The organism is Spongiactinospora rosea (assembly GCF_003315795.1).
Lineage (GTDB): Bacteria > Actinomycetota > Actinomycetes > Streptosporangiales > Streptosporangiaceae > Spongiactinospora > Spongiactinospora rosea.
The window spans coordinates 1-56,172 of the sequence record NZ_QMEY01000011.1 but is presented as its reverse complement, the minus strand read 5'-3'; the positions used below and the strand labels follow the sequence as shown (position 1 = coordinate 56,172).

The window sequence follows — 56,172 nt, the reverse complement described above, 5'->3', positions numbered from 1 at the left end:
GGGCATGGCCGGGTCGACCGGTTTGACCATGGCGAGCAGAGACACGTACGGGATCCTCCGGATCGGTTCGGCCGGCATTGGGGGAAGGCTCCTCCATAGTGCCGACCGAACCGGCCGCCGTCACATCACGCCGGGGAAGACGGGGCCGTCCGGTCCGGCCGCGTACGGCGGACCGGTCGGCTCCGGTGACGAACGGCTCGGCGGGGACGCGCACCCGGAAGCGCGTCCCGTACCGTTTTCCGGGAATAACTCCCCGGAACCCTCCAGAACATGCTGGAGGGTGCTTTTGTCCTAATTCTTGGACATGATGGCTATTGAGGATAATTCACGGAATTTCGGGTGAATTATCCTTTGGTGTGCGGAGCCGGCGGGTGCCCTGCCCCCGCGGCCTTACGGTCGCGGGCGCCCGCACCGGTCAGCCCGCCGGCTCCAGGAGCCGCGGCAGACGCGGCGACGGACGGCGGTGGCTCCGCTCCACCGCCCCGTCGCCGCGGTCAGTCGCCCACCGCGGCGAGCACCCTGGCGACCTTCGTCGCCGCCCCCGCCGGATCGTCGGCCCGGTGCATCTTCTCGCCCCAGGACCACCAGTAGTACCAGTCGCGATGCTCGGGAACGGGCACCTGCCTGCAGGTCACGTTCTCCGCGAGGCTGGTCGCGTCCGGGTTGATCACCCGTACGAACGCCCGGCCCCTAGGAGTCCGCACCACTCGCGCGAGCAGTCCACGGGCGTCCAGTTCCGCTACCAACCGCTCCAGACGCCCGGAGTCGTCCTCCCCCACCTCGCGTCCCTCCTCCTGTGTCACTTGCGGGGGCAACGATGTGGCGTGTCTTCCCTAGGCGCCCATCGTGGCCGTTTGAAGTTCCGGTTGGCCCAACATGACTCAGTACGCCGACGCGGTCAACGAGGCTTCCGTCCCTCTCTGTAGAGCGGATCTCACAAGTGGGTTGAAGAAAACCGCTCGGAGAGGGACGATCCTTAGCCGTTACCCTTTCGGAGGGCGTTTTCAAGCAGTCATTAGTAGTCCATCATTCTCATAGGCGCGGTGTGCAACCTGTGGGCTACGCCGCGTCAGCGAGTGAGGACGGTCACGGCAACGGTCCAGCCCGCCTAGCTGGCCATCGGGAGAGGGGCCGGAATGTCCGGCAGGCAACACCGGGAGACCGAGATGGCCCGGCGGATCCGGGCCAGGGGCCTTGCCACCGGCCGGATCGCGGCCCAGATCGCGGAAGAGATCTACGAGTCCTGTTCCTCGCACTTCGGCACGACCCGGGTCAAGAGCCACCGGCTCGCGCACGGCATCGCGCTCGCCGACGTCATCGAACAGGTACGCGCGCTCTTCGAGCGGGACGGCAAGCCGGCGCCCGGCATCGGCGAGACACTGCTGTCGGCCTACGAGAGCGGGCTGAAACGCCCAGGGCCGGAGTACCTGCACTATCTGTGCTCGGTCTACCGGGTCGAGCCCGCGGCGCTCGGCTACGACGGGCCCTGCATCTGCGGCAACGCGCACAAGGGCCCGCCGCCCGGCCGGGCCGACGCGCACGAGGGCAAGCAGGAGCCGGTCGGCGCGCGCGCGTGGGTGCCGCCACCGGTCAGCGACCTGTCCGGGCAGGGCGGCGACGAGGACGAGAACATCCTCCGCCGTACGCTGCTGCTGTTACTGCGCGGCAAGAACGGCATGCAGCTCGACGCCCCGGTGCTCGGCGCGGTGGAGAACATCCGCAGGCGGCTGGACGAGACCCTGGTGTCGGCCACGGTCTCCCCGGCGATGCTCGACCAGTGGGAGGAGGCCACCGCCGGATTCGGCCGCCAGTACATGAACACCCCGCCGCTGCGGCTGCTGTGCGACGTCATGCTGGAGTTCAGTGCCGTACGCAAGGCGATGGACAAGCGCCAGCCGATCGATCTGCAGGAGCGGCTGTGCCGGATGGCCGCGCAGCTCGCCGGCCTGGGCGGCATGATCATGATCAACCTCGGCGACCAGCGGCTGGCCCGCTCGTTCTTCCGGACCGGGCGCACGGCCGCCGACGAGACCGGTGACCGCGCGCTGCGCGCCTGGGTCTGCGCCAGGGAGGCGCTGGTCCCGCTCTACTACGGCGACCCGCGCGAGGCGCTGAGCCTGGCCAAGAAGAGCCGCGACCTCGCCGGGCAGACCCCGTGCGCGGCCCAGGCCATGGCCCCGGTCGTGGAGGCCAGGGCGCTCGCCGCGCTGTCCGGCGGCGGCAAGAAGGACGTCATCGACCAGGCCAAGCGGGCGCTGCAACGGGCCAGGGCCGCCTTCTCCCAGATGACCCCCAACGAGCAGGACGACTCGGCCTTCGGCTACACCGAGCGCCAGCTCTACTTCCACCAGGGCGACGCGCTGGTCAAGCTGGGGCAGGCGATGGAGGCCGACCTGGTGCTGGAACAGGCGCTCACCAAGTACGGCCCCACGGAGTGGCTGGACCCGCTGCTGATCCGCTTCGACCGGGCCAAGTGCAAGGTGCTCGAAGGCGACCTCGACGAGGCGATGCGGACCGGCTTCGACATCCTGCGCGACCTGGAGGACAACTATCGCACCGACATCGTGATGAAGCGCGCCCACGAGCTCGCCAAGATGGTCGAGGCCAAGTCACCGGGCCACCCCATGCTCGCGCCGTTCCTCGCTCTGGTGAACGCGTTTTCCAACGACGCGCACGCGCAGCATTCGGCGACGCCGCACAGCGGCCCGAAACCGGGGGATCAGGTTGAGCCGATCTGTTGAGCCGATCGCCGGTGGATCCGGTCGATCATCGTCGGCGAAGCCGGACATCCGGAACGAGGCCGCATCTGGACGCCGCCGCCCGCCGCCCAGAACGGGCGCATCATGCCTGGTCAGGGTGGGTCTTCCGGCGCTTCACGGCGGGTTACCGCGAGTCATGGCATGCGGTGATATGCCACTTTTATCCGCTTCTGGTGGTGATAGTTGATTAATCGGCGGAGATAGATAGGTGCCAACCCTTGTGGAATGCCCGGCGGGTCGAATAATTGGACGGGCAAGCGTGTGCGACACGAGGGGCAGCATGAAGAGAATCGTTGTGCGCAAGCCGAAGCCGGCCAAGCTGAGCGGCAACTCCAGCGTGATCCACAAGGGGTGATCGATCACTCCGGCCATGTCTGGCTCCAGGGGGAGCACTCCAGCGACCGGGCGTCACTGCTCGCCTCCTGGGGCGCGCTCCCTCTGGGGGTGCTCGATGCCCACCGCCGGCGCAACGGCCCCTACACGTTCGGCGGCGCCCTGCTCGCCCTGCTCGTCCCGGCCGCGCTCCGGGAGGCTCCGGCCCTGGTCGCCGCACACGACATCGAGATCCGGGCGGTCGCGCCCGGCCTGCGCGCGATGGTGGTCCCCCGCTGGGAGCCCCCAGGCGCCCGGCTTTCCGACGACGAGCGCATCCTGGTGCCCGCACCGCGCCGCACGCTGCGGATCGCCAACGGGATCGCCGAGTTCGTCAGGGAGCGGGTGCCCGAAGGAAGCGTGCTCGTCGTCGAGAACGCCCACCACGCCGACGCCACCGATCGTGAACTGCTGGCCGTCCTCGCCCGCCGGATCGCGCCCGCGCGCCTGACCCTCGTGGTGTGCTCGGCCGAATCTCCCCCCGCGGGCTTCCCGGACCTCGCCCTGCACGCGCACGCCGCCCCCGCCGATCCGCCGGACGTCCCCGACCGCGCCGCCGCCTACGTCGCCTCCGACTGCACCGCCGACGATGCCCGGCAGGCCGCCGCCTACCAGGCGCTCACCCCGCAGGCCCGGGCCGCATTGCACGACCGCCGGGCGGGGGAACTGCTCGCCGGGGCCGAGCCCGCCCCACTGCTCGGCGCCGTGCCCTACCACCTGGAGCACGGGACCGACCCGCGCGGCGCGGGCGCGCGGGCCCTGTGGGCGGCGGTGGACCACTGCGTGCGCGAGGGTTTCCTGGACGCCGTCGCCGAGCTGGGAATTCGCGGCCTCGTCCTGGCGGAGGAGGGCGGTGACCTGTGGTGGCGGTTCATCCAGCGCACCGCGACGGCCCTGGGCGCGCTGCGGCGGCATCCGGAGGCGCGGCGGCTGTGGGATCTCGCCAGGCGCGGCAGCGCCGAGCCCGGCGTGCACGCGGCGGCGGCGTACGGCACCGCCATGCTGGACGCGCGCCACCCCGACCCCGCCGCCCGCGACCTCGGCCGGGCGACCGGCTGGATCAACGAGGCCATCGCGATCTCCACCCTACTGCCCGACCGGGAGCAGCGGGCGTTCAAGCTGGGCTTCGACCGCAACGGCCGGGCCCTGATCGAGCTGCGCCGCGGGCGGCTGCCGCAGGCGCTCGACCTCGTCGAGTCCGCGATCGAGCTGGCCGAACGCGACCTGCCGCCGGGCCGCCACCGCACCCACCGGATGGTCCTGCTGGCCAACCGCGCCCAGTTGCTGGCCGCCCTCGGCCGCGGCAAGGAGGCGCTGGACGACTACAGCGCCGCCATCGCCCTGGACCCGGCCTTCCCCGACCACTACCTCGACCGCGGCAACCTGCGCTTCTCGCAGGGCACGCTGGACGGCGCACTCGCCGACTACGAGACCGCCCTGCGGCTCAGCCCGCCGCTGCCCGAGGCGTACTACAACCGCGCGCAGGTCCACCTGGCCCAGGGCGAGGGGCACGCGGCCCTCGCCGACCTTGCCCACGTCCTCGAACTCGATCCCGGCTACCTCGACGCCTACATCAACCGGGCCGGGATGCTGGCCGTCACGGGCCGGGACGCCGAGGCGCGGGCGGACGTGGCCGCCGGACTCGCCATCGACCCGCGCAACGCGCACCTGCGGTGCGTGCTCGGCCAGCTCGAATGCGCGGCGGGCAGGCCCGCGGAGGCCCTGGCCGCGTTCGCCGCCGCGCTCGCGGCCGATCCCCGGCTCGTCCCCGCGTGGGCCAACCGTGCCATCACCCGCTTCGAGACGGGTGACGTGGACGGGGCGGTGGAGGATCTGACCCGCGCGCTGGAGCTGGAGGAGAGCGCCGAGCTGTACTTCAACCGCGCCACCGCGCTGCGCGCGCTGGGCAGGGAGGAGGAGGCCACGGCGGACCTGCACCGGGCGCTCGACCTCGACCCAGAAGACCCCGACGTACGCGAGGCCCTGGCCGAACGGTAGAGAGGGGTGCCTCCCGATATGAGGTTCACCCACCTGGCGGTAGTCGATTGTCCCCCTGGGCGGGCGCGGTAGAGGTTCTCCCATCCGAGGCGGAGGAGTTTCCTCCCCGGTGGGTATACCGGTCTCTCCCGGGTCACCGCTTCATGGCGCCGTCGGCGATGGCGTCGGCCGCGTCGCCGATGGCCATCCCGACGATCTCCAGGCGGCGGACCAGCTCGCGTTCCTTCATCGCCTCGGAGGTCAGTTCCTCGGAGAAGATCCGGGCGATCTCGTACTGGTACATGCGGCGGATGTTGCCGCCGATCTTCTTGGCCTCCAGGGCGTCGGTACCGACCGCCGAAGGGCGTGCCGCCAGCGCCCGCACCGACTCCTCCAGCGCCTCGATCCCCATGACCACCTGGTCCAGCATGGGCGCGAACCGGCGCTGACCCTTGATCCGGTACAGGTAGGACTCGCGGACGAAGTCGCGGAGCGAGTCCAGCACGTCGTCGATGAAGCGGGACAGGCGGAACAGGTCCTCCCGGTCGATGGGCGTGACCAGCGCGTCCGCCAGCTCCTCGACCAGGGCGGCCCGGTAGGTGTCGCCGCGGTGCTCGATCTCGCGCATCCGCTCGTGCGCGTCGGTGCGGCCCATCTCGCCGCCGATCATGGCCATGGCCAGCCAGGCGCCCTCCTTGGTCGCCTCAAGCTGGCCGATCAGCGCGTCACTGAGGGCGCTGTCCATCCGCCCGCGCATCAGGTCCAGCATCCGGCGCAGCCGCCGCACCATCCCACCTCCCGCGGGCCTCTCACGCGATCACGCCCTTGACGATGAGCGTGCCCGCCGCGGCGAGCAGCCCGCTCGCCGGAAGGGTCACCACCCACGCCAGCACGATCTTCGCGGCCGGGTGCCAGCGCACCCGGCGCGTGCTCTCCGCCACCCCCGCGCCGATGAGACCGCCGGCGATGGCCTGGGTCATGCTGACCGGCGCTCCCGCCGCCGCACAGGCGATCACCGTCGGGCCGCTGGCCAGTTCGGCGGAGACGCCGTGCACCGGGCGCGAGGCGAGGATCTCTCTGCTCAGCGTACGACCGGCGCGCGGCAGCCCGTAGACCGTGCCGAGGCCGAACAGCGCCGCGATCAGCGCGCACACCCCGGGCGAACCGCCGGACGCGCCGAGCGCGACCATGAACACCGCGAGCATCTTCTGCCCGTCGTTGGCCGCGTAGGCCAGGCACTGGAGGGCGAAGCCCGCGCGGTGCCAGCGGGGCAGGCTCGCGCCGCCCACCAGCCGTACCAGCAGGCGGTTGACCACCACCGCGACCAGCGCGCCGACGAACGGCGCGGCCAGCCCCACCACCAGTACGAACGCCACCCCGCCCGCCGACACCGGCAGCCCCCAGCCCAGCCCCGCCCCGGTCACCCCGCCCACCACCGCCAGCGTCAGGCTGGTCGGCAGCCCGCGCGCGCTCAGCACGGCCACCACCACGAGGGCGGCCAGCACCGCCAGGGCCATGGCGGCCTGCCCGTCCTCGTCGCGCATGGGCGCGAGCCGGGTGGTGAAGGTCACCGCGACCCGGTTCGTGACCAGCGGTACGACGGCCACGGCCGCCATCAGCAGGAGAATCCCGGTCACCGGGCGCACGCTGGGCAGCTTGAGCCCGGTACCGAGCAGCGCGCCGCCGTCGTTGACACCGGAGACGACCGCGAAGACGCACGCGAGCGTCACGAGCGCGATCGTCATGGCCTTTCAGTGGCCCCCTTTGGCGGCGCAGGCGGTTTCTAGCCGCGGTTCTACCCGTAAATGGCCGAATTTCTCCGATCGGCCGGGGGACGGGCCGCATGCGCCCGCTGAGCACCGTAAACTCTGCCCGGAACCGGGAGGAGCGGACGATGACCGCGGAGTACGTGCTGACCCTGTCGTGCCCGGACCGCCCCGGGGTGGTGGCGGCGGTGTCCGGGCTGCTGGCGGGGCGCGGCTGCAACATCACCGAGAGCCAGCAGTACGGCGACCGCGTCGCCGACCGCTTCTTCATGCGCGTGCAGTTCCTGTCCGACCTGCCCGACGACGAGCTGCGCACGGCCTTCGCGGCGCTCGCGCCGGAGTTCGGGATGGAGATCAGGCTTCGCGACCTCGGGGTCAGGCCCAGGGCGCTGGTGCTGGTCAGCAAGCTCGGGCACTGCCTGAACGACCTGCTCTACCGGGTGCGGTCCGGGCTGCTGGACATCGAGATCGTCGCGGTGGCCTCCAACCACCCCGACCTGCGGCCGCTCACCCAGTCCTACGGGATCGACTACCACCACCTGCCGGTCACGCCGGATACCAAGCCGCGGCAGGAGGCGGAGATCCTGACGCTGGTCGAGCACTACCAGGCGGACATGGTGGTGCTGGCCCGGTACATGCAGGTGCTGTCGGAAGACCTCTGCGGGAAGCTGGCCGGGCAGGTGATCAACATCCACCACTCCTTCCTGCCGTCGTTCAAGGGGGCCAAGCCGTACCACCAGGCGTACTCCCGAGGGGTGAAGCTGATCGGCGCGACCGCCCACTACGTGACGCCCGACCTGGACGAGGGGCCGATCATCGAGCAGGAGGTCGCCCGGGTGAACCACACCCACTCGCCGGACGACCTGGCCGCCATCGGCCGCGACCTGGAGTGCCAGGCGCTGGCGAAGGCCGTCCGCTGGCACGCCGAGCAGCGCATCCTGCTGGACGGCCACAAGACCGTCATCTTCCCCCGCTGACCCTGCCGCCCTGCTCAGGGGCGGTAGGTGCCGAAGTACCAGTCGTTGCCGCCGGGGTCCTTGCAGGCGTACTCCCGCGAGCCGTACGGCTGGTCGGCGGGCTTCTGGGTGATCTTCGTACCGGCCGCCGCCACCCGGTCGTGGTGCGCGTCGGGATCGTCGATCGCGATGTAGATCCCCGGGCCGCCCGGCCTGCCCTGGCCGATCATGATCATCTCATCGCCGAGCACCAGCTCGGCGTGTGAGACCCGGCCGTCCTCTCCCTTCGCCACCGAGTGGGCCGAAAAGCCGATCACGTTCACCAGCCAGTCGACGGTCGCCTCCGGGTCTTCGCTGCGCGCCAGCGCGTAGATCGTGCGCATCGTGGTCCTCCCCTTTCTATGCTCGCCTGTGTCCTTTCCCACGATGGCTCGCACGAGGGTGGCCCGGCTTGGAAAAATCTGACCTGCCGGAACGCGCGTGGCTCAGGGGCGTGCCAGGCTGCCCAGCTCCGCCTCGAACAGGCGGGCCGGATCGAACTTCATCCCGGAGAAGTGCCCGGCCAGTTCCAGGGAGAGCACGCCGTGCACGCGCGTCCAGAAGCTCAGCGCCAGCCGCATCGCCGGGGGCGGCTCGGCCCTCCCGCCCTCCGCCTCGGTGAGGGGGCCGCAGGCGGCGAGCAGCACCGTCATGATCTCGTTGGCGATGTCGGTGATGTCGTCGGGCGCGTGGTAGCCGGGGATGGGCGTGCCGTAGATGAGCAGGTAGCGGTGCGGGTCGTCGAGCGCCCACCGGCGGATCGCGTGGCCGACGGCGGTGAGGTCGGGGCTGTCGGTGGCGGTGGCGGTGGCGGTGGCCCGGACGGTGTCGGCCAGGCTGCGGTAGGCGTCCCTGATCAGCTCGGTGATCAGGTCGTCGCGGCCGGCGAAGTAGCGGTAGAGGGCCGGGCCGCTCATCCCCATCTGCTTGGCGATCGCGTTGAGGGAGAGCGCGGACGCCCCCGCGGTGGCGATCTGCTCCCAGGCGCGTTCCTTGATCTCCGCGCGGACCTGCGAGCGGTAGCGTTCACGGGGCGATGTCCGGGGCTCGGTCATCGGCGCCCCTCCCTTCGGCTGTTAATGCTTATCACTGATCCTATTGCCTGTAACGAACTTTGCGCGACCCCCGGCTTCGATACCATCGTCGGGCCAAGGCGCGGACGCGACCCGGATCAGGTGACCCCCATGAGCGATGACGTCCTGTCGGTCATCCCGACCGACCCCTACTGGCAGCCCGCGCAGGCCGCCGCCGAACGCGCCACGGCGCTCGCCACCGCCCTCGCGCCCGGCAGGCGTGCCGGGCTTCCCCCGGACATCCAGGTCAACTGGCACGAGCGGCCCAATGTCGTGGACTGCGGGGCGTACCTGGAGTGGATCACCTGCCCGCACTGCTCGGGCATGCTCGACCCCGGATGGTGGACCGGCCTGGTGGAGGCCCACGCCACGCGCGGTTTCGACACCCTGGCGGCCGACCTGCCCTGCTGCGGCACCGCCTCGACGCTCGACACACTGAACTACCACTGGCCGTGCGGGTTCGCCCGCTTCGAGATCGCCATCTGGAACTCCGAGCGGGAGTCCTTCACCGACGACGAGCTGACCACGTTCGCCGAAGCGCTCGGGCACCCGGTACGCCAGATCGTGGCGCACATCTGACCGCGCCTTACCCGTCCGCCTCCGGGACGGCGAAGCCGTCCGCCCGGTGGGTCGCGAGCAGCCGGGCCGGGGCCGATCCGGCCATGGCACGAAAGTCGCGGTTCATGTGCGCCTGATCGAAGTATCCGGCCTCGGCCGCGACCTCGGCCAGCGAGGCCGCGGGCCCGGCGGGGGAGGTGAGGCGGCGCAGCGCGTGATCGAAGCGCAGTACGCGGGCGGCGGCCTTGGGCGGCAGGCCGACCTGGTCACGAAACCGCGCCAGCAGATGGCGGTGGCTCCAGCCCAGCCGGTCGGCCAGCTCGCCGACGCCCATCGAGCCGTGCGTGGCCAGCAGCCGGTCCCACGCCCAGGGGATCTGCGGGCCCGGCTCGGGGGCCGCGGCCAGGCGGCGGGTGAGCAGCCGGTCGAGCAGCGCCAGGCGTACGGGCCGGTCGGGGGCGTCCGCCAGCCGTTCGACCAGCTCCTCACCCCACCGGCCGAGCACGTCACCGAGCGGGACGATCCGGTTGGCCAGCTCGCTCATCGGCACGCCGAAGATCCGCCTGGCGCCCATCGGGGTCAGGTTGACCTGCACGCCCTCGGCGCTGCCCTGCGTCACCATGTCGGTGTAGGTGTCGGCCAGGCCGCCGGTGAACGACGCGAGCCGGTGAGGCGAGCCGGGCCTGCGCGGGTCGCGCAGGCCCAGGCGCTCGGTGAAGCCGATGATCAGCACCACCCCGCCGAACGGCGGCTGCCGCCGATGCAGCGGCACCGGGTGGTCCTCCCGGTAAGCGGTGAACTGCGTGACGTGGCGGCGTAGCGCCGGACCCGGCGTGCCCTCCAGCGCGGTCAGCCCGTCCGGCGCGGGCATGCGCTAACCCCCGCGCAGCCCGGTGTGCTCGGCCAGGAAGCTGAGCTGGTCGGCCGCGAGATCGACCGACTTGCTGACCGCCCTGGCCCCGTGCCCGACCTCGGTCTCGTTGCGCAGCAGGATCGGCCGCCCGGGGTCGGCCTGGGCGTGCTGCAGCGCGGCGCACATCTTCCACGCGTGCATCGGATGCACCCGCGTGTCGGACGCGAACACCGAGAACAGCGTCGCCGGGTAGGAGACGCCCTCGCGTACGTGATGGTAGGGGGAGTACGACCACAGCCAGGCGAACTCCTCCGCGACGTCGGCCGAGCCGTACTCGACGTTCCAGGTCGCGCCCAGCCCGAACCGCTCATAGCGGATCATGTCCAGCAGCGGGGCCGAGCAGACCACCGCCGCGTAGAGGTCGGGCCGCTGGGTGAGCGCCGCGCCCACCAGCAGGCCGCCGTTGGAACCGCCGGAGATGCCGAGCATGGCCGAGGTGGTGACGCCGGTGGCGATCAGGTGCTCGGCCGCGGCGTGCAGGTCTTCGTACACGCGCGGCTTGCCGGCCAGCATGCCCGCCCGGTGCCACTCCTCGCCCTGCTCGCCGCCGCCGCGAAGCTGCGCGATGGCGTAGACGCCACCCGCCTCCACCCAGGTCAGGATGCTCGCCGAGTAGCCCGGCGTCATGGAGATGCCGAAGCCGCCGTAGCCGTACAGGACCGTGGGGCGCGGGCCGGTGCCGGCGTCCGGGCGGGAGATCACCAGCATGTGCACCTCGGTGCCGTCGGCCGAGGTGTAGACGACCTGCTCGGTCGTGACCGGGGGCACCTCCACCGCCCCCGGCGAGGACGCCCACAGCGTCGTCCGGCCGGTGCGCGCGTCGTAGCGCTGGATGGTGGGCGGCGTGGTGTTGTCGGTGTAGCTGAACCACGCCTCGTGGCCGCCCTCCGGGCGCTCGATGATCGCCCCGATCGTGCCGAGCCCGGGGGTCGGCACGTCGCCGGTCTTCGCGCCGGTGGCGAGGTCGTGGACGGTGATCTCGCTGATCGCGTGCCTGGTCCAGCCGACCAGCATGACGGGGGAGCCCAGCTCGTCCAGGACGGCGTAGTCGGACAGCACCGCCTCAGGGTCCTCGGGGATGAGGTCGCGCCAGTGCTCGTGGCCCGGCCGCTGCGGATCGGTCACGCACACCCGGCCGCGCGGGGCGTCGCGGTCGGTGAAGACGTACAGCCGGCCGTCCCGGCCGAAGTGCAGCGACGTCTGCGCGTCCACGCCCTCCTGCACGGTGACCAGCGCGGGGCTCTCGGGGCGGGAGGCAGAAAGGTCGGCCACCCACAGGTCGTTGCGGGGCGCGGTGCCCCTGGACGCCGAGATCGTCAGCCACCGGCCGTCGCGGGAGACGCCGACGCCGTAGTAGTTGGTCTTCTCCATGCCGTGGCCGAAGATCTCGACGTCCTCGTCGCTCGGCGTGCCGACCTGGTGCAGGAAGACGCGGCGGTGGTACTGGTCCTCGCCCGCGGGGACCGCCGATGCGGGGAGCCTGCGCACGTAGTAGAACGCCTCGCCGCCGGGCAGCCAGGCGATCGGCGAGTAGCGGCAGCGGTCGATCGGGCCGTCGACCCGGTCACCGGACCCGATGTCCAGCACGTGGACGTTGGACTCCTCGTCGCCGCCGACCGAGATCTGGTAGGCGAGCAGCCGGCCCTCCTTGTCAGGCTGCCAGGAGTCGAGCGTGGTGAGGCCGGAGGGGTCGAGCGCCATGGGGTCGATCAGGACGCGTTCGGTGCCGTCGGGATCGACGGTGTACAGGACGGAGTGCTCCTGATCAGGTGTACGGCGCATGAAGAAACTGCGCTTCCCCCGCCACACCGGCACGCCGACCGACCCTGAACGCAGCAGCTCGGCGATCCGGGCGCGGAATGCGAGGCGTTTGTCAAGGGTCGCGGTGAACAGCGTCTGCTGCGCGTCCAGCCATTCCTTGGTGGCCGGGTCATCGGGGTCCTCCAGCCACCTGTAGGGATCGGGGACCCTGATGCCGTGCAGCTCCTCGGCCTGGTCGTCGCGGCGTGCGGGTGGGTACGGCAGTGGCGTCATGGACCGAACACTACATTCCCCCGGGGACACAAGCCGCTGATGATCGCTGATGGTGGCGAACCCATCCGTCCGCCGCATTGTGGACGGAGTAAAGAAGGGTCCGCGCGGGGATAAAACGGATCAGGTGACTCTCCTGACATTCGCGCCTGCTGTTATGGGGTGGCGGGGGAGCGGAGTGAAACGCCAGACTGGGTGGAGGACGGTGCCGTGGTGACCATCCGCTGGGCCGTCCGGCGGAGGTCCATGTGACGGAAGTAACCGGGCCCCAAGAGAGTGGGCCACAACGCGGGTCGTGCTGCGGTACGGCCCTTGACATGCCGCGCACAGCGAGAAGGGCCCGCTGATGCGCCAGGTCTTACTACTCAATGCCACCTTCGAGCCGCTGACCACCCTCTCACTGCACCGCGCGGTGGTCCTGGTGCTGCGCGAGAAGGCGGACGTCGTGCACCGTGATGGGCGGGGGGCCGTACTGCGTTCCGCCAGCCGCACGGTGGACGTGCCGTCGGTCATCAGGCTCAAGAGATATGTCCGTATCCCCTACCGGTCGCGGATTCCGCTCACCCGGGCGGCGCTGATGCGCCGCGACGACTACCGCTGCGCGTACTGCGGGCTGCGGGCCGAGACCATCGACCACGTCATTCCGCGCTCGCGGGGCGGCACGCACACATGGGAGAACTGCGTGGCGTCCTGCATGGCGTGCAACCATCGCAAGGCCGACAAGATGCTGGAGGAACTGGGGTGGAACCTTCGGGTCGCCCCGGTGGTGCCACGCGGCGCCCATTGGCGGCTGATCGGCGCCAAGCTGATCGGTGACCCGCAATGGGCGCCCTACCTCTCGGAGAACGCGGCCTGACGGCTCCGGACGCGCACACCGGCCCCACCCTTGGGGCCGGTGCTCGCGGTCGGGCGGCGGTGGTGCGATAACATCGCAGGCATGCCGCGTTATGAATATCGGTGCCGTGCCTGCGGGAGCACGTTCGAGATGTCCCGGCCGATGGCGCAGGCAGGCGACCCGGCCCGCTGCCCCCACGGCCACGACGACACCGTCAAACTCCTCTCCACCGTCGCCGTCACCGGCGGCTCCTCCACCCCCGCCCCAACCCCCCGCGCCGGCGGCGGCTGCTGCGGCGGAGGCTGCTGCTCCTGACCCCCCGCCCCCGGCCTGCGGCGTACAAGGTTCATGACCGCTGTCACGGCCCCAGGCCCAGCGGCGAATGCTGCTGCTCCTCCACCTGCGCCCGGGCACTGCTGCCTGTGTTGTACAGGCTCTGGGCACTGGCGCTATACCCGACTACGCCCGGCCCCTGTGACATCCGGGCCCATGACCGCTGCCGCGGCTCCGAGGTGGGCTGCTGTTCCTGACCGGCCCCGCCCCGGGGCGACATGTCACTGCCGACCTGTGTTCGCAGGCTCAGGGCGCTGGCGCTTTCTGAGCGTGCCGGGCTCTTGCGGCATCCGGGCCTATGACCGCTGTCGCGGCTGCGAGGTGGAGGCTGCTGCTCCTGAGCCGCCCCGCCCCCGGGTGACATGTCGCTGGCGTTCGGCACTGCCGACTTGTGTTCGCAGGCTCAGGGCGCTGGCGCTTTCTGACCGTGCCGGGCTCGATGGCGTCCCCACGAGTGGTGGAAATGCCGCCTGGCTCCGCGTTCCGGCGGACCGCCGTTGGCGGGCGCCGGGCACCGCCGTCGTGCGTCTCGCCGTTGCGGCGTCCGTGGTGGTGCGGCCGGGCGGTCATGATCCGGCGGACCACGGCCGTTCTTTCCGGTCCACGAGGTATGACCGTGATCACTGGGCTTTTACACCACTGGGTGGGACGCCATCCCGGGCTCTTGCGGCATCCGGGCCCATGACCGCTGCCGCGGCTCCGAGGTGGGCTGCTGTTCCTGACCGGTCCCGCCCCGGACGATATGTCACTCGCGCTCGGCACTACTGGCCTGTGTTGCCCGTGCTCCGGGCGCTGGCGCTGTTCCGGACCGGTGCCGCGGCCCCGAGGCCTGGGGCGAGGGCTGGCCCTGACTCGCCCTGGGCGACATGCCACCCGCGTCTGGCGTGTGTTCGCAGGCTCGGGTGCCGGTGCAACTGCTGACCCGTGCCCGGCCCCTGCCGCGTATGGCCTATGACCGGTGCCGCTGCTGCTCCTCGCCCTCGGGATGGTCGTTCTCTGACCCGCTCATGGGCCTCCGTGGCCGGCGGCCCATGAGCGGTACGTTCGGTACCCCTGCCCTGTCAGGCGGCCTTGTGGGGGCGGCGTTGGAAGGGGAGGAAGCGCTCGGCGAGGTGGGGGCGGGCCGGGAGGGTGGTGGGCTCGACGGCGATGATGCGGTCGAAGCGGAAGGCGCGGATGCCTCGCCTGAGCCGGCACATGCCCACCAGATACCAGTGGTCGCGGTGGACGAGGCACGTGACCGGGTCGACCTCTCTGACCGAGATGCGGTCGCCCGCGTCGCGGTAGTGGAGCCGGATCACGTGCCTGCCCGTGATGGCGTCGGCGATCAGCTTGGCCCTGGCCGCGGTGTCGGCGGGCAGGGGGGTCGTCAGGGTGGCGAGGGTGGCGGCGACGACGTCATCGTCGACGCCGAGGTGGTCGAACGCATGGCGCAGGCCGCGCCGTGCGGTCGTCGACTGCGGCCCGGCGCCCAGGTGCGCGAGCGAGAGGGCGAGCGCAGCGATCTCGGCGGCGTGCAGACTGCGAGAAGGTGCCTCCATGACGTTTGTCATACCCGAATTTTACCGTCCCCTACCGACATTTCTCGAACACAGCGTCGGTAGGGGCCCGTTCACCTGGAGAGTTGGGTGAGGTCGCGCGATGCTCCCGTGGAGGCTGATGTGGTGAGCGCCGCGTACGCCTGAAGCGCCACGCTGACCGGACGCCGCCGGTCGCGCGGGCGGTAGCCCTGCCGCTCGGCGAGCAGCCGCTCGCGGCGGGCCGCCAGCACGCCCTCGGGGACCTTGAGCTCCAGAATGCGGGAGGGGATGTCGATGTCGATCGTGTCGCCGTCCTCGACCAGCGCGATGATGCCGCCCTCGGCCGCCTCCGGGGAGGCGTGCCCGATGGACAGGCCGGAGGTGCCGCCGGAGAAGCGGCCGTCGGTGACCAGCGCGCAGACCTTGCCCAGGCCCTTGCCCTTCAGGAACGACGTCGGGTACAGCATCTCCTGCATGCCGGGGCCGCCCTTGGGGCCCTCGTAGCGGATCACCACGACGTCGCCGGCCTTGACCCGGTTGTTGAGGATGCCGTCGACGGCATCCTCCTGCGACTCGAAGACCACCGCCGGACCCGAGAACTTCCAGATCGACTCATCGACGCCCGCCGTCTTCACCACCGCGCCGTCCAGGGCCAGGTTGCCGTGCAGCACGGCCAGGCCGCCGTCGCGGGTGTAGGCGTGTTCGAGGTCGCGCACGCAGCCCTGGGCGCGGTCCAGGTCCAGTGAGTCCCAGCGGGCCTCCTGGGAGTAGGGCTTGACCGTGCGGACGTTGCCGGGGGCCGCGTGCCACAGCTCCATGGCCTCGGGCAGCACCGACGGCGACATCGGGTCCCACGCGTCGATGTAGTCGCCGAGCGTGGCGGACGAGATGGTCGGCACGTCGCGGTGCAGCAGCCCGGCGCGGTCCAGCTCGCCCAGGATGGCCGGGATGCCACCGGCCCGGTGGACGTCTTCGACGTGGTACTTCGCGGTGGCCGGGGCGACCTTGCACAGGCAGGGCACCCGCAGCGACAGCTCGTTGATCTCCTTGAGGCCGAAGTCGACCTCCGCCTCCCTGGCCGCCGCGAGCAGGTGCAGGATCGTGTTGGTGGAGCCGCCCATCGCGACGTCGAGCGCCATCGCGTTCTCGAACGCGTCACGCGTGGCGATGGCGCGCGGCAGCACGGTCTCGTCGTCCTGCTCGTAGTAGCGGCGCGCGAGGTCCACCACGGCGTGGCCGGCCCGCTCGAACAGCCCGCGCCGCGCGGCGTGCGTGGCCAGCGTGGTGCCGTTGCCGGGCAGGGCCAGGCCGATCGCCTCGGCCAGGCAGTTCATCGAGTTGGCGGTGAACATGCCGCTGCACGACCCGCAGGTCGGGCAGGCGTTCTCCTCCAGCTCCTGCAGCTCCTCGTCGGAGACCGAGTCGTCGGCGGCGGCGATCATCGGGTCGATGAGGTCGAGCTTGCGGCCGGGGGTCTTGCCGGCCTCCATCGGCCCTCCGGACACGAACACCGTCGGGATGTTGAGCCGGAACGCGGCCAGCAGCATCCCAGGGGTGATCTTGTCGCAGTTGGACACGCAGATCAGCGCGTCGGCGCAGTGCGCGTTGACCATGTACTCGACCGCGTCGGCGATCAGCTCCCGGCTGGGCAGCGAGTAGAGCATGCCGCCGTGGCCCATGGCGATGCCGTCGTCGACCGCGATGGTGTTGAACTCGCGCGGGATCGCGCCCGCCTCCCTGATCGCGCCGGCCACGACGTCGCCGACCTCGCGCAGGTGGACGTGCCCGGGGACGAACTGGGTGAAGCTGTTGGCCACCGCGACGATGGGCTTGCCGAAGTCGCTGCCCGCTACGCCGGTCGCCCGGAGCAGGGCCCGGGCACCGGCCATGTTTCTGCCGTGTGTGACCGTTCGCGACCTCAGCGGAGGCATGACGCATCTCCCATCGAAGAGGAACCTGCGAGAAAACAGGTGAGTCTTCAAATGGTACGGGGTGCGCCCGGTGCATGAGACGTCGTGTCCAAGCGTCGGACATGCTTTACGTCACCGCTGCACGGACATATCGCCGCATATGCGTCAGGGCGTACGAGAGCCACCGCGTGGCGCCTGTACCCGCCGGGCGCAGGTACGCACCCGGCGCGTCAAGATCCCGCACGCCCGCCGTACGGCCGGCGTGGCGGGACGAGGAGACGGGCGACCGCCGCCGGACCGGCGGGGGCCCGAGCCGCGTCAGCCCTCCGCGTAGCGCGGTGGCAGCACCTCCGCGGCCGCTTCGTAGATCTCACCGATCTCCTCGTCGGTGAGCGAGTGCTCCCGCTTGGTGATCCAGCGGCGCACCCGGCTGCCCTCGAAGACATCGACGTCGCGGATTGTGAGGATCTTCCATGGAATGGCCGGACCATAAATGGCCAGCGACGGCACCACGACCAGCTCCCTGCTCAGCTTCTCGCCGATCAGCTGGCTGGCCTGGGCCGCCTCCCAGGCCGCCTCGACAAGGCGCGGCTTCTGGGTGAACGGTCCGTGGAAGAGCTTCTTGCCCGACTGGACGCGCACGGGCAGCCGCTTGTCCCATTTCTCCGAGTCGACCGCGTACACCCCGGTCGGACCGATGACCAGATGGTCGATCTGGGCTTCGCTGCCGGGGATGGCACGGGCGTGCAGTGTGCGATAACCGCTCCGCTCCAGCTTCTTGAGCTGGGCTTCCGTGCGGCGCTCGGCGACGGAGGACCGTCGCCACGCGGGCACGGAGGAGGCGGATCGCGCGCGATAGACGGTGTCGGCGATCGCCGCGATCACCGCGCCGGTGACTCCCCAACGCCAATCGGACAGCAGGACGCCGAGCAGAATGCCGCCGAGGAGCGCGATCAGCGCCCGGCGCCTCAGCGGCCGGTACTTCGGCTCCTGCAGCAGACTGCGCAACGACGCACGCTCGATCGGAGCGAATGTCGAGGGAGCCGCGGTCGGGCGAGCCGACGACTGTGCCGGCCGGTCACTCACCCAAATTGGTGACTGTGTGTGACCGTCTTCTGGAACTTGGCCGAGATCCACGTAACTCACCGTAGCCGAGTCGCTAATAGGTTGCCTAGTCTTCCCTGGTTCACACTTTTGTGGCTGCCTTCGCCTGCTTGCCATGCCGAAAACCGGGTATCTATCCCTATCCTCTCTAGACAACTCCGGAGCCCGGGCATGCTCCGCCACGGCGATGGCGGCCACCGAATCGTGATCCTAACGCGTGGACGCGCCCCCGCCGGAGGGTTACGTTCAACGGATGGACGGCGCGATCGGGGTGCTGGGCCCCCTCATCGGGATCTCATCGGCCGCGTTCGTCGTGATCTCGCTGGTGGTGCTGCTGTCCGGCAAGGCGATGGGCGCGCGCGACTCCAGGAGAGAGATCGGCGGCCCGGTGTGGTTCGGCGGGCCGGGCGGCGGCGAGCACGGCGTCAGCGACTCCGGTGTGGTGCTGCTGGATCGGCGTCCGGCCTGGATCGACGTCCCCGACCACGACTGGCCCGCGCTCGCGAGGGCGGCCGAGCCCGGCCGGGCCTGCGGCGGGGCCTCGGCGGGCTGGTGAAGGGGGGCTGGTGAGCGTGATGCGCCGGTTGTCCATGCCCCAGGCCGACGACGTCCGCCAGGCCGTACGGCAGGCGGAGCGGCGTACGGGCCTGCGGTTCGCCGTCTACATCGGCCCGGCCCCGGCCGGGCCGCGCGACTACGCCGAGCGGCTGCACGCCGCGCTGGGCGAGGAGGCGCCGGGCGCGGTGCTGCTCTTCGTCGATCCCACGGCCCGCGGCCTGGAGATCGTCACCGGCGAACGCGCTCGCAGGCGCCTGCCCGACGCGCGCTGTCAGGCGGTCGCCCTGTCCATGGCCACCGCCTTCAGCGGCGGCGACCTGTCGGGCGGCGTGGTCTACGGCCTGAGCGCCCTCGCGCAGCACGCGGCCGGCTCCCGCTGAGGCCCCGCTGAACTCAGCGTGGCCGGTAGTCCTCCATGTACTTGGAGACCTTCCCCAGGTAGTCCCGCCACCGCTCGGGCACCCCGTTGTCGCGGTGCATCGGATCGACGCCGCTGCGGAACAGCCCGGCCAGGTTGAGCGCCGGGTCGCCCGGGATGTCCTCGATCTTGGGGCCGAGGCCGCACATGAAACGGCCCATGGACAGGATCGACAGCTCCGGGCCGAGCGGGGGAGACGGCTTGGGGCTCTGCAGGCCGCCGGGCTGCCAGTGCCACAGCACCGCGGGAGTCCAGCGGGCGATGCCGTACTCGTCGGCCGGACGGTCGGTGAGATCGGGGTCGAAGCCGGACTCCGCCTTCAGCATGGCCGCGATCAGCGAAGGGCTCAGACCGGGCTGCGCGCAGTGCGTGCCCGCCTGCACGATCAGCGAGCGGTACTCCCTGGGGATGTCGGAGTCGAGCCGCAGCCAGCGGCCCGCCGGGTCGCCCACGGTCTCGCTCCTGGTGGCGGCGGGCGTCGCGGACGCGGCCCCGCCCGCCGCCCGCGGGCTCTCCTGACCGCTCACGCTGACGGCCACCGCGGCGGCCACCGCCAGCGCGGCGACCGCGGCACCGCCGCCCAGCACCACCTTCCGGCGGCCGGCCGGGGCGCCCGGCTCGGGTGCGGGGGCCGGGGCGGCGGGGACCGGCGTGGGCGCCGCGCCGGGGATGGGGAGGGCGGCGAGGTAGGCGGCGGCGTCGGGCCAGCGTTGGTCGCGGTCCGGGCTGAGGGCGCGCATCACGGCCTCGTCGACCTCCGGCGGTACGCCGGGCCTGAGCGCGCTCGGCGGCACCCGCTCCTCGGGCCTGCCCGGCACCTGGCCCGTCAGCATGTGGTACGTCAGCGCGCCCAGCCCGTGCACGTCGGCCCGGGCGTCAGGGGCGCCGTCGAAGTGGAGTTGTTCCGGGGCCATGTACCCGGGCGACCCGGCGGGCAGCGTGAGCCCGGTCAGGTGGTCGGTGGACCGGGCGATGCCGAGGTCGGCCACCATCACCCGCTCGCCGCCGTGCGCGCGCGAGCGGAACAGCACGTTGGAGGGCTTGAGGTCGCGGTGGACGACGCCGATGCCGTGGAGTACCGCCACGCCCTGCGCGATCTCACCGATGAGCCGCAGCGCCTCCTCCACCGGCAGCGCCCCTTCGGAAAGGCGCTCCTGGAGGGTGCCCCGGTCGGCGTAGGTCATCACGAAGTAGGGTCTGCCGTCGTCGAGTTCGCCGATGTCGAAGACCTGGACCAGCCAGTGGGAGTCGGCCCTGCGCAGCAACCTGGCCTCTTGCAGGAACCGCCCGCGGACGTCGGGCTGCCGCGCCCAGTTGTCGGCGAGGATCTTCACCGCGACCGGCGAGCGCAGCTCGTCGTCGTGCGCCAGATGAACCGAGGCGAACCCGCCCACCCCGATGATCTGCTCGATCCGGTAGCGACCCGCGTAGGAAGGAGCGGTCATTCACCTCATCATTGCCGATGATCAAGAATTCGTCCACGCGCCCTGACATCTACCAGGTTGCCGATCGGCTGTGGCGAAGTAGGGTCCCCTACTGATGCGCAGCACGATCCTCATCCAGATGGCCGCCTCGCCGACCGCCGACCGGCCGTACTCCATGGAGCTCGCGCCCGGCGAGCACGCGTTCTTCGGCCGCGGCGCGCCCGGCTCGCCCGTGGACATCACGCTGGACGACCCGGCGGTGTCCCGGCGGGCGGGCGAGATCACCGCGATCGCCGACTACTGGCTGTTGTCCAACCTCAACACGACTAAGACGTACGTGGTGGACAACCCGGAGGGCGGCGGCGAGTTCGTGAAGATCCCGCCCGGCCGGATCGGGGCGCCGATCCCGTTCGAGTTCTCCCGGGTCAGCCTGCCCGCCGTGGACGGCACCGTGTCCTTCCTGGTCTTCGCGCCACAGCACGTGCACGCGCCGCCGGGCAGGGCCGAGGGCGGCACCGCCACCCAGGTCGCCTACCCGCTGGACCAGAACGCGAAGTACTTCAGGATCCTGGTCGCCCTGTGCGAGCCGCGGCTGCGCGACCCGGCCAGCTCCCGCATCCCGACCATCCCGGAGATCATGGAGCGGCTGCCGGGGCTGGGGCTGAGCCGCACCGCGGTCGGGTTCCACATCGGCTATCTGGCGGAGAAGAAGCTGCACGTCAAGGACCCGCACGGCGGGGAGGGCAAGGCCGACTGGCAGCGTCACGCGCTGGTCTCGCTGGCCCTCAGGTTCGATCTGGTCACCAGCGCCCACCTGGCCCTGCTGCCGGTGCCCGGCCGCTGAGGCGCGGGCGCGGCCTCACTCGGCGATCATGGCCGACAGGTGCGCGCTGATGTCGGCGAGCAGCGTGGCCGGCCGCACGGGGGCCGCGGCGACGGCGGAGAACAGCGACGGAAGGCCCGCGAGCGGGAACCCGTCGTCGTGGGTCGCCGTGCCGCCGATCGGGTTCTTGTCGAGCGCCGAGCGGCTGCGCTCCCAGGCGTCCAGCACCTCCTCGGCGGAGGGCACGCCGAATCCGTGGCCGACCGGGGCGGCGTGCCGCAGACGTACCAGCGGCGTGTCCGCGAACGCGAGCGCGACCTTGGCCCGCGCCGCGAGGTCGGCGCGGTCGTCCGGGGCCACCCAGTCCATCGCCGTGCAGGGGTTGCGGCACCGCGCCACGCAGGTGGCCAGCGCCCCGGCCACCTGGCTGTGCTGCCGGTCGAAGTAGGCCCGCCAGCCCTCGCCGGGCTCCACCGCGACCCGCAGAGTGCGGTTGAGCGCCGACTGCTCGGCCCTGGTGTGGTCGCACTCGCGGTCGCCGATGACGCCGAACCTGCTGCCGGGGGCCGCCAGCCCCGCGGGCCAGGCGGCCGGGTCGCCCGCGTGGCCGAGCGCCGGTTCGAACGCCAGCAGCGGCAGGTACTCCGCCGCGATGTGCACCGCCGCCGTCATCGGGCTCAGCTCCCGCCGCCGCCAGCGGACCGCGATCACCTCAAGCAGCAGGCCGTACGCGGGCACCAGCGTGGCCAGCGCCCCGCGCGGCTGCTCGCGCGGCGTTTGCGGCATGTGACAGCTCCGGGCACGCCTGCGCAGCTCCGCGGGCACGGCCCGCGCCTCGGCGGCGAAGTCCTCCGCGTCGAGTGACAGCAGCCGCTGCCCGAACTCGCACACGTCGGCGACCCGCTCGCCCTCCCGCTCGCCGAGAACGCGCGGCGCGAGCGCCCCGAGGTCGGCGAAGGCGTGCCGCTCGGCCAGCTCGATCAGCAGATCACGCGCGGAATCCAGGCGCGGCGGCGTCACGGGCAGGGCGCGCGGATGCACTGCTGCGGCGGCACCGGCTGGTCGGGGGGCGGCTCCTCGGAGGTCGGCAGGGTGCTCGGCTGTGGCTCGGGGTCGCCGGTCGTGGGCGGCGGATCGTCCGTCGGCTCCTGCGTCGGCTCCTCGGTCGGCTCCTGCGTCGGGTCTTCGGTCGGCTCCGCCGTGGGCTCCCCGGTGGGCTCTTCCTCGTTCGTCGGCCAGGGGGTCGGGGTCGCCGCGGGCCAGGTCTCCTTGACCTCCCTGGACCTGCGCTCGGCGGGCCTGCGCGGATGGTCGCTCGGCTCGTCGGCCACGGTGGCGCTCGGCACGACCTCGCGCACCTGCGACTCGACCGGCTCGGTGGACCCGGTGGTCTGCTGCATCCACACCATCGTCCCCAACGTCAGCGTGGCGACCACGGCCGCGGCGGCGCTGGCGAACATGGTCATCGCGCGCTTGCGGCGGCGGCCGCCGCCGGGGGCGGCCGGGAGGGCCGGAACGGTGTTCGCCTCGCGTGCGGCCGGTACGGGCCTGAGCGGCGGCACCGCCGTGGGGTCGTCGGCCGCGCGGCGGGCGGCCGCGGCCATCGCCGCGGCCGAGGGCCAGCGGTCGGCGGGTTCCTTGCTGAGCGCGCGCGTCACCACATGGCGCTGCGCGGCCGGGATCTCCGCGGGCAGCGCGGGCGGCTCGACATTGAGGTGCTTGACCAGGATCTGGACCGGCGTCTCGCCCTCGAACGGCATACGGCCGGTAAGGCACTGGTAGCCCACCACGCCCAGCGCGTAGATGTCGGCGGCCGGGGTGATCTCGCCCCCCGTGGCCTGTTCCGGCGCGCAGTAGCCGACCGAGCCGAGCACCATGCCCGTGCTGGTGAGCTGGTTGCCCGCCGCCGAGCGGGCGATCCCGAAGTCGGTGAGGGCCAGCCGCCCGTCCGCGCGCACCAGCAGGTTGCCCGGCTTGACGTCGCGGTGCACGATGCCCTGCTCGTGCGCGGCGGACAGCGCGTCGCCCGCCTCGGCGACCACCCGCATCGCGGTGGCCGGCGGCAGCGCGCCGCGGCGCAGCACGCGGTCCAGCGACTCGCCGTCCACGTGCTCCATCACCAGGTAGCTGACCTGGCTGCCGTCGGGCAGGGCGCAGGAGCCGTAGTCGTAGACGTCGACCACGCCGGGGTGGTGCAGGGTGGCCATCGCCCTGGCCTCGGCCAGGAACCGGGCCTCGAAGCCGGGATCTTCCATCAGCGCGGGTAGCAGGACCTTTACCGCCACCGTACGGCCGAGCAGCGCGTCGGTCGCCCGCCACACCTCGCCCATGCCGCCGCCACCGATGCGGTGTTCGAGCCGGTACCGCTCATCGAGCAGAGTCTCCGGTCCAAGCACGGCTCAACCCCCGGAATTGAGTGCCCCCAAAAGGATCCTGTCAGCGAGGAATCCCGACAAACGTCAAGCCAAGAGGTTATCAGCAGCTCGTCGATCATCGACGACGATCGGCCCACGGACGTGGGCCGATCGCCGGGAATCCGCCGGGAACGGCCAGGGCCGCGCGCGAATCCGCCGGAGGGGCGTACGGGGGTCAGGCCACCGTCGCCGCGGCGGCGTCCTTGGCGCGGGCCCGCAGCGCGCGGCTGATCCCGTCGGCTCCTTCGAGGAGCAGGCGGCGCAGCGCGTGCGGCGGGTCGTTGGACGCGATGTACTCGTTGGTCCGCTCCACCGTGTGCTCGTCGATGAGCAGCGCGGGGAAGCAGCCGACCACGAAGTTCTGGGCCATGTCGGAGGTCCAGCTCTTCCAGATGCGGCCGACCTCGGAGAGGTAGCGCTCGGCGTACGGGACCAGCAGCGCAGTGTGGTGCGGGTCCATGAAGCCGACGATCGTCGAGCGCAGCAGCGCGCCGCTCAGCTCGCCCGCGACGATGCGGTCCCAGCAGGCGGCCTTGGCCTCGGCGGTCGGGATCGCGGCCCGGCACAGCGCGGCCGAGCGCTCGCCGGTGGCGGTGGCGTCGCGGCGCAGTTCGGACTCGATCTCGGCCTCGCCGAGCACGCCGCCGGAGACCAGCGCGTGGATGAGCGTCCAGCGCAGGTCGGTGTCCACGGTCAGGCCCGCGGGCACCGAGCGGCCCTCCAGGATGTCGCGCAGGTATTCGAGCTCGCCGTCGGAGGTGGCCACCGCGGCGAACGCGTTGACGTAGGCGAGCTGGTGGTCCGAGCCCGGGTCGGCGGAGCCGATCAGGTCGCGCAGCCGCGAGGCCAGCTCGTCCAGGCCGGTGACCCGCCAGGCCGGGTCGGCGTACTGCTGCACGGTCAGCCGCGCCTGGCGCAGCACGCTCTGCGCGACCGTGATGTCCTTGATCGAGGTGACCCCCGAGCAGACCAGCTTGACGTAGTCGCGGGCCGCCAGCTCGGCGTCGCGCGTCATGTCCCAGGCCGCCGACCAGCAAAGGGCCCGCGGCAGCGAGTCGGCGAAGCAGGAGATGCCGCCCTCGACCAGCGTGCGCAGCGACCCCTCGTCCAGGCGGATCTTGGCGTAGGTCAGGTCGTCGTCGTTGAGCAGCACCAGGTCGGGCCGGGCCACGCCGGAAAGCTCCGGTACGGCGGTGCGGGCGCCCACCACGTCCAGCTCGACCCGCTTGGTACGCCGCAACACGCCGTTGTCGAGCGAGTAGAGACCGACCGCGACGCGGTGCGAGCGCAGCGTCGGATGCTCCGGCGGAGCCTCCTGCAGCACCTCGAACCGGGTGAACCTGCCCTCGTCGTCGGTGGTGAACTCGGGGCGCAGCGTGTTGACCCACGAGGTCTCCAGCCACTCCTTGGACCACGAGGTGAGGTCGCGGCCGGAGGTGCGCTCCAGCGCCGACAGCAGGTCCGACAGGGTGGTGTTGCCCCACGCGTGCTCGTTGAAGTAGTCGCGCACCCCGGCCAGGAAGTTGTCCAGGCCCACGTAGGCGACGAGCTGCTTGAGCACCGACGCGCCCTTGGCGTAGGTGATGCCGTCGAAGTTGACCTCGACCGCCTGCATGTCCACGATGTCGGCGGCGATCGGGTGGGTGGAGGGGAGCTGGTCCTGGCGGTAGGCCCAGGACTTCTCCACGTTGGCGAAGGTCGTCCAGGCGCCCTGCCCCCACCGGGTGGCCTCGGCCTGGCACAGCACCGACATGTAGGTGGCGAACGACTCGTTCAGCCACAGGTCGTCCCACCAGCGCATGGTGACCAGGTCGCCGAACCACATGTGCGCCATCTCGTGCAGGATCGTCTCCGCGCGGCGCTCGACCGTCGCGTCGGTGACCCGCGATCGGAAGACGTAGTCCTCCAGGAAGGTCACGCACGCCGCGTTCTCCATCGCGCCCGCGTTGAACTCAGGCACGAAGAGCTGGTCGTACTTCCCGAACGGGTAACGGATGCCGAAGACCCGGTGGAAGAAGTCGAAGCCCTGCTTGGTGACCTCGAACAGGTTGTCAGGGTCGAGATGTTGGGCGATCGAGGACCGGCAGTAGATGCCCAGTGGGATGCCATCATGCTCGTCGGTGACTTTGTGGTATGGCCCCGCGACCAGCGCGGTGATGTAGGTGGAAATGACCGGGGTGGGCGGGAAGTGCCAGCGCCTGGACGCCTGCAGGGTGCCGTGCCTGCCGTGGTGTTCGGGCAGCTCCTCGGGCTCCTCGGCGGCGGCGTTGGACACGACCTCCCAGTCGCCGGGCGCGAGCACGGTCAGCTCGAAGGTGGCCTTCAGGTCGGGCTGGTCGAAGCAGGCGTACATCCGGTGGGCGTCGGCCGTCTCGAACTGCGTGTGCAGATAGACCTTCGAGTCCACCGGGTCGACGAACCGGTGCAGCCCCTCGCCGGTGCGCATGTAGGCGCAGTCGGCGTCGACCACCAGCTCGTTCTCCGCGGCCAGACCGGGCAGCGGGAAACGGCCGCGCTCGGCGTCGTAGCCGGACACGTCGAGGTCGGCGCCGTTGAGCACGACCCGCCGTACGTGCGCTCCCGCCAGGTCGATGAAGGTCTCGCCACCGGGCCGCGCCGCGGCGAACCTCACCGTGGTGACGCTCTCGAACCGCTCCTCGCCCTCCGTGAGGTCCAGCTCGACCGTGTAGGAATGGACCTTCAGCAGCCGGGCGCGCTCCCGGGCCTCGTCACGGGTGAGATTGCCTGCCACATGCACTCCTCTTTACACGCCTTGACGCAGCGTCATCACACGGTACTCGCCCGCCCTACTGCGGACGGATGTTCTGAATCCTGCCACGACGGTGGAGGAATGTCGCACCAGGAAGATCGGGTCATGTCAGGTTGACATGCCCTATCGCGATAGGGGAAGGGCGTCCCTGACTGAGCGTGTTCCCGGCCTTCTGTCCACAAGCCGCCGATCCGCTCGCGAATCGACACGGCTCGCGCCAGGATGGGGCCATGCGCCACCTGTATGTGAACGGAACCTGGGTGCCATCGGCCTCGGCCGAGGGCATCGACGTCGTCGACCCGGCCACCGAAGAGGTGATCGACCGGGTGCCCGCTGGGTCGCCCGACGACGTGGAGGTGGCGGTGGGCGCGGCGCGCGAGGCGTTCGGCGCCTGGTCGGCAACCCCGGCGGCCGAGCGCGGCAAACTCCTGGCCAGGGCCGCGGAGCTGGTCGAGGAGCGCGCCGAGCGGATCGCCCGGATCATCGCGACCGACCTGGGCGCGCCGTACGGGATCGCGCTGAAGGTGCACACGCAGATGCCCGCGGGGGTGCTCGCCTCCTTCGCGCGGCTCGCCGAGACCTACGACTTCGACGGCGAGCGGGTCGGCAACTCCCGGGTGCTCAAGGAGCCCGCCGGCGTCGTCGGCGCGATCACGCCATGGAACTACCCGCTGCACCAGGTCGTGTGCAAGGTCGCCCCCGCGCTCGCCGCCGGATGCACGGTGGTGCTGAAGCCCAGCGAGGTCGCCCCGCTGGCGGCGTACGCGCTGGCCGAGGTCTTCGACGAGGCGGGGCTGCCGCCGGGCGTGTTCAACATGGTCGGCGGCCTGGGGCCGGTGGTGGGGGAGGCGATCGCCGCCCACCCGGAGATCGACATGGTGTCGTTCACCGGCTCCACGCGCGCCGGGCGCAGGGTCGCGGCGCTGGCGGCCGAGACGGTCAAGCGGGTGGCCCTGGAGCTGGGCGGCAAGTCGGCCTGCGTGATCCTGCCGGACGCCGATCTGGGCGCGGCGGTCAAGGCGGCCGTGGCGGGGGCGTACATCAACTCCGGGCAGACGTGCTCGGCGCTGACCCGCATGATCGTCCACCGCGACCGGTACGACGAGGCCGTGGGCCTGGCGGTTGAGGCGGCGGCCCGGTACACGGTGGGCGACCCCTTCGCGGAGGGCACCAGGCTCGGCCCGCTGGTCTCGGCGGCGCAGCGCGAGCGGGTGGTCCGCTACATCAACCGCGGACAGGAGGAGGGCGCGCGGCTGGTGGCGGGCGGCACCGAACGGCCCCTCGACGTGGGCTACTACGTCTCGCCGACGGTCTTCGCCGGCGTCGCCCCCGGGATGACCATCGAGCAGGAGGAGATCTTCGGCCCGGTCATCTCGATGATCCCCTACGTCCAGGAGGACGAGGCGGTGGAGATCGCCAACGGCACCCCGTACGGCCTGTCGGGCGCGGTCTGGGCGGGCTCCGAGGCGCGCGCGGTGGAGGTCGCGCGCAGGCTGCGCACCGGGCAGGTCGCGATCAACGGCGGCAGGTTCAACCCGATGGCGCCGTTCGGCGGCTACAAGCACTCCGGGGTCGGGCGCGAGCTGGGCACCTACGGCCTGGAGGAGTACCTGGAGATCAAGGCGCTGCATCTCTGACCCGGCGGGGCATTGCCCGGGCGTCCCGGTTGGGAGAGCCTGGACGTGCGGCCGGGTGAGGGAGGTGCCGAGTGCGCCGGGTGAGCGCCTTCGACGTTGTGGTGATGGCGTGCGGGCTGGCGCTGATCGCGCTCGCCGCCCAGAATCTCGGGCCCGCGCTGGCCGCCGCCAGGGGCGACGGCACGCCGGGCACGTTCACCGCGGCCCAGGTGGAGTGCATCTCGCACCCGGGGCACGAGCAGTGCACGTGGATGGGGGAGTTCCGCTCCGACGACGGCACGGTACGCCGTGCCGGCATCGGGTTCTACGGCAGCGACCGGGCGATGTTCGCCCCGGGGCGGCACTCACGTGCGTTCGACACCGGACGGCCCGGCCACGTCTACGGGCCGGGCGGGTCCAACGAGTGGATCGTGGTCGCGCTGCTGATGGCGGCGGGCGCGGCGCTGGCGGCCTGGCCGCTGGTACGGCGGCGCGGGCGCGCCCGGCAGTTGCAGGAGAGCTGACGTCGGCGGGCTGCTCAGCCCGCCTTGAGCAGCACCCGGCGCGCGGCGTCCTTGGGCAGCCGGTCAACGTACAGCAGGCCGTCGAGATGGTCGGTCTCGTGCTGGAAGCAGCGGGCCAGCGGCCCGCGGGCGCGCAGGCTGATCGGGCGGCCCAGCCGGTCCACCCCGGTGACGCTGACGCCCGAGGCCCGGGAGGTCGGCGCGTACAGCGGGGTGCGGGTGGCGCGGTCGGGCACCGACAGGCAGCCCTCCTCGTCCACCATCGGCTCGGGGTCGTCGACCGTCAGCTCGGGGTTGATGACGTGCCCCTTGCGGCCCGCGATGTCGTAGACGAACAGCCGCCGCGACACCCCGATCTGCGGTCCGGCCAGGCCGACGCCGTCCACCGCGTACATCGCGGCGAACATCTCGTCGATGAGCCGGCGAAGGTCGCGGTCGAACACGGTGACCGGTTCGGCGGGCGTGCGCAGGACCGGGTCGCCGATCAGCCGGATGTCACGCATCAGTGCTCCTGTAAGGGACGGAAGGGGCAAGCGTCTCTTACTCTACCGGGATCGCCGTCCGCCGCGGCCGGTGAACCTGCCAGACTGGGGCGGTGCGTGTCTACATCGCTGCCGACCATGCCGGCCATGACCTGAAGAACCATCTGTCCTCCTGGCTGAAGGAGCACGGCCACGAGGTGATCGACTGCGGGCCGTTCGTCTACGACGCCGAGGACGACTACCCGACCTTCGTGCTGCGCGCGGCCGAGGGGGTGGCGGGCGACCCCGGCAGCCTGGGCGTCGTGATCGGCGGCTCGGGCAACGGCGAGCAGATCGCCGCCAACAAGGTGCGCGGCATCCGTGCGGCGCTGGCCTGGAGCGAGGACACCGCGCGGCTCGCCCGCCAGCACAACGACGCCAACATCGTCAGCCTCGGTGCGCGCATGCACACCGAGGAGGAGGCGACCAGGTTCGTCGAGGTCTTCCTGGGCACCGTCTTCTCCGGCGAGCCCCGGCACAGCAGGCGCATCGCCCAGATCGACGCCTACGAGACCATCGGCCAGCTTCCTTCGCTGCCCGCCTGAGCCACGCCCGGGGCGCGCCGGCTACTGGTCGCGCCGTGGGTCCCGCTGGTCGTCCCGGCCGCGGCGCGCCTCGCGCCGCGGCGTCTCATCGCGCAGCGGACGCCGGTCGGCCCCCTCCTGCTGCTCCTTGGAGGGGCGGGACACATCGCGCGCCCGCATCGCGGTGATCGCGGTGATCTGGAGGCTTTGCAACGCCATACCCGAACCCTAGAACACCCGGCCCCGATACGGGCGGGATCGCCGTCGGGGGCGGGGCGCGGCGCATGGCGAAACGGCTGATTCTGATCTCCTATCAGCCGTTTCGCACCTCCTAGGTGATCAAGGTCTTGGTCAAGTGGGCTGCCCAAGTGGGCCGTCGCCCGATACAGTCGAGCGCATCATGAGTTCCCGACCGGCGCCGCTGATTCCTCCGCGGCTCCGTGCGGTCCTGGTCCGTGTGCCGTTTCTGGTTCGCATCGTGCGTTTCGCACGGCGCGGCCCGCTGGCTCGCGATCGCAACCTGCTCATCACCCTGTGCGTGGTCGCGCTGGTGATCGGCGGACTGGCCGCCCGGGTGTCCACGGAGTGGTTCTCCCCATCGCTGCTCATCCTGGTGACGCTGATCGGCGGCCTGCAGTTACGCCTGCGCAGCCTCACCGTGCTGATCCTCGCGGTGGTGGTGGCGCTGGGCTTCGTCGCGGTGGTCCACGGGCAGCGGCACGTGGGCCCGGGCCTGCTGGTCACGATGGGCTTCACCAGCGTGCTCGCGGCGTTGATGTCACGGACCCGCGGCAAGCTCGGCGTGCAGGGCCTGCGCGGCGACGCCATGCTGCTGGAGCTTCGCGACCGGCTCAAGAGCCAGAGCGAGCTGCCCGCGCTGCCCCGCGACTGGGGCGCCAAGGTGGTGCTCAAGCAGGCGGGCGGCTCGTCGTTCGGCGGCGACTTCGTGGTGTCCATGCGCGAGGCCGACCGGCTGGAGCTGGCCCTGGTGGACGTCTCCGGCAAGGGCGTGGACGCGGGCACCCGGGCGCTGCTGCTGTCCGGCGCGTTCGGCGGCCTGCTCGGCTCGGTGCCCGACTTCCTGCCCGCGTGCAACACCTACCTGCACCGCCAGCGCGAGGGTGAGGGTTTCGTCACCGCCGTCCACCTCAGCCTGGACCTGTCCAGCGGCGCGTACGTGATCACCTCGGCCGGGCACCCGCCCGTGGTGAAGTTCGAGGCGGGCAGCGGGGCCTGGAAGGTGGCCAGTGCCAAGGGCGTGGTCCTCGGCGTGGTGCCCGACCTGCACTGCGAGGCCGACAGCGGGGTGCTGCGCAAGGGCGACGCGCTGTTGCTCTACACCGACGGGCTGATCGAGCAGCCGGGCCGGGACATCGACGCCGGGCTCGACCGGCTGCTCGGCGAGGCCGAACGACTGCTCGCCACGGGCTATCGGGAAGGGGCTCGGACCCTGGTCAACGCGATGTCCTCGGGACACAACGACGACTGCGCGCTGGTGCTCATCTGGCGTCCGTGAGCCTTGTGCACCGAACGGGCTGCCTAGGGCGTGATTCGGTTAGCCTAAGAGGCAGGTCCTGTTCTGGTCCACATCGCTTACGGCACCGGGGGTTTCATGGAGCTCTGGCTGAGCATCGCCGGATTCCTCATCTTCCTCGTGGGGCTGATGATCTCCATCGGCCTGCACGAGATCGGCCACCTGGTGCCGGCCAAGCGCTTCGGTGTGCGGGTTCCGCAGTACATGATCGGCTTCGGGCCGACCATGTGGTCCCGGCGCAAGGGCGAGACCGAGTACGGCATCAAGTGGATCCCGATGGGCGGCTACATCCGCATGATCGGGATGCTGCCGCCCCGGCCGTCCGACGACCCGAGCAAGCTGCGCGAGACCTCCACCGGCATGTTCCAGGGCCTGGTGGACAACGCCAGGGACGCGGCGCTGGAGGAGATCCGTCCCGGCGACGAGCACCGCGTGTTCTACCGCAAGCCGTGGTGGCAGAAGGTCATCATCATGGCCGGCGGCCCCGCGATGAACTTCGTGCTGGCCTTCGTGCTGTTCGCGGTGCTGCTGATGGGCTTCGGGGTGCGGGTCAGCCAGCCCGTGGTCGACTTCGTAACGGAGTGCGCGAAGTCCGAGGCCGCGTTCAAACAGGACTCCAAGTGCGGCCCTGGAGACAAGCCGAGCCCCGCGGCGGCGGCCCAGCTGCGGCCGGGCGACCGGATCGTCGCGGTGGACGGCAAGCGGGTCGCCGACTGGGAGGCCGCCTCGCGGGCGATCCGCTCCTCGGGCGGCGGCCCGGCCACGATCGGCATCGAGCGCGCGGGCCGCCCGCTCACCGTGACCGCGAATCTCATCCCCCAGGACCGCGAGAGCCTGGACGAGCCCGGCAAGATCGACAAGGGCGTCGGCTTCCTCGGCGTCAGCCCGGTCATCACGATGGAACGCCAGAGCATCGGCGCGGTCGGCGTCTACATGGGAAACCTGACCACGGCCACGGCGGGCGCGCTGCTCCGGCTGCCGGAGAAGATGGTCGGCGTGTGGGAGGCCGCGTTCTCCGGTGAGAAGCGCGACCCCAACGGCCCGATCGGCATCGTCGGGGCGGGCCGCATCGGCGGCGAGATCGCCGCCTCCGAGGCGCCGGTGCTCGACAAGATCGCCTTCTTCGTCCAGCTGCTGGCCGGGTTCAACCTGGCGATCGGCGTGTTCAACCTGCTCCCGCTGCTGCCGATGGACGGTGGGCACGTCGCGGGGGCGCTGTGGGAGGGCGTGAAGCGCGGGTTCGCCCGGCTCACCCGGCGGCCCACCCCTGGCTACGTGGACATCGCCAAGCTGCTGCCGCTAACGTACGGCGTGGCGGCGGTCATGGTCGTGATGGCGGTCCTGCTGGTGTACGCCGACGTGGTCAACCCGGTCCGCCTGGCGGGATGAGCTTATATGTAGGCTACATACAAATGGTGGTAGCCTGAGGGCGTGGAAGCACAGCGGACCGCGCCCGGTGTCGCGATCGACGTCGCCCTGTTCCGGCTGCGCCGGATGTGGGCCAGGCCGCTTCGCGCGCGCAAGGCCGGAGACCCGGCCCGCCCCATCCAGATGTCCAACGTGATGGTCGTCGGCGCGGTGTCCCGGCTCGGGCAGGAGTCCGCCGAGGTGACCGTCGGCAATGTCGCCGAGCACATGGACGTCGACCCTTCCACCGCCAGCCGGCTGGTGAACGACGCCATCGCGGCGGGCTTCGTGGAGCGCGAGCCGTCCCAGATCGACGCGCGAAGGGTCAGGCTGGTCCCGAGCGCGGCGGGGCGGCGCGTCCTCGACGCCGTCACCCGCCACCGCCGGGCCTACCTGGACAGCCTGATGGCCGACTGGAGCGAGGAGGACCGCGCGACCTTCGCGCGGCTGATCACCTGCTTCGCGGAGGCGGCCGGAGCCCGCCCCACCGACCCGGCCCGCCTCGACCGCGTGATCGCCGAGGCCCTGGCCGGGTAAGACTCCCGCTCAGTGCATGGAGATGTGCACGTGGTCGAAGTGGTTCTGGGTGATGCTGCCGCGGTCTGACATTCCGCGCCAGCCCGAGCCGCCGATCGTGTAGATGCGCTGCTTCCAGATGACGTACTTCACGCCGATCTTGCCGCCGTTCTTGATGACCCACAGCGCCATCGCGTCGCCGAGCGCCTGCCGGGCGGCGGAGGGCATGGAGCCGCCCGTGCTGAGCATGAAGTCGCACGCCCGGCCCAGCGGGTGCTCGCCGCCGCCGCCCGACCGGTAGCAGCCGATCGTGGAGGTCAGCTCGAAACGCTCCTTGATCTCATCGCGCATCACGCGGGTGCGGGGCGTGATGTTCTCCGGGCCGGTCGGCAACTGGGGGGCCCAGGTCCCGTCGCCGCGCCTGCCCAGCCCGGCCGGGATGAGCTTGTCGAGCCGCTTTTCGATCTCGTCGATCAGGTCCTCGGCCTCCTTGCGCCGCTTCTCGACGTCGTCGGCCTGCTCGGCGATGCGGGTGGTCAGTGCGGTGGCCTCCTGTGCGGCCTTCTTCCGCTCGTCTCGGGCGGTGGAAAAGTCCTTCAGGTAGGCGGCCTCCTCGGCGGCCATCTGGGTCAGGACGGCCGCGCCGCCCATCCCCTGGCCGAACAGCACCGTGGGCAGGCTGGTGTCGCTGCCCTGGTAGCGCATGCCGGCGATGTCGCCGATCCGGTCGGCGGCCGCGCTGTAGGCGGACTCTGCGGTGGTCAGCCGTGCCTTGGCCTTCTTCTCGGCCTTCTTGGCGCCGGCGAGTTCGACGCGCTTGGCGTTGTACTGCTCGATCAGCCCGTCCACCTTCTTGCCGAGCTTCTTCAGCTGCGCTTTCAGCTCGGCCTTGTCCGGTTTGGGGGCCGCGGCCACGCTGCTCGCGGGAAGCAGGACGAGGCCCGAGGCGGTGGCCAGCGCGCAGGCGGCGGCGACGGCACGGTTGCGCCAGGGGCGGGACGCGGGGATCGACGTGCGGGACAACGTGGGGGACGATGCCGCCACGCACACTCCTCTCCTGTACGCCTACCGGGTTAGCTGACGGGTTCGGGCAGGAGGGTGCCCTACCACCGGCGGGGGGCCGCCGTGGATTCACCCCAGGTGCTTCTGGGTCCCCGGTTCCCGGGCGAGGCGCCCGGGATTAGGCGGTCGGCCGTTGCGGCCGCTGCGTGTGGATAGTAGTGGTAAACGCGTGGCAATGCGACATCAAACCGGAATCATCTGGTAATCAGTTTGTGACCATGGCACGCAACAGCCGGGCGGCTTCCTCGGGCGACACGTCATTGACGAACGCGCCCATCGCGGACTCCGACCCGGCCAGGTATTTCAGCTTGTTGGACGCTCTGCGGATGCTGAACAGTTCCATGTGGAGATGGGAAAGTTCCCGTCCGGTGGCGACCGGCGCCTGGTGCCAGGCCGCGACGTACGGCATGGGCACCCCGAACAACCCGTCCAGCGCGCGCAGCACGCCGGTGTAGAGCGGACCGAACGCCGCCCGCTCCGCCGCGTCCAGCCCGCAGAGGTCCGGCACCCGGCGGTGGGGGTAGAGGTGCACCTCGTACGGCCAGCGCGCGGCGGCCGGCACGAACGCCGTCCAGTGGTCGTTGGCCGCGACCACCCGCACCCCCGCCTCCCGCTCGGCCGCCAGCACGTCGGCGAACAGGTCGCGCCCGGTCCGCTCGGCGTGCCGGGCGGCCACCTCCAAGGTCCGGCGGGTCCGCGGCGTCACGTAGGGATAGGCGTAGATCTGCCCGTGCGGGTGGCCCAGCGTGATCCCGATCTCCGGCCCGCGGTTCTCGAAGACGAAGACCTGCTCGACGCCGGGCAGCGCGGACAGCTCCGCCGTACGGTCGGCCCAGGCCGCCATGACCAGCTCGACCCGGCCGGGGTCGAGGTCGGCGAAGGACGCGTCGTGGTCGTCGGTGAAGCACACCACCTCGCACCGCCCGGTCCCCGGCCGCGCCTCGCTCAGTCCGCCCACCACCGGCTGCTCGCCGGGCTGGGCCGAGAAGGACGGGAAGCGGTTCTCGAAGACCACCACGTCGTAGGAGGCGGCGGGGATCTCGGTGAGCCGCCCCGGCTCGGACGGGCACAGCGGGCACTCGCCCGCCGGAGGCAGGAACGTACGGCCCTGCCGGTGGCCCGCGATGGCGATCCACTCGTCGGTGAGCGGGTCGCGGCGCAGCTCGGAGGCGGGCGGCCGGGGCGGCAGGTCGCGCTTGTCCGGGGCGGCGCGGTCGGCGTCGTCGCGCCGGTCGAAGTAGATCAGCTCACGGCCGTCGGCCAGCTCGGTGACGGTGCGCTTCACAGGCTCTCCCTCGTCTCGGCGGGCTCGCGGTCCGCGATGACCAGCTCTCCAGCGGAGGCCGCCAGCTCGTCTCTCGCGTGGGCGGGCAGGCACTCGTCGCTGATCACCACGTGGGCCTCGGTCAGCTCGGCGATGGTGCTGATGCCCACCACCCCCCACTTGGTGTGGTCGGCAGGGACCACCAGCCGCCGGGCGCAGGCGACCAGCTCCCGGTCGGTCTCGGCCTCCAGCAGGTTGGGCGTGGTGAAACCGGCCCGCGCGCTCATCCCGTGGACGCCGAGGAACAGCGTGTCCACGTGCAGCCTGCGGATCGCGGCCACCGCGACCGGGCCGACCAGCGCGTCGGAGGGGGTGCGGACCCCGCCGGTGAGCACCACCGTGCGGTCGGCGCGCGGCACCCGGTGGAACACGTCGGCGACCCTGATCGAGTTGGTGATCACCGTCAGCTCGGGGACCTCGACCAGGTGGCGGGCGAGGGTCCAGATGGTGGTGCCGGCCGACAGCGCGATGGCGGTGCCCGGCCGTACCAGGCGGGCAGCCGTACGCGCGATGGCGTCCTTCTCCGGCTGCTGGCGCGCGGACTTGGCGGTGAACCCGGGCTCCTCGGTGGAGCCGGGACCGGTCGCGGTGGCCCCGCCGTGCACCTTGTCGACCAGGCCGCGCTCGGCCAGGACCTCAAGGTCGCGGCGGATCGTCATGTCGGAGACGCCGAGCTCCCGCACCAGGTCGGCGACGCGGACGCCGCCGGTGGCGCGGACCCGCTCAAGGATCGCCTGGCGGCGCTGCTGGGCCAGCATCCCACTCCTTCCAACAGATTCCACCAAATTATGACATAGAGCGCGACAGCTCTTGTTGGTTCGTGCGCGGCCTCGACGGAAAGGGCCCGCTCGGCAGGCTTGCCGGACGGCCCGAGCGGGCAAGTGGGGGAGTATCCGCAACCGGAGGAAGGCGGTGTCACACCGATGGCACGACGCTCGCGCAAGAGCCGGGCCCGGAAGAAGAAGAAGGCCAACCACGGCAAGCGGCCCACGGCCCGCTGACCGGCGCCACCCCGCCGCCGCGCCCGGCGGGGCGGCTCAGCCCGGCTGGGCGGCGTCCGGGAGAGGGTCCGCGGGCATCGGTACCACGCGCCCCGCGGCCTCGTCCGCGGGATGCGGGTGGCGCGGGATCAGCAGCGCGACCAGCAGCCCCGCCACGGCCGCCGCCGCGGCGAGCAGCATCGCCGCGCGCAGCCCGGCCAGCGAGGGCAGCGGCCCGAAGGGAGTGGCCACCGTCATCTGCGCGAGCAGCGCGCTGATCACCGCGCTGGAGGCGGCGGTGCCCACCGCGCGCATCAGCGCGTTCAGCCCATTGGCGGCGGCGGTCTCGGTCGCCGGGACCGACGCCATGATCAGGGCGGGCATCGCCGAGTAGGCCAGGCCGAGCCCGGCGGAGGTGATGACCGTGGTGATGACCACCTGCCAGGCGGCGTCCATCAGGCCGGCCCCGGCCAGGTACCCGACGGCGAGCACCGCGATCCCCGACACCAGCGCGGCCTTCGGCCCGGACCGCCCGGCCACCCGCGCCGAGACGGGCGAGAGCAGCATCATCACCAGCCCGCTGGGCGCCATGCACAGCCCGGTGGCCAGCAGGTCCAGCCCGAGTCCGTGGCCGGTGCTCAGCGGGGCCTGCAGGAGCTGGGGCAGGATGAGCGACATCGCGAACAACGCGAACCCCACCAGTACCGAGGCCACGTTCGTGAGCAGTACCGGCCGCCTGGCCGTGGTGCGCAGGTCGATCAGCGGGTGACGCACCCGCGACTCCAGCCACCCCCACAGCGGCAGAATGATCGCGGCCGCGCCGAACAGGCCGAGGGTGATCGGGCTGCCCCAGCCCCAGTCGCCGCCCTTGGAGATCGCCAGCAGCAGGCAGAGCAGTCCGGCGGTGAGCCCGGCGGCCCCGGCGAAGTCGAACCGCCCGGGGGCGCGGACCGGCGACTCCCGCACCACCAGCAGCACCAGCGCGAGTGCCAGCGCGCCCATGCCCGCCGCGGCCCAGAACAGCGCGTGCCAGTCGGCCCGCTGCGCGACGAACGCCGCCAGCGGCATGCCGACCCCGGCTCCCGCGCCCAGCGTGGCGCTCATCAGGGCCATCGCCGAGCCGAGCCGGGCGGGCGGCAGCACGTCGCGCATGATGCTGATGCCGAGCGGGATCACGCCGATCGCGCAGCCCTGGATCGCGCGCCCGGCCACCACGACCCAGAGCGAATCGCTCAGCGCGCAGATCAGCGATCCGGCGATCATCATGCCCAGGCTGACCAGCATCATCCTGCGCTTGCCGTACATGTCGCCGAGCCGGCCGCCGACCGGGTTGCACACGGCGGCGGCGAGCAGGGTGGCGGTGATGACCCAGGAGGCGGCGGCGGGCGTGGCCGACAGCAGCCGGGGGAGGTCGGGGATGATCGGTACGACCATGGTCTGCATCAGCGCGACGGAGATCCCGCAGAGCGAGAGGACGGCGACGACGCTTCGCGACGATGAAGTGGACAATGCGTCCTTCCCCCACGAACGGCAACCTATGCACCGTACATGTATATGTCGGGAAAGTCTTCATCACCCTCTGTGAAAGGGGGGATTCCAGGTCAGCGGGACAGCTCGGCGAGCGCGTCCATGATCCCGCGGTGGAAGGTGGGGAAGGCGTAGATCATCTCGTTCAGCCTGGTCACCGGGACGCGGGCGTGCACGGCGAGGGTCAGCATGCCCAGCGGCTCGCCGCCGCCAGGCCCGGCCGAGGTCGCGCCCACCAGCACGCCGCCGGCGGCGACCAGCTTGAAGAAGCCCTCCGCGCGGTGGATCCAGCCCCGGCCGCCCAGGCCGCTCGTCGCGGTGCGCACCTCCAGGCCCTGCCTGCGGGCCTGAGCCTCGGTGAGCCCCACCGAGCCGATCTCCGGGTCGGTGAAGGTGACCCTGGGCACCGCGTGGTACTCGGCCTCGTGGACGGGCTCGCCAAGGATGTCCTTGACCACGATGTCGGCCTGGTACATCGAGACGTGCGTGAACGCCCCGCGCCCGGTCACGTCGCCGAGGGCCCACAGCTTGCCGCCCGCGCGCATCCGCCCGTCGGTGGCGATCGTCCGCGCCGCCTCGTCCAGCCCGGCCGCGCCCACGCCCAGCGCGGCGAGGTCGCTGTGCCGCCCGGTCGCCACCAGCAGCCGCTCGCCCTCGGCGGTGGAGCCGTCGTTCAGGTGCAGGGTGAACCGCTCGCCGTCATGGACGGCCCTCGTGGCCCGTACGCCGGTGCGCAGCCCGATGCCGTCGGCCCGGAAGGCGCCGGCGACCAGCTCGCTCGCCTCCGGCTCCTCGGCCGGCAGGACGCGATCCGCGGACTCCACCATGGTCACCGACGCGCCGAACCTGGCGAACACCTGCGCCAGCTCCGCCCCGATCGACCCGGCGCCGAGCACCACCAGCGAGCCGGGCACCTCCTCGGCCTCCATGGCCTCGCGGTTCGTCCAGTACGGCGTGCCCGCCAGCCCCTCGATCGGCGGGATGGTCGGCTGCGACCCGATCGCCAGCACGATGCCCCGGGTCGCCCGGAGCACGGTGACCCCGTCGCCCCCCGGACGCACGGTGATCTCGTCCGGCCCGGTCACATGGCCCCAGCCGCGGACGAAGTGCCCGCCCTTGGCGGTGAAACGCTCCACGGCGGCCCGGTCGTCCCAGTCGTCGGTGGCCTCGTCGCGGATGCGCCGGGCGACCGGCGACCAGTCCGGCGAAACGGTCGAATCACCCGCCATCCCCGGCACGCGCCGGGCCTCGGCGATCAGGTCGGCGGCCCGGACCATCATCTTCGACGGGATGCATCCCCAGTACGGGCACTCGCCCCCGAACAGCCGGCCCTCCACGGCGGCGACGCGCAGGCCCGCTTCGGCGAGACGCCCCGCGACGTCCTCGCCGCCGGGGCCGCCGCCCACCACGATCACGTCGAACACGTCGGACTCGGCACGCTCCGCCATACCCCGAAGCCTAACGTTTCCTGACAAATGCACTGGTCAGGGCAGTCTCACCTCACACCAGACAATCTTCCCGGTACTGGTCGGGCGGCTGCCCCAGCGGTAGGAGAACCGGTTGATCAGGTTGAGCCCGCGCCCGGCCTCGTCGTCCAGGTCGGGCCGCCACATCGAGGGCGGCTGCGGCGAACGGTCGGCCACCTCGCACAGCAGTGTCGAGCCGCGCAGCAGGCGCAGCTCGATCGGGCCGCTGCCGTGGTTGACGGCGTTGGCCACCAGTTCGCTCACCACCAGCTCGGTGGTGTCCAGCACCCCGGTCTGCCCCCACGAACGCAAGGTGGTGCGGACCAGCCACCTGGCCTCGCCCGCCGAACGCGCCTCGAACGGCAGCGTCCAGCTCGCGAACTCGGCGGGGGACAGGTCGCGCACCCGGGCCAGCAGCAGCGCGATGTCGTCGCGCTCGTGCGGCGGGCGCTGGGTGGCGATCGTCGCGTCGCAGAGATCCTCAAGGTCCTGGTAGCTGCATTCGAGCACCCGCCGCAGGTCTCTGATGCCCGAGTCGAGGTCGCGATCTCTGCTCTCCACCAGGCCGTCGGTGTAGAAGGTGAGCACGCTGCCGGTCGGCAGCGTCAGCTCGCGCATCTCGAATGCCTGACCGCCGATGCCGAGCGGCAGGCCGGGGGGTAACTCGATCAGCTCCGTGCCGCCGTCCGGGCCGAGCAGGATCGGCGGCACATGACCGGCCCGGCCGATGGCGCAGGTGTGCGTGATCGGGTCGTAGGTGGCGTAGACGCAGGTGGCGATCTGGGTGGCGTCGAGGTCCTGGGTCATCCGGTTGAGGCGGAACAGGACCTCCTTGGGCGTGAGGTCCAGGCTGGCCAGGGTGCGCGCGGCGGTGCGGAGCTGGCCCATGGTGGCGGCGGCGCGGGTGCCGTGCCCCATCACGTCGCCCACGACCAGCGCGACCCGGTGGCCGGGCAGCGGGATCACGTCGTACCAGTCGCCGCCGACGCCGGTCAGGTCGCTGGCCGGGAGGTAGCGGGAGGCGATCTCCAGGCCCGGCGGCGCGGGCAGGTCGGCGGGCAGCAGGCTGCTCTGCAGGGTCAGCGCGGTACGCCGTTCCCGGTCGTACAGGCGGGCGTTGTCCAGGCACAGCGCGGTACGACCGGCCAGCTCCTCGGCCAGCGCCACGTCCTTCTCATGGAAGGCCGGGCTGTCCGGCATCCTGGTGAACACCACGAACCCCAGCACCCGGCCCCTGGCCGACAGCGGCACGATGAGGATCGAGGCGTCCTCCAGCAGCGAGATCTTCACGTCCCGCTTCCAGGTCGGCGCGATCTCCCGGGCCGTGCCGACGTCCATCCGGGGATAGAGGATGGTCTGGGCGGTGGCGATGCACCGCGTGTACGGCGACCAGGCCGGATAGGTGGTGACCTCGTCCAGCGGGAACGCCGGCCGGTAGGCGCCCGCCCGGCTCGTCGCGCCCACCGCGATCCTGCGCACGGTCGCCGTGCCGTCCGCCGTCCGCCCCGGGAACTCCCCCTCCGACACCAGCCGGTCGTGCACCAGGACCCCCGCCGCGTCGGCGAACCGCGGCACGGCCACCTCCATCAGCTCGCGGCCGGTCTGCCGCAGGTCCAGGGTGCTGCCGATGCGCCGGCTCGCCTCGTTCAGCAGCGACAGCTGCTCCTCGACGGTCGCGGGGCTGCTCAGCCGCCGCTGCTCGGGGGAGCCGGGGTCGATCACGAAGTCGGCGGTCATCCGGCGTTGCCCCGGTCCGGAGCGGGCCGCGGCGCGGACCGCAGGCCGACGTCGGAGGTCCCGGTGGGGCGCGCGCCTGCCCCCACGGCGTTCCGCTCGACGGTCGGCGCGCGGCCCGCGGCGGCCGGGCGTGCCGCGCAGGGGGACCCGTTGTGCCCGCCACCCATCACGAAGCCGTCGAATTCGGTCACAATTTTCTCCTGACTCGCAAACCTGACCATTCGTGTGGTCAGTTGACTGGGGTTCCGGCCAGCAGGAGGCGTGCAGGCGGTCCTGACTCCTCACCTCGAAGTCTAGTAACGATGGATCTTCTCAAAGCGCCAAAATCGGGGCTATTTCTAGAAAAAGCTATAACGATAGCGCAGTGTAATGAACGCCGTTCGGTTCACGGGCGCCGCGGCAGGCAGTGGATCCGCTCGGCGTACTCCGGCGAGCGCGGACCCTGCCCGAACAGGTCGCGAACCAGGTCCGGGAGACGCCCGCGCTCAGTTAATCCGGACGGTCAGGGTTATCTAGGGATTTTGCGGACCCTTCGGTCACTCCTTGCCGGACCGGTAGATGTCCGGAGGCCGGGATTGCGTGCATTCTTCATGACATGGCGCGCAACCCGGCCGCCAGATGACCGCCTCAGCGCACCGGAAGTGCGGCCAGGGCCGCGTCGATCCGCTCCTGCGGAAGAGTGAAGTCCCGCATCTCGCCCGACAGGTATCTGTCGTAGGCGGCGAGATCGAAATGCCCGTGGCCGCACAGCGCGGTCAGGATCACCTTCGGCTCCCCGCTCTCCTTGCAGCGCAGCGCCTCGGCGATGGCCTCGGCCACCGCGTGCGCGGGCTCGGGGGCCGGGACGATCCCCTCGGTACGGGCGAACCGCACGCCCGCCTCGAAGCACTCCGTCTGGCTCCTGGCCACCGCGCCGAACATCCCCAGCTCGTACAGATGCGACAGCAGCGGGGACATGCCGTGGTAGCGCAGGCCGCCCGCGTGGATCGGATCGGGCACGAACCCGTGCCCCAGCGTGTGCATCTTCAGCAACGGTGTGAGCCCGGCGGTGTCGCCGAAGTCGTACGCGTACGTGCCCCGGGTGAAGGACGGGCACGCCGCGGGCTCCACCGCCCGGATCTCCGGGGCGATCCGCCCGGCCAGCTTCTCCCGCAGGAACGGGAAGGCCAGCCCGGCGAAGTTGGAACCCCCGCCCGTGCAGCCCACGATCAGATCCGGCGTCTCGCCGAACGCGGCGAGCTGTTCCAGCGCCTCCTCGCCGATCACCGTCTGGTGCATCAGGACGTGGTTGAGCACCGAGCCCAGCGCGTACCTGGTGTCGTCCGCGCCGGCGGCGACCTCCACCGCCTCGCTGATCGCGATGCCCAGGCTGCCCGGGCCGTCCGGGTCCCCGGCCAGGATCGCCTCGCCCGCGCGGGTCAGCGGCGACGGGCTGGCGTGCACGGTCGCGCCGTACACGCCCATCAGCGACCTGCGGTGCGGCTTTTGGTCATGGGAGGCGCGGACCATCCAGATCTCGCACTCCAGGCCGTACTGCGCGCAGGCGAACGCCAGCGCCGTCCCCCACTGACCCGCCCCGGTCTCGGTCGTCAGCCGCCTGATGCCCTCCCGCGCGTTGTAGTGGGCCTGCGGGACGGCGGTGTTGGCCTTGTGCGAGCCGGACGGCGAGCCGCCCTCGTACTTGTAGTAGATGCGCGCCGGGGTGCCCAGCGCGCGTTCCAGCCGCCTGGCCCTGATCAGCGGGGTCGGCCGCCAGAGCCGGTAGACGTCGCGCACGTCGTCCGGGATCGGCACGAACCGCTCCGCGCCGGCCTCCTGCGCGATCAGCTCCATCGGGAACAGCGGCGCCAGATCCTCCGGGCCGACCGGCCGCCCGGTGCCGGGATGCAGCGGCGGGGGCGGCGGGGCCGGGAGGTCGGCCACGATGTTGTACCAGGTGCGGGGGATGCGGGACTCGTCGAGCAGGACTCGGGTGGCCTCGTGCGCCATGCGGGTCTCCATGGGCTGTACCGGAGTGACCTCCACCACTTTCCTCCGCCGCCCGGCGTCACGGAAGCCTCGATCAGCCTTTGCGCTCGCGCGCCACCCGCTCGCGCACCTCCGGGACGACCTCCTCGGCGTACCGCCGCAACTGCGTCTCCTGGTCGCCCTCGGCCCACAGGACGAAGGAGTCCATCCCGTATCCGACGGCCACGTCGGTCAATTCCTCGGCCCACTGCTCGGGCGGGCCGTGCAGGAAGCCCTCGGAGGGCCCGTCGGTGATCGTGCCGTTGATGTTGTAGATCCGCCTGATCGCGCTCGGCTCCCGGCCCGCCGCGGCGGCGGCCTCGTCGATGCGCGCGTGCAGCTCCGGCAGCCGGTCCGGCGGCGCGTAGGGCGAGGAGGGCAGCCAGCCGTCCGCCCGCGCGCCGGTGAGCGCGAGCGCCTTGGGCCCGTACACGCCGAGCCAGATCCCGATCGGGTGGGCGGGCGCCGGCCCTGGCCGGGCCCCCGAGACCCGGTAGTGCTGACCCTCCAAGCGCACCGAGCGCTCCTCGGACCACAGGCCCCTGATGATCGTGATCGCCTCGTCCAGCGCCGCCCTGGCCTCGCCCGTGGTGCGGCGCGGCCCGCCGTACGCCTCGATCGCGTCCCAGATGGCACCGGACCCGAGCCCCAGCTCCATCCGGCCGCCGCTGAGGACGTCCAGGCTCGCCGCGGCCTTGGCCAGCACGGCGGGCGGGCGCAGCGGCAGGCTCGCCACGTCGGGGAACACCTTGATCCGCTCGGTCACCGCCGCCACCATGCTGAGCAGCGTCCAGGTCTCGACGTACGACCGCTGGTAGGGGTGGTCCTGCACACCGATCAGGTCGAGCCCGAGCCGGTCGGCCAGCCGCGCGCGTTCGAGCAGCGGGTCGTCGGCGTTCGGGATGAGAAAATAGCCGAATTCCAGCGGTAGTCCGTAATCGCCCATCACGTCCTCCTGATGCCCAGCGGTCCCGCGCCGCATGTACGGCATGGGCGGAAACCCGATCGGCAGTGAGGTTGTTCCCGGGCCGGGAAATGGCGCTTGACCTGCGTAAATGAAGCGGAAAGCGGCGGCTTGCGCCCGGAGGCCGAAGGCCGTGGAGCGGACGACGGGAATCGAACCCGCGTAGCCAGTTTGGAAGACTGGGGCTCTACCATTGAGCTACGTCCGCGCGAGCCGGTCGTCGTCTGGTCTAGACTTCATCCGGTCGTCAGGGCGTAAGCGTACCGGAGTTCCGGAAGGCTTGCGCACCGGGCGTCGCGGGGCGTGGCGCAGCTTGGCAGCGCGTCTGGTTTGGGACCAGAAGGTCGTGGGTTCAAATCCCGCCGCCCCGACGGGGACCGCCGCCTATCGGCGGCCGGTCTCCTCGTGGCTGAACAGCGCCCACACGGCCTTGCCGCCGGTGTCCAGGTGATTCCAGCCCCAGTCGCGGCTGTAGGTCTGCACGATGTACAGGCCGCGGCCGTTCTCGGAGATGAAGTCGGGCTCCTTGGGCACCGGGATCTTGTCGCTCGGGTCGCAGACCGCCAGTACGACGTGCCGGCTGATCCGGACCAGCGTCAGCGTGATCTGCCCCGCGGCGAACTGATCGGGGTAGAGCGCGTAGCGCACGGCGTTGGTGACGAGTTCGGAGACCACCAGTGCGGCGTCGTCGCCGAGATCGCCGAAACCCCACGTCCCCAGCGTCGTCCTGGTCACGTCGCGGGCGAGCTTGACCGAGTCGGCCTGGGGGGACAGCGGGGTGGTGGTCGTCTCGCTGGAGGGGAAGTGCAGCAGGTCCGGGAATCTGACCCAGTGGTGGATCCGTAGACAGTCGGCAGTGGACGTCGGCTGCTCCACCATGCTGCCGTTACCTCCCGCTGTCCCTCGCGAAGACATGTACCACTACCGCTTTTATGGCTTAGTGCCCTCTTTAGCGCACTATGCACTAGGCCATCATGGGACACCTGATCGCGAGCTGCAAGACCCAAATGCACGTGCAGGTGCATTGTGCAAGCGCATGGGCGGTTACTTGCCGGTACTTGGATAAGCTTGCGAATCGGACACGGGGTTGAGACCTTGCCATAGGCCCGGGAAGTAGTGACACTGTGTGCGCTGGTGCAACGTGACAGGAGGGTGTCGTGACGCACACACAGCCGGGAGCAGGACCCACGGCTCTGCGTATCCTCCTGGGCTCGCAACTCCGCCGGCTTCGCGAGGCGAAGGGGATTTCCAGGGAGGAAGCGGGTCACCTGATCCGCGGCTCTGAGTCCAAGATCAGCAGGATGGAGCTGGGCCGGGTCGGCTTCAAGGAGCGCGACGTCTCCGACCTCCTGACCTTCTACGGGGTCGAGGACGAAGGCGCCCGCCGCCCTGTCATGGACCTGGTGCTCCGGGCCAACGAGCCGGGCTGGTGGCACCGCTACAACGACCTGCTGCCGTCGTGGTTCCAGGCGTACGTCGGGCTGGAGGAGGCCGCCTCCCGCATCCGCACCTACGAGGTCCAGTTCGTCCCCGGCCTGCTCCAGACCAAGGAGTACGCCCGCGCCGTGATCACCGCCGGGGCCGCCACGATCGGCCCGCACGAGATCGCCAGGCGGGTCGACCTGCGGATGGAGCGCCAGCGGGTGCTGGAGACCGAAGGCGGGCCGTTCTTCTGGGCGGTGATCGACGAGGCGGCGCTGCGCCGGCCGATCGGCGGGGCCGACGTCATGCGGGCGCAGCTCGAACACCTGCTGGAGCTGATGCGCCAGCCCAACATCACCATCCAGGTCATGCCGTTCAGCTTCGGCGGGCACAGCGCCGAGGGCGGCGCGTTCAGCGTGCTGCGCTTCGCCGACTCCGAGCTGCCCGACGTGGTCTACGTCGAGCAACTGGCCAGCGCCCTGTACCTGGACAAGCGCGAGGACGTCGATCGTTACAGCGAGGTCATGGAGCGGCTGTGCGCGGTCAGCACCACGCCCGAGGAGACCGTGGAGATCCTCGTTAAGGTCATGAAGGAGATCTGACTGCCGCGCCGTCGCCCATCGCCGCATATCTGCCCTAGACTGGCCTGCGGCGCTGGACATCGCCGCGCTGGAGCATGTCCGCAAGCGACAGGGTCCGCGAGGCGACCGACGACAGCGCCGCTCATGTGGGCGCGGCGCGCGAGCTTGCCGCGGTAGCCGTAGAGCGGGAGGGGAGAGCCGAGCCGGAAGCGGCGGGTCGTCCGCGGCCCGGTCGTCAGGCGGCGAGGCCGAACCGACCGACAAAGCACGACTTGACGCGCCCGCGATCACTCGAAGCTTGACCAAGGAGACCACCCCGTGAAGACCGCTGTCGAGGAGCTCAGCCCCACCAGGGTGAAGCTCACCGTCGAGGTGCCGTTCGAGGAGCTCGGCGAAAGCATGCAGGCGGCGTACAAGAAGGTCGCGCAGCAGGTGCGCGTGCCCGGCTTCCGCCCCGGCAAGGTCCCTGCCCGCATCATCGAGCAGCGCTTCGGCCGCGCTGTCGTGCTGGAGGAGACCCTCAACGACGCGGTTCCCAAGCTGTACGGCCAGGCTGTCGACGAGAGCGACATCTTCCCGGTCAGTCAGCCGGAGATCGAGGTCACCAAGATCGAGGACGGCGAGCAGGTCGAGTTCACCGCCGAGGTCGACGTCCGGCCCAAGTTCGAGGTCCCCGAATACTCCGACATCGAGGTCACGGTCCCCTCGGCCGAGGTGACCGACGCCGACATCGACGAGCAGCTCGACGGCCTGCGCCAGCGTTTCGCCACCCTCACCGGTGTGGAGCGCCCGGCCGCCGCCGGCGACTACGTCGTGATGGACCTCGCCGCCGCCGTCGACGGCCAGAACATCGAAGAGCAGCAGGCCAGCGAGGTGTCCTACGAGGTCGGCGCCGGTTCGGTGCTGCAGGGCCTGGACGACGCGCTGCTCGGCATGTCGGCCGGTGACCAGAAGGTCTTCACCTCCACCCTGGTCGGCGGCGAGAACGCCGGCGAGGAGGCCGAGATCACGGTCTCGGTGAAGTCGGTCAAGGAGAAGGTCCTGCCCGAGCTGGACGACGAGTTCGCCCAGCTGGCCAGCGAGTTCGACACACTCGACGAGCTGCGCGAGAGCCTGAGCGGCCAGATCCGCCACAACAAGCTGATCGACCAGGTGGCCCAGTCCCGCCAGAAGGCGCTGGACGCGCTGCTCGACCGGGTGGAGATCCCGCTGCCGGACAGCGCCCTCAACACCGAGATCGACGCGCGCAAGCACAACCTCCAGCACCAGATCTCCGACAGCGGGCTGAGCAAGGAGGCGTTCTACCGCCTCTACCAGACCACCGAGGACGAGCGCTTCAAGGAGTTCGAGGAGGCCTCGGCCAAGGCGCTGCGGACCGGCTTCGTGCTCGACAAGATCGCCAGGGCGGAGGAGCTGGGCGTCTCCGAGGCGGAGCTGACCAACTTCGTGGTCCGCCGGGCGAGCGAGATGGGCGTCGCGCCCAACGCGCTGGCCAAGCACCTCGCCGACAACGACCAGCTCACGCTGGCCATGGTCGAGATCGTCCGGGACAAGGCCAGGGCCGTCGTCGGCGACGCCGTCACGGTCAAGGACGAGGAGGGCAACCCGGTCGACCTCAAGGCCATCTACCGCGAGATCGGCGGCCCGGCCGAGGACGAGGCCGAGGCCACCGAAGCCGCCGAGGCCGGCGAGACCCCCGGCGACGAGGACTCCACGGAGACCAAGCCCGCCGCCGAGTGACGCCTTCCGGGCCGCCGTCTGCGGCGGCCCGGACGATCGCCCTCAGGCGCCCTGTGCGCCGTCGAGGGCCTGCGGTGAGTCAGGTAGGTAGTCGGGGTCCCAGGCTTGGACGATGGCCGACCACCGGCCGCACGCCACACCACCACAGACCCGCCCTGTAGGAAGCCCGGTCGCCCTGGACCGCTGTGGCTCACCCAATGCGGTGGTCCCCGCCCTTGTCCGGTAGTGGGTTCCAAGTCATCGCCCTGACGGCGGGGGACCGGTGGTCCGGGTGGGCTGTTTTGGGGCGGCGGAGGCCGCCGTCGTTCGTACACCCTCGGATCGTTCGCGGTCCGGGGGTGTTGTCGTAGGTTTTGAGGTCTTTACTGGCTTTTGTGGGGAATATGGCCTCTTGGCAATGGGGGGACAGAGCGCGCTGACGGGGTGATGTCGCGGTGAGCGGCGAGGTGTTCGTCATCGGCGTCGTACTCGCGGTGGCGCTGGTGGCGGCACGGCTGGTCGGGCGGACGTTCGGGGTGCCGGAGGCGATCGTGCTGGTCGCGCTCGGCGGGGCGGCCAGCTTTCTGCCCGGGGCGACCGAGGTCGATGTGCCGCCTGACGTCGTCCTGCACTTCTTCCTCCCGCCCCTCGTCTACCACGCCGCCTTCGTCACCGCCCCCAGGGAGGCCAAGGAGGACGCGGTCCCCATCGGGGTGATGGCCTTCGGGCTCACCCTCGTCACCGCCCTGTCGGTGATGGCCGCAGCCCTGCTGGTCGTACCCGGGCTGACCTGGCCGCAGGCACTCGCGCTCGGTGCCGCGGTGGCGCCGACCGACCCCGTGGCGGCGACGTCCACGCTGAAAAAGCTCGGTGCGCCGCGCCGGCTGGTGACCATCCTGGAGGGCGAGAGCCTGGTCAACGACGGGGTGGCGCTGACGCTGTTCGGTCTGGCGCTGGCCGCGCTGGCACACCCGGTCACGGCGGGCGAGACCGCGTTGCTGCTGGTCAAGGTGGCGCTCGGCGGTGTCGGGTACGGTCTGGCGCTGGCCTGGGCGATCGGCAGGCTGCGCCCCCTGATCAAGGACGGCGGCGGGCAGATCGTGCTATCCCTGGTCACCCCGTTCCTCGCGTACTTCCCCGCCGAGCACTTCGGGTTCTCCGGCGTGCTGGCCACCATCGTGACGGGGTTCATGCTCGGCATCCGCGGCCCCGGCATGCTCCAGCCCGCCTCACGCCTGTCCGGCCGGGTGTTCTGGGATGTCCTGGTGTTCCTGCTGGAATCCGCGCTGTTCGTCCTGCTCGGGCTGCAGATCCACAAGGTCTTCGAGGGCGTGGCGGGACAGTCCGCGGGGCGGCTGGCGGTCGCGGCGGTGCTGGTGATCGTCGTGGTGGTCGCGGTGCGGCAGGCATGGACCTGGCTGGTGTTCCCGCTGGCCAGGTTCCTGCCCGCCCGCTCGCTGGACTTCGAGCACCTGGGGCCGCGCGACCGGCTGCTGATGGGCTGGGCGGGGATGCGGGGCGCGATCACCCTGGCCATCGCCCTGTCGATTCCGCTCAGCGCGGAACACCGCGCCCTGCTGCTGTTCCTGGCCGCCGTGGTCGTACTGGCGACTCTCATCGTGCAGGCGTCCACGATCGGGCCGCTGCTGCGCCTGCTCGGCCTGCAGGAGGGCCGGGAGGCCGTGGTCGAGGAGGCGACGGCCAGGGAGGCCCTGCTCGAGGTGGCGATGTCCGAGCTGGACCGGCTGGCCGCCGACCAGAAGATCGACGATCAGACGGCCGATGTTTTCCGGCAACTTTTCGAACTTCGGCTGGACAGGGTGCGTGCCGTACTCGACGATGACGGCGACGGACCGGACGAGGACCGCGCGTCGCATGCGGCGGCCACGCCCGGCCGCGGGCTGCGGCGGGAGCTGATCACCGCACAGCGGTCAAAACTCCACGAACTGTATGCCAGCGGCACGATCGGCGCGGACACCCTGCGCCGGATAGGCCATGAACTGGACCTTGAGGACCGCCACGGCGGCACGCCCGCGCCGTGATGCGGCCTGGCGCGCGTCTACCTGCGCCGACAGCGAACAGCATCACGGAGGCGGCATGTCCGGTGCGTGGCGCGCGTTAGGGTCACAAGCAAAGCCAATCGATATACGACGCATCGGAAGGTGACGCTGTGACCAGCCCGCCGACCCTCTATCAGCCGGCCGGTTTCGAGCCCGAGTCCAGGAACCAGCCCAACGGATCCTTCCGTCTCGAAGACCAGCTCTACCAGCGGCTGCTGCGTGAGCGCATCATCGTGCTGGGCTCCCAGGTCAACGATGAGATCGCCAACCGGATCTGCGCGGAGTTGCTGCTGCTCGCGGCCGACGACCCGGACCGCGACATCTACCTGTACATCAACTCCCCCGGCGGCTCGGTGACCGCCGGCATGGCGATTTACGACATGATGGAGTATGTGCCTAACGACGTGTGCACGGTGGCCATGGGGCTGGCGGCCTCCATGGGCCAGTTCCTGCTGTGCGCCGGGGCACACGGCAAGCGGTACGCGCTGCCGCACGCCCGCATCATGATGCACCAGCCGTCCGGCGGGATCGGCGGCACCGCCGCGGACATCGCCATCCAGGCTGAGCAGATGCTCTACGTCAAGAAGACGCTGGCCGAGCGGATCGCCTCGCACACCGGCCAGCCGCTGGAGCAGATCGAAAAGGACTCCGACCGCGACCGCTGGTTCACCGCGGACGAGGCGAAGGACTACGGCTTCATCGACCAGGTCGTGCGCAGCGCACGGCAGGTGCCTTCGTCGGGTGCCGTCTCCTGAAAGGGCAAAAGGTGAGTGAGTTGATCCGGCCGGGAGACATCAACGGCCGCTACATCATCCCTTCGTTCGTCGAACGCACGACGTACGGCGTCAAGGAGATGAACCCGTACAACAAGCTCTTCGAGGACCGCATCATCTTCCTCGGAGTGCAGATCGACGACGCGTCGGCCAACGACGTCATGGCTCAGTTGCTGACGCTGGAGTCGCTCGACCCCGACCGTGACATCAGCATCTACATCAACTCGCCCGGCGGGTCGTTCACCGCCATGACGGCGATCTACGACACGATGCAGTTCGTCAGGCCGGAGATCCAGACGGTCTGCCTCGGCCAGGCGGCCTCGGCGGCGGCGGTGCTGCTCGCGGGCGGCACGCCTGGCAAGCGCTTCGCGCTGCCCAACGCCCGGGTGCTGATCCACCAGCCCTCCACCGAGGGCGGCGGCCAGGGCAGTGACATCGAGATCCAGGCGCGGGAGATCCTGCGGATGCGCAGCCTCCTGGAGGAGATCGTGGCCAGGCACACGGGCAAGTCGCCCGAGGACGTCCGGCGCGACATCGAGCGCGACAAGATCCTCAGCGCCGACGAGGCCAAGGCGTACGGGCTGGTGGACGACATCATCCCAACGCGGAAGAAGCAGGCCAAGGCCATCGCTTCCTGACGCGTCGCGTGCACCGGAACGGTGCCCAATTGGGCACCTTCCGGTGCGACTCGCCGCCAGGGGGCTCACTGAGGGCCAGGAAGACGGTAACGTCGAAACCTGAGCGGGATGACTTTTCGCACCCGGTATCCGCCCGGGGCGAAAGAAACGGACCAGGCAGCAGAACGGTCCCACGCAAAGGAGTATCTGGGGTGGCACGCATCGGCGACGGTGGAGACCTGCTGAAGTGCTCGTTCTGCGGAAAGAGCCAGAAGCAGGTCAAGAAGCTCATCGCCGGACCCGGCGTCTACATCTGCGATGAGTGCATCGATCTCTGCAACGAGATCATCGAGGAGGAGCTGTCGGAGTCCTCCGAGCTCAAGTGGGACAACCTGCCCAAGCCGCGGGAGATCTACGAGTTCCTCGACGCCTACGTCATCGGCCAGGACAAGGCCAAGAAGGCGCTCTCGGTGGCGGTCTACAACCACTACAAGCGGGTGCAGTCCGGCGAGCGGGGCCGTGACGACGGCGTCGAGCTGTCCAAGTCCAACATCCTGCTCCTCGGCCCGACCGGTTCCGGCAAGACGCTGCTGGCCCAGACCCTGGCCAAGATGCTCAACGTGCCGTTCGCCATCGCCGACGCGACGGCGCTCACCGAGGCCGGTTACGTCGGCGAGGACGTCGAGAACATCCTGCTCAAGCTGATCCAGGCGGCCGACTATGACGTCAAGAAGGCCGAGACGGGGATCATCTACATCGACGAGGTCGACAAGATCGCCCGTAAGAGCGAGAATCCGTCGATCACGCGTGACGTGTCCGGTGAGGGCGTTCAGCAGGCGCTGCTGAAGATCCTGGAGGGCACCACCGCGTCGGTGCCGCCGCAGGGCGGGCGCAAGCACCCGCACCAGGAGTTCATCCAGATCGACACCACCAACGTGCTGTTCATCTGCGGCGGGGCGTTCGCCGGCCTGGAGAAGATCATCGAGTCGCGGGTCGGCAAGAAGGGCATCGGCTTCAACGCCATCCTGCACTCCAAGGACGAGATCGACTCCGCCGACGTCTTCGGCGACGTGATGCCGGAGGACCTGCTGAAGTTCGGCATGATCCCCGAGTTCGTGGGCCGGTTGCCGATCATCACCAGCGTCCACAACCTCGACCGCGACGCGCTCATCCAGATCCTCACCGAGCCGCGCAACGCGCTGGTCAAGCAGTACCGCCGGCTCTTCGAGCTGGACAACGTCGACCTGGAGTTCGGTGGCGACGCGCTGGAGGCCATCGCCGACCAGGCGATCCTGCGCGGCACCGGGGCCCGCGGGCTGCGCGCCATCCTGGAGGAGGTGCTGCTCTCGGTGATGTACGAGGTGCCCAGCCGCCAGGACGTCGCCCGCGTGATCATCGACCGCGCCTCGGTCCTTGAGCACGTCAACCCCACCCTCGTCCCGCGCGACCAGCTCCAGGCCAAGCAGCAGCGCGCGCCCCGGGAGAAGTCCGCCTGACCCCGGCGAGGTCCCTAGAATGTGAGACCGTGACGACGCCGACACCAGAGCCGACAGCCGAGCTGCCCAGCCAGTACACGCCCGCCCAGGTCGAGACCCGGAGCTATGAGCGCTGGGTATCCGCCGGTTACTTCACCGCCGACCCGGGCAGCGAGCGGGCGCCGTTCAGCATGGTGCTGCCGCCGCCCAACGTCACGGGTTCCCTGCACATCGGCCACGCGCTGGACCACTCGATCCAGGACGCCCTGGCCCGCCGCGCCCGGATGACCGGCGCGGAGACACTGTGGCTCCCCGGCATGGACCACGCGGGCATCGCCACCCAGAACGTCGTCGAGCGCGAGATCGCCAAGGACGGCGTCTCCCGGCACGACCTCGGGCGCGAGGCGTTCGTCGAACGCGTGTGGCGCTGGAAGGACGAGTCCGGCGGCAAGATCCTCGGCCAGATGACCAAGCTCGGCGACAGCGTCGACTGGTCGCGCGAGCGGTTCACCATGGACGAGAACCTCTCCCGCGCCGTCCAGACGATCTTCAAGAGCCTGTTCGACGACGGCCTGATCTACCGCGCCGAGCGCATCATCAACTGGTGCCCGCGCTGCCTGACCGCCCTGTCCGACATCGAGGTGGAGCACACCGAGGACGAGGGCGAGCTGATCTCCATCCGGTACGGCAGCGGCGACGACGCCATCGTGGTCGCCACCACCCGCGCCGAGACGATGCTCGGCGACACCGCCGTCGCCGTCCACCCGGCCGACGAGCGCTACAGCCACCTGGTCGGCCGCGAGGTCGAGCTGCCGCTCACCGGGCGCATGATCCCGATCGTGGCCGACGAGCACGTCGATCCGGCGTTCGGCACCGGCGCGGTGAAGGTCACCCCCGCGCACGACCCCAACGACTTCGAGATCGGCCGCCGGCACTCGCTGCCGTCCGTCGCGGTGATGGACGAGCGCGGCGTGATCACCGCGCACGGCCCGTTCGAGGGCCTGGACCGCTTCGAGGCCAGGCCCGCCGTCGTCGCGGCGCTGCGCGCCGAGGGCCGTATCGTCGCCGAGAAGCGCCCCTACCTGCACTCCGTCGGCCACTGCTCGCGGTGTAAGACGGTGGTCGAGCCGCGGCTGTCGCTGCAGTGGTTCGTCAACGTCGGCCCGCTCGCCAAGGCCGCGGGTGACGCCGTGCGCGACGGCCGCACCCGCATCCACCCGCCGGAGATGGCCAAGCGTTACTTCGACTGGGTCGATGACATGCACGACTGGTGCATCTCCCGGCAACTGTGGTGGGGGCACCGCATCCCGGTCTGGTACGGCCCGGCGGGCGAGGTCGTGTGCGTCGGCCCCGACGAGGAGCCGCCCGCCGGTTACGTCCAGGACCCTGATGTGCTGGACACCTGGTTCTCTTCGGGCCTTTGGCCCTTCTCCACCCTCGGCTGGCCCGCCCAGACGCCGGAGCTGGCCAAGTTCTATCCGACGTCCGTGCTCGTCACCGGCTACGACATCCTGTTCTTCTGGGTGGCGCGGATGATGATGCTCGGCCTGTACGCCATGGACGGCCGCCCGCCGTTCCACGTGGTCGCGCTGCACGGCATGGTCCGCGACCAGTACGGCAAGAAGATGTCCAAGTCCTTCGGCAACGTCGTCGACCCGCTCGACTGGATCGACCGCTACGGGGCCGACGCCACCCGCTTCACGCTGCTGCGCGGCGCCAACCCCGGCGCCGACGTGGCGATCAGCGAGGAGTGGGCGGCCGGATCGCGCAACTTCTGCAACAAGATCTGGAACGCGGCCCGGTTCGCGCTCATGAACGGCGCGGCCGTCGGCGACCTGCCCGCCGACCTCACGGCCGCCGATCGCTGGATCCTGTCCCGGCTGCAGGGCGTCACCTCCCAGGTGGACACGGCGCTGGCGGAGTTCGAGTTCGCCAAGGCGTGCGACCTGCTGTACCACTTCGCGTGGGACGAGGTCTGCGACTGGTACGTCGAGCTGGCCAAGATCCAGATCTCCTCCGGTCTCACGGGCACCCGGCAGGTGCTCGGGCACGTCTTCGACGCGCTGCTGCGCCTGCTGCATCCGCTGGTGCCGTTCGTCACCGAGGAGCTGTGGCGGGCGCTGACCGGCCGCGAGTCCATCGTGATCGCGCACTGGCCGGTGGCCGACTCCCGCTTCCACGACCCGGGGGCCGAGACCGAGATCGCCCAGCTCCAGGATCTGGTGACCGAGGTCCGCCGCTTCCGCAGCGACCAGGGCCTCAAGCCCGGCCAGCGGGTGGCCGCCCGGCTGTCCCTGACCGGCGGCCCGCTGGAGGCGCACGAGCCGGCGATCCGCACCCTCCTGCGCCTGGACCCGCCGGGGGACACCTTCACCCCGACGGCCCGCCTCGCGGTCGGCTCCGTGACGGTCGAACTCGACACCGCCGGTGCCATCGACGTGGCGGCCGAGCGCAAGCGCCTGGAGAAGGACCTCGCGGCCGCCCGCAAGGAGGCCGCACAGACGGCGGGCAAGCTGGGCAACGCCCAGTTCATGGCCAAGGCCCCCGACGACGTCGTGGCCAACGTCCGCGCCCGCGCGGCCAAGGCCGCCGACGACATCACCCGCCTGGAAGCCCAGCTCACGGCCCTGCCTGCGGCGGGCGGCTGAGCGGTCGTCATCGAGGTGAGCCGTACGGCCGGCGCTCGGTCCGTGCGGCTCGCCCGGCCGCGGTTTAGCCATCGCCAACCACGGGTAGACCAGAGTGTTACCGGAAGGTGCGCTGGAGCGGCCGTTCAGGGTGATACAGTCTTTCTCGCAGCGCTCCTCGGCGCTGAACACCTTCTGATCGCTCCGGCAGGACGAAGACGCACCGATTTGGTGCGGATCGGACGGCCTGGTAAGTTAGAAGGGTTGCCCTGGAGACGGGGTCGACAAAATGAGGAATAGGCTTCAAGCCCCGAAGGGCTGGGTCGGCTGGTCTGATCTGGTTCGGCGGTGTACGCGCCCGTTTCTTGAGAACTCAACAGTGTGCTAAAAGCCAGTGCATGTACGAATTACATGTATGACCCCGTCACTCTCGCCTTATTTGGTGGGGGTGGTGGATTCCTTTGAACGAGACGCCGCTTATCGCCCTTTAGCCGGGTGGGTGTCTCGTGCAGGATGATGGTTCTTCAAGCATTGTTTGGAGAGTTTGATCCTGGCTCAGGACGAACGCTGGCGGCGTGCTTAACACATGCAAGTCGAGCGGAAAGGCCCTTCGGGGTACTCGAGCGGCGAACGGGT

51 protein-coding genes, 2 tRNA genes, 1 rRNA gene and 1 riboswitch (1 of these 55 only partly in view) are annotated in these 56,172 nt (G+C 70.9%); of the genes, 25 read left to right on the top strand and 29 right to left on the bottom strand.

The genetic code is table 11. The features are described from left to right. A protein-coding gene (locus DP939_RS24085; RefSeq protein WP_225878467.1) for a mechanosensitive ion channel family protein crosses the window boundary here: on the bottom strand, positions 1-45 show its start. Its footprint begins 948 nt before the window's first position; the window shows 45 of its 993 coding nt (coding positions 1-45); its start codon is at positions 43-45; the stop codon falls past the left edge of the window. A 449-nt stretch (positions 46-494) separates the two neighbouring features. Further along, positions 495-803, bottom strand: coding sequence for a hypothetical protein (locus DP939_RS24080; protein ID WP_318656310.1), 309 nt, complete (start codon positions 801-803; stop codon positions 495-497). Positions 804-1,136: 333 nt separating this feature from the next. On the opposite strand from DP939_RS24080, the gene DP939_RS24075 reads away from it, so the two are divergent. After that, a complete protein-coding gene (locus tag DP939_RS24075) occupies positions 1,137-2,741 on the top strand; it encodes a helix-turn-helix transcriptional regulator (RefSeq protein WP_199565379.1) in 1,605 nt (534 codons plus the stop codon). 132 nt (positions 2,742-2,873) lie between these two features. On the opposite strand, the gene DP939_RS48010 is transcribed toward DP939_RS24075, so the two are convergent. Continuing rightward, on the bottom strand, positions 2,874-3,131 hold the full coding sequence (locus DP939_RS48010; protein WP_225878466.1) for a hypothetical protein: 258 nt from the start codon (positions 3,129-3,131) through the stop codon (positions 2,874-2,876). Between DP939_RS48010 and DP939_RS48810 the strand changes: the two genes are divergently transcribed. After that, positions 3,111-5,129: a tetratricopeptide repeat protein gene (locus DP939_RS48810; RefSeq protein ID WP_263972345.1), complete on the top strand. Its 2,019-nt coding sequence runs from the start codon at positions 3,111-3,113 to the stop codon at positions 5,127-5,129. The genes DP939_RS48010 and DP939_RS48810 overlap by 21 nt on opposite strands. 133 nt (positions 5,130-5,262) lie before the next feature. Here the strand turns inward: DP939_RS48810 and DP939_RS24065 are convergent, their stop codons facing one another. Both DP939_RS24065 and DP939_RS24060 read right to left on the bottom strand, forming a co-directional pair. Beyond that, complete coding sequence (locus DP939_RS24065) at positions 5,263-5,898, bottom strand: DUF47 domain-containing protein (RefSeq protein ID WP_225878465.1); 636 nt, start codon at positions 5,896-5,898, stop codon at positions 5,263-5,265. Positions 5,899-5,917: 19 nt separating this feature from the next. Then, entirely contained in the window at positions 5,918-6,853 is a 936-nt protein-coding gene (locus DP939_RS24060) for an inorganic phosphate transporter (protein ID WP_113983031.1), read from the bottom strand. A 149-nt stretch (positions 6,854-7,002) separates the two neighbouring features. Between DP939_RS24060 and purU the strand changes: the two genes are divergently transcribed. After that, a complete protein-coding gene (gene purU, locus DP939_RS24055; protein ID WP_113983030.1) occupies positions 7,003-7,851 on the top strand; it encodes a formyltetrahydrofolate deformylase in 849 nt (282 codons plus the stop codon). A 14-nt stretch (positions 7,852-7,865) separates the two neighbouring features. On the opposite strand, the gene DP939_RS24050 is transcribed toward purU, so the two are convergent. Together DP939_RS24050 and DP939_RS24045 are read right to left on the bottom strand one after the other, a co-directional pair. Then, on the bottom strand, positions 7,866-8,213 hold the full coding sequence (locus tag DP939_RS24050) for a VOC family protein (protein ID WP_113983029.1): 348 nt from the start codon (positions 8,211-8,213) through the stop codon (positions 7,866-7,868). A 102-nt stretch (positions 8,214-8,315) separates the two neighbouring features. Next, positions 8,316-8,924 carry a TetR/AcrR family transcriptional regulator gene (locus DP939_RS24045; protein WP_113983028.1) on the bottom strand — a complete coding sequence of 203 codons (609 nt, stop codon included), beginning with the start codon at positions 8,922-8,924 and terminating at the stop codon, positions 8,316-8,318. Between the two features lie 129 nt (positions 8,925-9,053). Here DP939_RS24045 and DP939_RS24040 point away from each other — a divergent pair, with 129 nt between their 5' ends. After that, positions 9,054-9,521 carry a hypothetical protein gene (locus DP939_RS24040; protein ID WP_113983027.1) on the top strand — a complete coding sequence of 156 codons (468 nt, stop codon included), beginning with the start codon at positions 9,054-9,056 and terminating at the stop codon, positions 9,519-9,521. A 7-nt stretch (positions 9,522-9,528) separates the two neighbouring features. Here the strand turns inward: DP939_RS24040 and DP939_RS24035 are convergent, their stop codons facing one another. Both DP939_RS24035 and DP939_RS24030 read right to left on the bottom strand, forming a co-directional pair. Then, complete coding sequence (locus DP939_RS24035; RefSeq protein WP_113983026.1) at positions 9,529-10,371, bottom strand: AraC family transcriptional regulator; 843 nt, start codon at positions 10,369-10,371, stop codon at positions 9,529-9,531. Positions 10,372-10,374: 3 nt separating this feature from the next. Then, the gene (locus DP939_RS24030; RefSeq protein WP_113983025.1) at positions 10,375-12,447 is read right to left on the bottom strand and encodes a prolyl oligopeptidase family serine peptidase; all 2,073 of its coding nucleotides are present in this window, start codon (positions 12,445-12,447) and stop codon (positions 10,375-10,377) included. 343 nt (positions 12,448-12,790) lie between these two features. Between DP939_RS24030 and DP939_RS24025 the strand changes: the two genes are divergently transcribed. Both DP939_RS24025 and DP939_RS24020 read left to right on the top strand, forming a co-directional pair. After that, a complete protein-coding gene (locus tag DP939_RS24025) occupies positions 12,791-13,300 on the top strand; it encodes an HNH endonuclease (protein WP_113983024.1) in 510 nt (169 codons plus the stop codon). A gap of 81 nt (positions 13,301-13,381) precedes the next feature. Continuing rightward, complete coding sequence (locus tag DP939_RS24020) at positions 13,382-13,594, top strand: FmdB family zinc ribbon protein (protein WP_113983023.1); 213 nt, start codon at positions 13,382-13,384, stop codon at positions 13,592-13,594. A 1,079-nt stretch (positions 13,595-14,673) separates the two neighbouring features. Here the strand turns inward: DP939_RS24020 and DP939_RS24010 are convergent. The 3 genes from DP939_RS24010 to DP939_RS24000 all read right to left on the bottom strand — a co-directional run bounded on the left by DP939_RS24010 (position 14,674) and on the right by DP939_RS24000 (position 18,050). Continuing rightward, positions 14,674-15,165 carry a helix-turn-helix transcriptional regulator gene (locus DP939_RS24010; RefSeq protein WP_225878464.1) on the bottom strand — a complete coding sequence of 164 codons (492 nt, stop codon included), beginning with the start codon at positions 15,163-15,165 and terminating at the stop codon, positions 14,674-14,676. Positions 15,166-15,224: 59 nt separating this feature from the next. After that, positions 15,225-17,063, bottom strand: a complete 1,839-nt coding sequence (gene ilvD / locus DP939_RS24005; RefSeq protein WP_113983020.1) for a dihydroxy-acid dehydratase — start codon at positions 17,061-17,063, stop codon at positions 15,225-15,227. Between the two features lie 297 nt (positions 17,064-17,360). Next, positions 17,361-18,050, bottom strand: a complete 690-nt coding sequence (locus tag DP939_RS24000; protein WP_225878463.1) for a nuclease-related domain-containing protein — start codon at positions 18,048-18,050, stop codon at positions 17,361-17,363. A 349-nt stretch (positions 18,051-18,399) separates the two neighbouring features. Between DP939_RS24000 and DP939_RS23995 the strand changes: the two genes are divergently transcribed. Both DP939_RS23995 and DP939_RS23990 read left to right on the top strand, forming a co-directional pair. After that, positions 18,400-18,702, top strand: coding sequence for a hypothetical protein (locus DP939_RS23995; protein ID WP_113983018.1), 303 nt, complete (start codon positions 18,400-18,402; stop codon positions 18,700-18,702). A 19-nt stretch (positions 18,703-18,721) separates the two neighbouring features. Beyond that, positions 18,722-19,084: a TPM domain-containing protein gene (locus DP939_RS23990; protein WP_113983187.1), complete on the top strand. Its 363-nt coding sequence runs from the start codon at positions 18,722-18,724 to the stop codon at positions 19,082-19,084. Between the two features lie 13 nt (positions 19,085-19,097). Here the strand turns inward: DP939_RS23990 and DP939_RS47090 are convergent, their stop codons facing one another. Further along, a complete protein-coding gene (locus DP939_RS47090; protein ID WP_199565377.1) occupies positions 19,098-20,567 on the bottom strand; it encodes a serine/threonine-protein kinase in 1,470 nt (489 codons plus the stop codon). A 94-nt stretch (positions 20,568-20,661) separates the two neighbouring features. Between DP939_RS47090 and DP939_RS23980 the strand changes: the two genes are divergently transcribed. After that, a complete protein-coding gene (locus DP939_RS23980; protein ID WP_199565376.1) occupies positions 20,662-21,390 on the top strand; it encodes an FHA domain-containing protein in 729 nt (242 codons plus the stop codon). 15 nt (positions 21,391-21,405) lie between these two features. Here DP939_RS23980 and DP939_RS23975 read toward each other — a convergent pair whose 3' ends face one another. From DP939_RS23975 to pepN, 3 genes are all read right to left on the bottom strand, one after another. Then, positions 21,406-22,410: a hypothetical protein gene (locus DP939_RS23975; protein ID WP_225878462.1), complete on the bottom strand. Its 1,005-nt coding sequence runs from the start codon at positions 22,408-22,410 to the stop codon at positions 21,406-21,408. After that, the gene (locus DP939_RS47085) at positions 22,386-23,765 is read right to left on the bottom strand and encodes a serine/threonine-protein kinase (RefSeq protein WP_199565375.1); all 1,380 of its coding nucleotides are present in this window, start codon (positions 23,763-23,765) and stop codon (positions 22,386-22,388) included. The genes DP939_RS23975 and DP939_RS47085 overlap by 25 nt, the downstream gene beginning before the upstream one ends. Positions 23,766-23,958: 193 nt before the next feature. After that, complete coding sequence (gene pepN / locus DP939_RS23960) at positions 23,959-26,535, bottom strand: aminopeptidase N (RefSeq protein WP_113983016.1); 2,577 nt, start codon at positions 26,533-26,535, stop codon at positions 23,959-23,961. 248 nt (positions 26,536-26,783) lie between these two features. On the opposite strand from pepN, the gene DP939_RS23955 reads away from it, so the two are divergent. Then, positions 26,784-28,190, top strand: coding sequence for an aldehyde dehydrogenase family protein (locus DP939_RS23955; protein WP_113983015.1), 1,407 nt, complete (start codon positions 26,784-26,786; stop codon positions 28,188-28,190). A 71-nt stretch (positions 28,191-28,261) separates the two neighbouring features. Continuing rightward, positions 28,262-28,693, top strand: a complete 432-nt coding sequence (locus DP939_RS23950) for a hypothetical protein (RefSeq protein ID WP_113983014.1) — start codon at positions 28,262-28,264, stop codon at positions 28,691-28,693. 14 nt (positions 28,694-28,707) lie between these two features. Here DP939_RS23950 and def read toward each other — a convergent pair whose 3' ends face one another. Further along, on the bottom strand, positions 28,708-29,196 hold the full coding sequence (def, locus tag DP939_RS23945) for a peptide deformylase (protein ID WP_113983013.1): 489 nt from the start codon (positions 29,194-29,196) through the stop codon (positions 28,708-28,710). A gap of 92 nt (positions 29,197-29,288) precedes the next feature. On the opposite strand from def, the gene DP939_RS23940 reads away from it, so the two are divergent. After that, the gene (locus tag DP939_RS23940; protein ID WP_113983012.1) at positions 29,289-29,759 is read left to right on the top strand and encodes a ribose-5-phosphate isomerase; all 471 of its coding nucleotides are present in this window, start codon (positions 29,289-29,291) and stop codon (positions 29,757-29,759) included. 21 nt (positions 29,760-29,780) lie between these two features. Here DP939_RS23940 and DP939_RS46285 read toward each other — a convergent pair whose 3' ends face one another. Further along, positions 29,781-29,957 carry a hypothetical protein gene (locus DP939_RS46285; protein WP_158578673.1) on the bottom strand — a complete coding sequence of 59 codons (177 nt, stop codon included), beginning with the start codon at positions 29,955-29,957 and terminating at the stop codon, positions 29,781-29,783. 181 nt (positions 29,958-30,138) lie between these two features. Here DP939_RS46285 and DP939_RS23935 point away from each other — a divergent pair, with 181 nt between their 5' ends. From DP939_RS23935 to DP939_RS23925, 3 genes are all read left to right on the top strand, one after another. Further along, a complete protein-coding gene (locus DP939_RS23935) occupies positions 30,139-31,254 on the top strand; it encodes a PP2C family protein-serine/threonine phosphatase (RefSeq protein ID WP_113983011.1) in 1,116 nt (371 codons plus the stop codon). A gap of 96 nt (positions 31,255-31,350) precedes the next feature. Further along, on the top strand, positions 31,351-32,661 hold the full coding sequence (locus tag DP939_RS23930) for a M50 family metallopeptidase (protein WP_113983010.1): 1,311 nt from the start codon (positions 31,351-31,353) through the stop codon (positions 32,659-32,661). Positions 32,662-32,703: 42 nt separating this feature from the next. Beyond that, positions 32,704-33,216 (top strand): MarR family winged helix-turn-helix transcriptional regulator, encoded by a 513-nt coding sequence (locus DP939_RS23925; RefSeq protein WP_225878461.1) that lies wholly within the window; start codon positions 32,704-32,706, stop codon positions 33,214-33,216. A 9-nt stretch (positions 33,217-33,225) separates the two neighbouring features. Here DP939_RS23925 and DP939_RS23920 read toward each other — a convergent pair whose 3' ends face one another. From DP939_RS23920 to DP939_RS23910, 3 genes are all read right to left on the bottom strand, one after another. Then, the gene (locus tag DP939_RS23920; protein ID WP_147268109.1) at positions 33,226-34,239 is read right to left on the bottom strand and encodes a coiled-coil domain-containing protein; all 1,014 of its coding nucleotides are present in this window, start codon (positions 34,237-34,239) and stop codon (positions 33,226-33,228) included. Between the two features lie 3 nt (positions 34,240-34,242). Continuing rightward, a riboswitch (cyclic di-AMP (ydaO/yuaA leader) is annotated at positions 34,243-34,392 on the bottom strand. Positions 34,393-34,462: 70 nt separating this feature from the next. Then, complete coding sequence (gene galT / locus DP939_RS23915) at positions 34,463-35,542, bottom strand: galactose-1-phosphate uridylyltransferase (protein WP_113983008.1); 1,080 nt, start codon at positions 35,540-35,542, stop codon at positions 34,463-34,465. Then, on the bottom strand, positions 35,539-36,339 hold the full coding sequence (locus DP939_RS23910) for a DeoR/GlpR family DNA-binding transcription regulator (RefSeq protein WP_113983007.1): 801 nt from the start codon (positions 36,337-36,339) through the stop codon (positions 35,539-35,541). The genes galT and DP939_RS23910 overlap by 4 nt, the downstream gene beginning before the upstream one ends. 165 nt (positions 36,340-36,504) lie before the next feature. Between DP939_RS23910 and DP939_RS49345 the strand changes: the two genes are divergently transcribed. Continuing rightward, positions 36,505-36,582, top strand: a complete 78-nt coding sequence (locus DP939_RS49345; RefSeq protein WP_404828608.1) for a 50S ribosomal protein bL37 — start codon at positions 36,505-36,507, stop codon at positions 36,580-36,582. Between the two features lie 36 nt (positions 36,583-36,618). On the opposite strand, the gene DP939_RS23905 is transcribed toward DP939_RS49345, so the two are convergent. The 7 genes from DP939_RS23905 to DP939_RS23875 all read right to left on the bottom strand — a co-directional run bounded on the left by DP939_RS23905 (position 36,619) and on the right by DP939_RS23875 (position 44,470). Further along, positions 36,619-38,070 carry an MFS transporter gene (locus DP939_RS23905; RefSeq protein ID WP_113983006.1) on the bottom strand — a complete coding sequence of 484 codons (1,452 nt, stop codon included), beginning with the start codon at positions 38,068-38,070 and terminating at the stop codon, positions 36,619-36,621. Between the two features lie 92 nt (positions 38,071-38,162). After that, positions 38,163-39,536: a dihydrolipoyl dehydrogenase family protein gene (locus tag DP939_RS23900; protein WP_113983005.1), complete on the bottom strand. Its 1,374-nt coding sequence runs from the start codon at positions 39,534-39,536 to the stop codon at positions 38,163-38,165. Positions 39,537-39,572: 36 nt separating this feature from the next. Beyond that, complete coding sequence (locus DP939_RS23895; RefSeq protein WP_113983004.1) at positions 39,573-41,291, bottom strand: ATP-binding SpoIIE family protein phosphatase; 1,719 nt, start codon at positions 41,289-41,291, stop codon at positions 39,573-39,575. Next, the gene (locus tag DP939_RS23890; protein WP_113983003.1) at positions 41,288-41,482 is read right to left on the bottom strand and encodes a hypothetical protein; all 195 of its coding nucleotides are present in this window, start codon (positions 41,480-41,482) and stop codon (positions 41,288-41,290) included. The genes DP939_RS23895 and DP939_RS23890 overlap by 4 nt, the downstream gene beginning before the upstream one ends. Positions 41,483-41,918: 436 nt before the next feature. Next, positions 41,919-43,292, bottom strand: coding sequence for a TrpB-like pyridoxal phosphate-dependent enzyme (locus tag DP939_RS23885; RefSeq protein ID WP_225878460.1), 1,374 nt, complete (start codon positions 43,290-43,292; stop codon positions 41,919-41,921). A 61-nt stretch (positions 43,293-43,353) separates the two neighbouring features. After that, entirely contained in the window at positions 43,354-44,244 is an 891-nt protein-coding gene (locus DP939_RS23880) for an LLM class flavin-dependent oxidoreductase (protein WP_113983182.1), read from the bottom strand. A gap of 152 nt (positions 44,245-44,396) precedes the next feature. Continuing rightward, positions 44,397-44,470 (bottom strand) — tRNA-Gly (locus tag DP939_RS23875). Positions 44,471-44,559: 89 nt separating this feature from the next. Here DP939_RS23875 and DP939_RS23870 point away from each other — a divergent pair. After that, positions 44,560-44,633, top strand: a tRNA-Pro gene (locus tag DP939_RS23870). Between the two features lie 13 nt (positions 44,634-44,646). Here DP939_RS23870 and DP939_RS23865 read toward each other — a convergent pair. Then, a complete protein-coding gene (locus tag DP939_RS23865; protein WP_113983002.1) occupies positions 44,647-45,141 on the bottom strand; it encodes an ATP-binding protein in 495 nt (164 codons plus the stop codon). Between the two features lie 278 nt (positions 45,142-45,419). On the opposite strand from DP939_RS23865, the gene DP939_RS23860 reads away from it, so the two are divergent. The 8 genes from DP939_RS23860 to DP939_RS23825 form a co-directional block, all read left to right on the top strand. Then, positions 45,420-46,286 carry a helix-turn-helix domain-containing protein gene (locus DP939_RS23860; RefSeq protein ID WP_113983001.1) on the top strand — a complete coding sequence of 289 codons (867 nt, stop codon included), beginning with the start codon at positions 45,420-45,422 and terminating at the stop codon, positions 46,284-46,286. A gap of 297 nt (positions 46,287-46,583) precedes the next feature. Then, the gene (tig, locus tag DP939_RS23855) at positions 46,584-48,005 is read left to right on the top strand and encodes a trigger factor (RefSeq protein WP_113983000.1); all 1,422 of its coding nucleotides are present in this window, start codon (positions 46,584-46,586) and stop codon (positions 48,003-48,005) included. Positions 48,006-48,439: 434 nt separating this feature from the next. Then, positions 48,440-50,026 (top strand): Na+/H+ antiporter, encoded by a 1,587-nt coding sequence (locus DP939_RS23850; RefSeq protein ID WP_113982999.1) that lies wholly within the window; start codon positions 48,440-48,442, stop codon positions 50,024-50,026. A 128-nt stretch (positions 50,027-50,154) separates the two neighbouring features. Further along, positions 50,155-50,799: a ClpP family protease gene (locus DP939_RS23845; protein WP_113982998.1), complete on the top strand. Its 645-nt coding sequence runs from the start codon at positions 50,155-50,157 to the stop codon at positions 50,797-50,799. 11 nt (positions 50,800-50,810) lie between these two features. Beyond that, positions 50,811-51,455, top strand: coding sequence for an ATP-dependent Clp protease proteolytic subunit (locus DP939_RS23840; protein WP_113982997.1), 645 nt, complete (start codon positions 50,811-50,813; stop codon positions 51,453-51,455). A gap of 191 nt (positions 51,456-51,646) precedes the next feature. Continuing rightward, on the top strand, positions 51,647-52,930 hold the full coding sequence (gene clpX / locus DP939_RS23835; protein ID WP_113982996.1) for an ATP-dependent Clp protease ATP-binding subunit ClpX: 1,284 nt from the start codon (positions 51,647-51,649) through the stop codon (positions 52,928-52,930). Positions 52,931-52,959: 29 nt separating this feature from the next. Continuing rightward, positions 52,960-55,557 (top strand): valine--tRNA ligase, encoded by a 2,598-nt coding sequence (locus tag DP939_RS23830; protein ID WP_113982995.1) that lies wholly within the window; start codon positions 52,960-52,962, stop codon positions 55,555-55,557. A gap of 511 nt (positions 55,558-56,068) precedes the next feature. After that, positions 56,069-56,172: ribosomal RNA gene (locus DP939_RS23825) — 16S ribosomal RNA — on the top strand; the annotation flags it as partial.

What these genes read in the sequence shown, in the direction of transcription:
- DP939_RS23895 (WP_113983004.1), bottom strand. Translation starts at nt 41,291, where the DNA reads ATGACCGCCGACTTCGTGATCGACCCCGGCTCCCCCGAGCAGCGGCGG.
- ilvD (WP_113983020.1), bottom strand. Translation starts at nt 17,063, where the DNA reads ATGCCTCCGCTGAGGTCGCGAACGGTCACACACGGCAGAAACATGGCC.
- DP939_RS23995 (WP_113983018.1), top strand. Translation starts at nt 18,400, where the DNA reads ATGGACGGCGCGATCGGGGTGCTGGGCCCCCTCATCGGGATCTCATCG.
- DP939_RS23885 (WP_225878460.1), bottom strand. Translation starts at nt 43,292, where the DNA reads ATGGAGACCCGCATGGCGCACGAGGCCACCCGAGTCCTGCTCGACGAG.
- DP939_RS24025 (WP_113983024.1), top strand. Translation starts at nt 12,791, where the DNA reads ATGCGCCAGGTCTTACTACTCAATGCCACCTTCGAGCCGCTGACCACC.
- DP939_RS23955 (WP_113983015.1), top strand. Translation starts at nt 26,784, where the DNA reads ATGCGCCACCTGTATGTGAACGGAACCTGGGTGCCATCGGCCTCGGCC.
- DP939_RS47090 (WP_199565377.1), bottom strand. Translation starts at nt 20,567, where the DNA reads ATGACCGCTCCTTCCTACGCGGGTCGCTACCGGATCGAGCAGATCATC.
- DP939_RS24020 (WP_113983023.1), top strand. Translation starts at nt 13,382, where the DNA reads ATGCCGCGTTATGAATATCGGTGCCGTGCCTGCGGGAGCACGTTCGAG.
- DP939_RS48010 (WP_225878466.1), bottom strand. Translation starts at nt 3,131, where the DNA reads ATGGCCGGAGTGATCGATCACCCCTTGTGGATCACGCTGGAGTTGCCG.
- DP939_RS23930 (WP_113983010.1), top strand. Translation starts at nt 31,351, where the DNA reads ATGGAGCTCTGGCTGAGCATCGCCGGATTCCTCATCTTCCTCGTGGGG.
- DP939_RS24075 (WP_199565379.1), top strand. Translation starts at nt 1,137, where the DNA reads ATGTCCGGCAGGCAACACCGGGAGACCGAGATGGCCCGGCGGATCCGG.
- def (WP_113983013.1), bottom strand. Translation starts at nt 29,196, where the DNA reads ATGCGTGACATCCGGCTGATCGGCGACCCGGTCCTGCGCACGCCCGCC.
- DP939_RS49345 (WP_404828608.1), top strand. Translation starts at nt 36,505, where the DNA reads ATGGCACGACGCTCGCGCAAGAGCCGGGCCCGGAAGAAGAAGAAGGCC.
- DP939_RS24045 (WP_113983028.1), bottom strand. Translation starts at nt 8,924, where the DNA reads ATGACCGAGCCCCGGACATCGCCCCGTGAACGCTACCGCTCGCAGGTC.
- DP939_RS24010 (WP_225878464.1), bottom strand. Translation starts at nt 15,165, where the DNA reads ATGACAAACGTCATGGAGGCACCTTCTCGCAGTCTGCACGCCGCCGAG.
- DP939_RS24065 (WP_225878465.1), bottom strand. Translation starts at nt 5,898, where the DNA reads ATGGTGCGGCGGCTGCGCCGGATGCTGGACCTGATGCGCGGGCGGATG.
- DP939_RS23865 (WP_113983002.1), bottom strand. Translation starts at nt 45,141, where the DNA reads ATGGTGGAGCAGCCGACGTCCACTGCCGACTGTCTACGGATCCACCAC.
- DP939_RS23990 (WP_113983187.1), top strand. Translation starts at nt 18,722, where the DNA reads ATGCGCCGGTTGTCCATGCCCCAGGCCGACGACGTCCGCCAGGCCGTA.
- DP939_RS46285 (WP_158578673.1), bottom strand. Translation starts at nt 29,957, where the DNA reads ATGGCGTTGCAAAGCCTCCAGATCACCGCGATCACCGCGATGCGGGCG.
- DP939_RS24050 (WP_113983029.1), bottom strand. Translation starts at nt 8,213, where the DNA reads ATGCGCACGATCTACGCGCTGGCGCGCAGCGAAGACCCGGAGGCGACC.
- DP939_RS23935 (WP_113983011.1), top strand. Translation starts at nt 30,139, where the DNA reads ATGAGTTCCCGACCGGCGCCGCTGATTCCTCCGCGGCTCCGTGCGGTC.
- DP939_RS23980 (WP_199565376.1), top strand. Translation starts at nt 20,662, where the DNA reads ATGCGCAGCACGATCCTCATCCAGATGGCCGCCTCGCCGACCGCCGAC.
- DP939_RS23900 (WP_113983005.1), bottom strand. Translation starts at nt 39,536, where the DNA reads ATGGCGGAGCGTGCCGAGTCCGACGTGTTCGACGTGATCGTGGTGGGC.
- DP939_RS24030 (WP_113983025.1), bottom strand. Translation starts at nt 12,447, where the DNA reads ATGACGCCACTGCCGTACCCACCCGCACGCCGCGACGACCAGGCCGAG.
- DP939_RS24040 (WP_113983027.1), top strand. Translation starts at nt 9,054, where the DNA reads ATGAGCGATGACGTCCTGTCGGTCATCCCGACCGACCCCTACTGGCAG.
- purU (WP_113983030.1), top strand. Translation starts at nt 7,003, where the DNA reads ATGACCGCGGAGTACGTGCTGACCCTGTCGTGCCCGGACCGCCCCGGG.
- DP939_RS23880 (WP_113983182.1), bottom strand. Translation starts at nt 44,244, where the DNA reads ATGGGCGATTACGGACTACCGCTGGAATTCGGCTATTTTCTCATCCCG.
- DP939_RS23910 (WP_113983007.1), bottom strand. Translation starts at nt 36,339, where the DNA reads ATGCTGGCCCAGCAGCGCCGCCAGGCGATCCTTGAGCGGGTCCGCGCC.
- DP939_RS24060 (WP_113983031.1), bottom strand. Translation starts at nt 6,853, where the DNA reads ATGACGATCGCGCTCGTGACGCTCGCGTGCGTCTTCGCGGTCGTCTCC.
- DP939_RS24035 (WP_113983026.1), bottom strand. Translation starts at nt 10,371, where the DNA reads ATGCCCGCGCCGGACGGGCTGACCGCGCTGGAGGGCACGCCGGGTCCG.